Below are 56,726 nucleotides of genomic sequence, written 5' to 3' on the forward strand. Positions count from 1 at the left end.
TGGTCGTTGAAGGCAAATCCTACTGGTTCCGCCTGCCGGCCAAGCGTCACACCATGGATTCGGAATTCGACATCAAGACCATCAAGAGCCTGCCCGACGTCGAAATTGCCTACGGCTACGGCAACGTGAGCGACACTGCCTACAAGGCCCTGGCCCAAGCGGGCGCCAAGGCGATCATCCATGCCGGCACCGGCAATGGTTCGGTCTCGTCCAAGGTCGTTCCCGCGCTGGTGGAATTGCGCAAGCAAGGCGTGCAGATCATCCGCTCTTCCCACGTCAATGCCGGCGGCATGGTGCTGCGTAACGCCGAGCAACCAGACGACAAATACGACTGGGTCGCCGCCCTTGACCTGAACCCGCAGAAAGCCCGCATTCTGGCGATGGTCGCCCTGACCAAGACCCAGGACAGCAAAGAGCTGCAACGGATTTTCTGGGAATATTGATTCCAGGCTTTACCTGTAGGAGCGACCTCGCTCCTACAGTTTTTTCGCAAAAGATCTCACCAAATTTCCAAATTCGCTGTCAGACGGACTTCTTTGAATTTAAGCAGTTGCGAAATTACCTACAGTTAAATACTGTATGTGCGTACAGCTTACTAAGGAATACTCCGTGGCAAAGCCCTCCTCCGCAGCACCCGCACCGCCAGATGCCTACCAGCGCCTGGCTATTCGCGTCCAAAAAATCATCAACTCCACCAACGCGCAGAAGGCCAAGGCGGCGTTGATCTTCCGCTTGCCCGATGAACCCGAGGACGAATGGGCGCGCTTGCTTGAAGAGATTGCGGAAAACGACAACGTCACCCTCGCCTACAGGGATGACGGCGGCGTGCAGATTTTCTGGGTTGTGCCGAAGGAAGATTGATTGAATGAGTGTCCGTTTTTTTGCTGTGTGCTGCCTGTTTTTTGCTGTCACCGCCAACGCCCAAGCCCCCCGCACCTTCAGTGAAGCCAAAAAAATCGCCTGGAAGCTTTACGCTCCGCAGTCCACCGAGTTCTATTGCGGCTGCAAATACACCGGCAACCGTATAGACCTGAAAGCCTGTGGCTACATCCCGCGCAAGAACGCCAACCGCGCCGCACGCATCGAATGGGAACACATCGTGCCCGCCTGGCAGATCGGCCATCAGCGCCAGTGCTGGCAAAATGGCGGGCGTAAAAACTGCACGCGCCATGACGATGTGTTCAAGCGTGCCGAAGCAGACCTGCACAATCTGGTGCCGAGCATCGGCGAGGTGAATGGCGACCGCAACAACTTCAGCTTCGGCTGGTTGCCGGTGCAAAGCGGACAATACGGTTCATGCCTGACGCAAGTGGACTTCAAGGCCAAGAAGGTCATGCCGCGTCCGTCCATCCGCGGAATGATCGCGCGCACCTATTTTTATATGAGCAAGCAATACGGCCTGCGCCTGTCGAAACAGGATCGCCAGCTGTATGAAGCCTGGAACAAGACCTACCCAGTGCAACCCTGGGAGCGCCAGCGCAACCAGACGGTGGGCTGTGTGATGGGCCGTGGCAATGAATTCGTCGGCCCGGTAAACCTGAAAGCCTGCGGTTGAAGGTGGGCGCAACGCCCACCCGGCCCGTTACTGGGCGACCTTGTGTTCGATGATTTCTGACACGGTGTCGTTTTTCTTGGCTCGCGCCATTTTTTCGTTGAGCAGCGCCTGCTTGGCCTCAGCCTCGGCCTTGCTGGCAAACGGGCCCAGCAGTACCTGGTCCTTGCCGTCGACCTTCACGATATAAAAACTGAAACCATGCTCCAGCAACCAGGCGGTCAAATCCGTGATCGCCTGCAGTTTGTGATCCGGCGGCCCCACCCATATGTCCCATTCCTGAGCGGCGATCGCACCGGTTTGTGGCTGGCTTTGGGTCACGACAGGCTTGGCCTTGGGCGCATCGGCTGGTTTACCTTCGCCGCATCCGGCCAAGGCCAACACCGCAATTGCCATCGCTACTCTACGCACTGCCCTGCTCCTTTGAAGATAAAGAGGCGACTTTACCATTCACTGTCTATTCTGGCCGTCATAAACGTTGGCTTAAACAATGCGAATGATGTATCGCGACCTGTATGATGCCGCCATGGGAATTAATGTCGCCTCTATGCGTCCTAAAAGAGGCAGTCACAGGGAAGCGCTTCGCAGTAAGCTACGCACATCCGACACCTGCCCTGTCTGAACATGTGTCCTTAAAAGTAATCAAGGAGAAGTCCATGCTTATACTCACCCGCAAAGTTGGTGAAAGCATAAACATCGGTGATGACATTACGATCACCATTCTGGGCGTTAGCGGCCAGCAAGTACGAATCGGCATCAACGCCCCCAAGGATGTTGCCGTGCATCGCGAGGAAATCTACCAGCGCATCCAGGCCGGTCTCACCGCGCCGGACAAAAACCAGACGCCTTGAAGCACTCCCAGTAGCCAGCCTTTTGCTTCACCGTAACGGCTGGCGAAAACCTGTTTGGCCCGTTCGCTTTTTTTTGCCGAGCGATGCGCCGCGTACACGCCCCTCCGCTGCAAGATGAAACTGCCATGATGCCCGGAACTTGTTGCATCATTTGCAGCCAAATCCCACGTCATCCTGCGGTCCGAGTGCATTTCAGGAGCACGTCGATGAGGCCAACCGTTACACAGCCCATGGTATCCCTGTCCTGGTCGATCGCCTTGCTGATAGGGCTGGTGTTTCTGGCGCTCGGGTATGGCCTGCGCTTGGAGGTCGAAGGCGCTGTCGACACCGCAGACCATTCCTGGCTGGACCTCGCCTTACTCTTGTGTGCCTACCTGTTTGCGTTCTGTCTCAAGCCGATTCAGAAGACTATTTTGCGTAAGCTGTGCCAACGCGAGGCCCATCGCGCCCATCAAAAAACCGCACGCTGACTGTCTATCTTTTCTCGCACCGCCAGCAGGCCATCAGCTTCTCGCACGACTTGCAGCCCCTCATATCCCTCGATACAGGCATGTTCAGTCGCCATAGGTGCCAAGTGCGTCGAGGTCACTACCATCACGTCCGCTCCTGCCGCTTCTGCTGCTCGAATGCCTACTGTCGCATCCTCGAACACCAGGCACTCTTGCACCGGCACGCCCAGGCGCTGGGCGCCGAGCACGTAACACGCAGGATCCGGCTTGCCGCTGGCAACATCTTCAGCCGTCACCATTACCGCCGGCATGGAAATACCCGCCGCCTGCATTCGGCGCAATGCCAGCGCCTTGGGCGCAGACGTGACCAGTGCCCACTGATCGGCCGGCAAGCGGTTCAAAAACTCGACCGCACCGGGAAGCGCCACGACGCCCTCGACGTCGTTCAATTCAGCGTCGGTAATCCACGCGGCCTCCGCCTCGGGATCTACACCCGGCAACGCCTGGCGAGTGATCGTATCAATCGCGCGAGCGCCATGAATGGTGGTCAGGAAAGCTTCCACATCCAGGCCATGGCGTTCAGCCCAGCGGCTCCATACACGCTCTGCAGCGGCGATGGAATTGAGCAGGGTCCCGTCCATATCGAACAGGAAGGCACGGTAACGCTGACTGAATACGGCTGGATTTCGACTGGACACTACGCGGCTTCTCCATGGTTTCAAGCAATGATCGACCCCACGCAATCTACGGTTCGCCTCGGCACTTGTAAACGCTGCGAGGCGCCAGCGTTAAACCTTGAATGACGAACTTGTCATCATCCTGTTGGTTAGCTGTTCGGGTCGCCTGGTTACTGTGAACTCACTGCCAACCCCGGCAGCCACTTTAAACAGAGATATCGCCATGAAACGCTTTGCCCTCGCCTTCGCCGCTTTGCTCACCACCGGCTCGGTATTCGCTGCCGACACCGCTCCAGCCGCTTCCGTAATCCATGATCAGACCGGCTTCTTCGTCCACCTGGATGTCGCCAAGGTGCTGTCCAGTACCGACACCTACGGCCAATGCGGTATCGTCCCGGCACAATTGCGCTACCTGGACCATCAGGCCCGTGAGCATGTGCTGGACTACCGCGTGCAGGGCACCGGTTGCGCCAGTGACAATTGATCAGGCTAAACTTGCGCACCCCATCGAACCAGGGCTTTTCCCATGAACATCCTCGTAGTCGAAGACGAACCCAAGGCTGGCAACTATCTGCTCAATGGCCTGCAGGAGCTGGGTTACAGCGTGAGTCTGGCCCGCGATGGCGTGGACGGTTTGCACCAGGCTCTGGAGACGCCGTTCGACGTGATCGTGCTCGACGTGATGATGCCGAAGATGGATGGCTGGGAAGTGCTGCGCCGCTTGCGCAAGGAAGCCGACACGCCGGTACTGTTTCTCACCGCCCGCGATGATATCGCCGACCGCATCAAAGGCCTGGAGCTGGGCGCCGACGACTACCTGATCAAGCCCTTCTCCTTCGCCGAACTGGTTGCACGCCTGCGCACCCTGACCCGACGCGGCCCGACGCGAGAGGAAGAACACCTGCACATCGCCGACCTGCAGATCGATGTACTCAAGCGCCGCGTCACCCGCGCCGGCACGCGCATCACCCTGACCAATAAAGAGTTCGCCCTGCTGCACCTGTTCGCCACTCATCAGGGCCAGGTGCTGTCACGCTCGCTGATTGCCTCGCGGGTATGGGACATGAATTTTGACAGTGACACCAATGTGGTCGACGTGGCCGTGCGGCGCCTGCGCTTGAAAATCGACGACCCGTTCCAACTCAAGTTGATCCACAGCGTGCGTGGCATTGGCTACCGCTTCGATACCCAGCCATGAGCCGCAGCCGCCATTATTCGCTGACCCTGCGCCTGGCGCTGATCTTCGCCCTGCTCGCCTTTGCCTTGCTGGCCACCCTGGGCGTAGCACTTTACCGTGAGCTGGAGCGCGAGTTAGTGCGCCGCGACGATACCGCGCTGGTCGCCCGAGTGGATCAACTGCGCAATCTGCTCAACGACAGCAATACCCTGGGCCTGATCCAGACAAAGCCCGAGCTGTTCCAGAACATGCTGGGCAACCGCGAATCCGTATTGAGCATCGGCGCCCCCGGCCAACAACCGTTGCTGCTGGTGAACCCGGCGAATATCGAGCTGCCTTCGGTCAAACCGGTGCCCAAAGATCACGTACTGGCGCTGAGCGATGTGCAGCATCTGCCGGGGCTCAATGGCATTCCCTTCTCGACCGTGGCCGCGACCATCGACTCCGGCGATCTGGGCAGCCTGCAAGTCACCAGCGGCCGCCTGATGACCGAGCGCACCGCCGTACTCGCCAGCTATCGATTGAGCGTTTATATCCTGGCGAGCATCGCTGCGATCATGCTGGCATTGGCCGGTTACCTGCTGGTGCATCGCGGCTTGCTGCCTTTGCGCCGCCTCGCCCGGCATGCGCAAGGGATCGGCGTGGGCAACCTGGCCGAGCGCCTCGATGGCCAGGGCGCCCCCAAAGAATTACTGCCGATGATCGAGTCGTTCAATACCATGCTTGAACGCTTGTCCAAGGGCTTTGTGCAATTGGGCCAGGTGTCCACCGACATGGCGCATGAACTGCGCACGCCGATCAATAATCTGCTCGGCGAAACCCAGGTGGCCCTGCAACAGCAGCGCAGTATCGAAAGCTACCAGCAGCTGTTGGCCTCCAATGTCGAAGAACTCGAACGCCTGGCGCGGATGCTCGACAATATGCTGTTTCTGGCGCGCACCGACCCCGCCAGCGCGTTGCGCCAACGCCAGGCGCTGGACGCTGCGGATGAAGTGGAACGCATCGCGGACTATTTCGAAGGGCTGGCCGCTGACGTGGGCATGCACATTGTTGGCGAGGGCGAAGGCGTGATCTGGGCTGAGCCGATGCTGCTGCGGCGTGCCCTGGCCAACCTGTGCGCCAACGCCATCAAGTATGGCTCGCCGGGCTCGGAGCTGCGCATCGAGGCCATTGCAAATGACGAGGGCGTCAACCTGAGGGTCAGTAACCACGGTGAAACCATTCCCGCCGAGCATCTACCGCGGCTGTTCGAACGGTTTTACCGGGTGGATGAATCCCGCGAGCGGTCCTCCCAGTCCAATGGGCTGGGGCTGTCGATCGTGGCAACCATCATGCAGCTGCACAACGGACGGTATGGCGTCAGCAGTGAAGACGGCGTGACGCGGTTCGAGTTGTTTTTTCCCGCACGGGAAGCGTGAGGCACCGCGCGGTCAATCAAAAGCCCCGTTGAGCACTTCGTAGATGATACCGGTGGCGATGGCTACCAATATCAAGTCGGTGCCGGCCTGCTGCCACTCATACCCATCGTAATGGGGCAAGCGCCCAGCCAGGCGACCATCGAGTTTCTTGGCGATACCGGGCGGCAGCGGCTTGCCGCGCGCCAGATTTTTCTGGATACCCGGAGGTAACGCGGGCCTCGGGCTCCAGTAATCGCGACTACCGCCCACCAGGCTCAGCACACTGCCACGATCAACGCTGGGGCCGTGATTACCCGCCGAACCTTTGCCATCAGGTTTGCCGTGGCCTTGCCCCGCCTGATTATGCCCCTTGTTATTGCCTTGGCCTTTGCCATTGCCAGGATCAGCCAAGGCAATCGCGCTGCCTGCGAACAAGGCGAGCGACAACACCACAGACACACATTTTGCGCACTTGATCATGATGTAGTTTCCGCAGGGATACCTGATCAACTGTAGTCGAGGTTATGCCACCGAGTATTGCATCAGCTCACCCGACCGCCTGTTTCCACGATATCCACCTGAGTCTGCCAGGCTGCCGAGACCGCCAGGCGCAAGCCCTCCACCAACATCGGCAGCGCCATCGACGGCTGACCGGCCCCAGGCAAGCACGGCACATGGATAAACCCACTGCGCACTGCGGAACCCGACAGCGCATGCTGCAATCGATAAAACACCTGGTTACACACGAACGTGCCCGCCGTCTGCGAAACCGAGGCAGCAATACCCGCTTCCCGCACCGCCCTGACCATGCCCTTGATCGGCAATGTCGAGAAGTAAGCGGCCGGACCACCTTCTACCACCGGCGTATCAATCGGCTGGGCGCCCAGGTTGTCCGGAATGCGTGCGTCATTGACATTGATCGCGACCCGCTCGATGGAAATGTCGCTGCGCCCAGGGCCCAAACCCGTAACAATGACCATCACCGGTTTTAATTCGTCGACCCACTCAAGCAAGGTTTCGGCAGCCGTGGCAAAGGCACAGGGCAATTGGCGCGCGACGATCCGCACCTCATCACTCAGTTGTACCCCTTCCAACTGGCGCACCGCTTCCCAGGATGGGTTGACGACGTCGTGATCGAAAGGCTCGAAGCCTGTCAGCAATAAAGTGTTCATCCTGGCCTCACATCAACAGATAAAGCAGCACGATATTGACCACCAGCATCATCAAGGCGGTGGGCAATTGGGCCTTGATCACCGCGTTCTTGTCTGGCAGCTCAAGCAGCGCGGCCGGCACGATATTGAAGTTGGCCGCCATCGGCGTCATCAGCGTACCGCAGTAACCGGAAAACATGCCGATCGCCGCCATTACCGCCGGGTTGCCGCCATAAATCCCCACCAGCACCGGCACGCCGACGCCACCGGTCATCACCGGAAAAGCGGCAAAGCCGTTGCCCATGATCACGGTAAACAAGGCCATGCCCAGCACATACACCATGACCGCCACCAACTTGAAATCCAGGTTGATGTAAGTGGTAGTGACATGAGCAACCGCCGTGCCCACCCCGGCTTCATTGAACAACAGCCCGAGCATCGCCAGCATCTGCGGCAGCACCATGGCCCAGCCCAGCGCTTCGGTCAGGCGACGCGACTCGCGCAAGGCTTGCACCGGCGTATCGCGAGTCAGCCAGCAGGCCAGGCCCAGGGCGATCAGGCAGCCGATGCCGAGCGAGACAAAGGTGGTGTTCTTCGGATCGAGCAGCGGCACGCCGCCTATTTCAGTGTGCTTGAGCAATACCGAGCCGATCACCGTGGTCAACGGAATCGCCAGCGCGGGGATAAACAGCTTGTGACCCAGGCGACCGGCACTGGCACGGGAAGCCTTATCGTGCAATTCGGCGTGCTGGCCACGGCCAACGCCGCCCAGGCCCGCAATCAACGCCATCACCACAACGCCGGCACCGATGACCACCGAGGGCAGCCGCTCTCCCACCAGGAATGGAATGGCAAACAGCAGCCAGAACAGCGCGCTGGACCAACGCTTGGGGTGGGTACGATCCAGCACGATCATGCCGGCGGTGATCAGCAACAGCACGCCGGCCAGCCAGTACAGGTATTGAATGGAAATAATCATTGCGCGGCCTCCACCGACGGGGCGGCGGCGGTCATCTCACGGGTCAACCTTCGATCGAACCGATGCAGGCGAATGGCGTGGATAATAAAGGCACAGATCGCCGTGGGGATGCCCCACACCGCAATATGCAGCGGCTCCACATCAATCCCCGAGCCGAGCAGGAAGGTGTGCATCAAAGCGATCGCACCAAAGGCGACGAAGATGTCCTCGCCAAAAAACAGCCCCACGTTGTCAGTGGCGGCGCACATGGCCAATACCTTGTGACGTAGCTTATCGGGCAGCTTGCCATAGCGCTTTTCCGCCGCGCCTTCGGCCATCGGCGCCAGCAATGGCCGTACCATCTGCGGATGCCCGCCCAGGCTGGTCAGCCCCATGGCCGCGGTAGACTCACGAACAAACAGATAGATGATCAGCAAACGCCCGACCGTCGCGCGCTCGAAGCGAGCGATCCAGTTTTGCGCATGCAAGCGCAGGCCATGACGCTCCAACAGGCCAATCACCGCCAACGGTAATAACAGGATCAATTGCAACGCACGGGTTTGAAGGAAGCCATCACCCATGGTTGCGAGAATTTTTTCCAGCGGGAAATGGGCGGCGAGCCCGGTCGCGATAGCGGCGGCGGTAACCACCAGCAACGGATTGAAGCGCAATACAAAGCCGACCACGATGACAAGTACGCCGATCAACGGCCATAAGTTCACAACAGTTTGCATGGCGGAGAGGTCCTTTAGTGCGCGCTGCGGCGCCATTACAGCAGGATGTGAGCAAAGGGCTCACAGCATGAAAGTGGCGTGCAGTCGGCTCGGTTTTTTTATTGTTGACCCGGAAGGTCGAGCAGTGGCGGCAACTTTGCTGCCTTGAGGCGGGAGGTGTCCAACAAGAAAAATTGTTGCTGCAGACCAATAAATTTTGTCGAGATTGGCAGCGCTGGCCCCGGCTACTGGAGGGATTCGGGATTGGCCCTATACTCATCCATGATGGTCGTGCGGATCATCCACGGTGCGATTGCCGACAATGAGGGCTTCAGCTATGTATGCCGGTCAAATGAGCAGTATGGCGACAGCAATTGGCGAAATACGTTGCCAGATGATGGTCCAGATCATTTGCCTGCTGTCGGTGGCTACGCTTTTCTGTTGATCGAGATGCGTAGCCCTCAAGTGCGCCGCGAGGTGTCACTTTGGCAAGGTATTGCCCGAATTCCGAGCAACAAAAAAGGGCCCACCTTTCGGTGAGCCCTTCTAGACCGCCCAGCAGAGCGGATTTTGTTTGGTAGGCGCGATTGGACTCGAACCAACGACCCCCACCATGTCAAGGTGGTGCTCTAACCAACTGAGCTACGTGCCTGCTGTGAGGCGGCATTCTACGGAATTCCGTAGGGGTGTCAACATCTTTTTTGCAGCTAAGCCTATGAATATGCGAATTTTTTATTCGCGGGCGACACGCTCGTGATTTACGGGTGGCTGGCAGGCAATTTTCAACTCAGGTAGGATCGCCGCACTCGTAAAAAATATAAAACAGAGGTTCCAGGATGGCGAACACCCCCTACCCCCAATCCTATTACGCCGCCTCCGCGAACGCGGTTCCGCCGCGCCCGGTGCTGCAAGGTGAGATCGAAACCGATGTCTGTGTGATCGGCGCCGGTTACACCGGCCTGTCCAGCGCGCTGTTTCTGCTCGAGAACGGCTTTCGCGTGACGGTGCTGGAAGCCGCCAAGGTAGGTTTTGGTGCGTCCGGCCGTAATGGCGGGCAGATCGTCAATAGCTACAGCCGCGACATCGATGTCATCGAACGCAGCGTCGGGCCCAGGCAGGCGCAGTTGCTGGGTGAGATGGCGTTCGAGGGCGGCAGGATCATTCGTGAGCGCGTGGCCAAGTATCAGATCCAGTGCGACTTGAAGGACGGCGGTGTATTCGCCGCCCTCAACAGCAAGCACATGGGCCACTTGGAATCACAGAAGCGCCTGTGGGAGCGCTACGGCCATACACAACTGGAACTGCTGGACGAGCGCCGTATCCGCGAAGTAGTGGCTTGTGACAACTATGTAGGCGGCCTGCTGGACATGAGCGGCGGGCATATCCACCCGCTCAACCTGGCCTTGGGTGAGGCGGCGGCCGTTGAATCCCTGGGCGGCACGATCTATGAGCAATCGGCAGCGGTGCGCATTGAGCGTGGCGCCAATCCGGTGGTGCATACCGCCGAAGGTAAAGTCAGGGCCAAGTTCATCATCGTCGCGGGGAATGCCTACCTGGGTAACCTGGTGCCGGAGCTGGCGGCGAAATCAATGCCGTGCGGCACCCAAGTGATCACTACCGCCCCCTTGGGCGATGAATTGGCCAGGACGTTGCTGCCGCAGGACTACTGTGTCGAAGACTGTAACTACCTGCTCGATTATTACCGCCTCACCAGCGACAAGCGCCTGATCTTCGGCGGTGGCGTGGTGTATGGCGCGCGGGACCCGGCAAATATCGAAGCGATCATCCGGCCGAAAATGCTCAAGGCTTTCCCGCAGCTCAAGGACGTAAAGATCGACTACGCCTGGACCGGCAATTTCTTGCTGACCCTGTCGCGCTTGCCTCAGGTTGGCCGCCTCGGCGACAACATTTATTACTCACAGGGCTGCAGCGGCCATGGCGTGACCTACACACACCTGGCGGGCAAGGTATTGGCCGAAGCCCTGAGAGGCCAGGCAGAACGCTTCGATGCGTTCGCCGACCTGCCCCACTACCCGTTTCCGGGTGGCCAGCTCTTGCGCACGCCTTTTGCCGCAATGGGTGCGTGGTATTACGGGCTGCGGGATAAGCTGGGCTTTTGACGCACAACGGGGAGCCGGTTCGCCGGCTCCTTGCCTGGAAAGCCAAATCGCAGACACAAAAAACCCCGGTCTTTCGACCAGGGTCTTTGCTATCGGATCAAAGTCAGCCAATGGCTTTCTCTGTGCTTCAAGGCGTTCAGTGGGCCTTGAGGCAGATATGGCGCAGCGGACGGGACTCGAACCCGCGACCCCCGGCGTGACAGGCCGGTATTCTAACCGACTGAACTACCGCTGCGTATCGCTTGGCTGACTGAGGCTAAACCCCTCAATCACCTTTAAACATCTGACTGATCAACTTTCGCTGCTCAATCTCAAGCCCGACACATCGAACCTGGAAAATATGGCGCAGCGGACGGGACTCGAACCCGCGACCCCCGGCGTGACAGGCCGGTATTCTAACCGACTGAACTACCGCTGCGCGTCGGTGCAACCTTTAACGTTGCGTCTTGCCACAAGGGCAAAACTCTCAAGAAGTGGTGGGTGATGACGGGATCGAACCGCCGACCCTCTGCTTGTAAGGCAGATGCTCTCCCAGCTGAGCTAATCACCCTTTGCTTCGTTGAGGCCGCGAAATTTACGCAGGTAGCGGACCTAAGTCAATAGCCCGCTTGAAGTTTTTCTGAAAAAGACAAAAATGCTTCAAGACCGCCCTACTCGCTGTAAATCATCTTCTTGCTCATACCACCGTCCACCACGAACTCCTGCCCGGTGACAAACCCGGCCTGGCGCGACAGTAACCACGCCACCATGGCCGCTACGTCCTCCACCGTGCCTACCCGGCCCGCCGGATGCTGGGCATGATCGGCATCGGTGAGCGGTTCGGCACGCCGCGCAGCGGGATCACGCGCATCGATCCAGCCAGGGCTGACCGCATTGACCCGCACTTCCGGGCCCAAGCTCATCGCCAGCGCGTGAGTCAGCGCCAGCAGGCCACCCTTGCTTGCCGCGTACGCTTCGGTGTCCGGCTCCGATTGGCGGGCCCGTGTCGAGGCCAGGTTGACGATAGCGCCACCGTGGGCGCGCAGGTACGGCGCACAGTGCTTGGCCAGCAGCATCGGCCCACTGAGGTTCACCGCCAGTACGCGATTCCAGTACGCCAGGTCGAGGCTTTCCAGGGTGATATTGCGCGGATCGGCCACCGCCGCATTGCACACCAACGCATCCAGGCGCCCGAACTGCCCCAATACCTCAGCAACCCCTTGAGCCACCTGCTTCTCGTCGGCCACGTCCATGCTGATAAACCAGGCATTCTCGCCCAGCACCTTGGACACCTTGGAACCGCGCTCGCGATCCAGGTCGGTCAACACCACCTGCCAACCTTCGCAGATCAGCCACGCCGCGATCCCCAGGCCAATGCCCCGCGCTGCGCCGGTCACCAGCGCCACGCGCCCGTTACTGGCCGCAGCGGCCTCCATGGACCACTCGATCACAAGGCCGCCAGCCCGCGGGCCAGGTCGGCCTGCAAGTCAGCCACGTCTTCCAGCCCGACTGCGATGCGAATCAGGCTGTCACGGATGCCTGCCGCTTCGCGCTCCTGCGGCGCCAGGCGCCCATGGGAGGTGGTGCTCGGGTGCGTGATGGTGGTTTTGCTGTCACCCAGGTTAGCGGTGATCGAGATCAGGCGCGTGGCATCGATAAAGCGCCAGGCGCCCTCTTTGCCGCCCTTCACTTCGAAACTCACTACCGCGCCGAACCCACGCTGCTGGCGCTGCGCCAATGCGTGCTGCGGGTGGCTCTTGAGGCCGGCGTAATGCACTTTCTCGATCCCGTCCTGCTGCTCCAGCCACTCAGCCAGCGCCTGGGCATTGGCGCAATGGGCCTTCATGCGCAGGCTGAGGGTTTCCAGGCCTTTGAGGAAAATCCACGCGTTGAACGGGCTCAGGGTCGGCCCGGCGGTGCGCAGGAAGCCCACCACTTCCTTCATCTGCTCGCTGCGACCGGCCACCACACCGCCCATGCAACGACCCTGGCCGTCAATGAACTTGGTGGCCGAATGCACCACGATGTCCGCGCCCAACTTCAACGGCTGTTGCAGAGCCGGGGTGCAGAAGCAGTTGTCGACAACCAGCATCGCGCCCTTGGCGTGCGCCACTTCGGCCAGCGCGGCGATATCCACCAGTTCAGCCAGCGGATTGGACGGCGATTCAACGAACAGCAGCTTGGTATTGGCCTTGATCGCCGCCTCCCAACCGGACAGATCCGCCAGAGGCACGTAGTCCACTTCGATACCGAAGCGCTTGAAATACTTCTCGAACAAGCTGATGGTCGAACCGAACACGCTGCGCGATACCAGCACATGGTCGCCAGCGCTGCACAGGCTCATCACCACCGCCAGGATCGCCGCCATGCCAGTCGCCGTGGCCACCGCCTGCTCAGCACCTTCCAGGGCGGCGATACGCTCTTCGAACGCACGCACGGTCGGGTTGGTATAGCGCGAGTAGACGTTGCCCGGCACTTCACCAGCAAAACGCGCAGCAGCGTCGGCCGCCGTGCGGAATACATAACTGGAGGTGAAGAACATCGGATCACCGTGCTCCCCTTCCGGGGTACGGTGCTGGCCGGCGCGCACAGCCAGGGTATCGAAAGCTACGCCATCGAGGTCGCTGTCCAAACGACCGGCATCCCATTCCTGACTCATGCTGCGACTCCTTACTCGAATTCTTTATTTAAGATACAAAACCGGCCCCTCAGGGCCGGTGTTCACTCAGTTGTTGTACAGATCGATGATCGCGCTGACCGCCTGGGTCTTGATCTTCGACGAGTCGTTGCGCGCCTGCTCGATCTTGTTCAGGTAGGCCTCATCGACGTCACCGGTCACGTACTTGCCGTCGAACACGGCGCAGTCGAACTGGTCGATCTTGATCTTGCCGCCGCCGACCGCTTCGATCAGGTCAGGCAGGTCCTGGTAGATCAACCAGTCAGCGCCGATCAGGTCGGCCACGTCCTGGGTCGAACGATTGTGGGCGATCAGTTCGTGGGCGCTCGGCATGTCGATACCGTACACGTTCGGGTAGCGCACGGCAGGCGCGGCGGAACAGAAGTACACGTTCTTCGCACCGGCTTCACGGGCCATCTGGATGATCTGCTTGCACGTGGTGCCGCGCACGATGGAGTCATCCACCAGCATCACGTTCTTGCCACGAAATTCCAGCTCGATGGCATTGAGCTTCTGGCGCACCGACTTCTTGCGCGCCGCCTGGCCGGGCATGATGAAGGTACGGCCGATATAGCGGTTCTTGACGAAGCCTTCGCGGAACTTGACGCCCAGGTGGTTGGCCAGCTCCAGCGCGGCGGTACGGCTGGTGTCCGGGATCGGGATGACCACGTCGATGTCGTGCTCGGGACGCTCGCGCAGGATCTTCTCGGCCAGCTTCTCACCCATGCGCAGGCGCGCCTTGTACACCGAAACGCCGTCGATGATCGAATCCGGACGCGCCAGGTAGACGTGTTCGAAGATGCACGGGGTAAGTTTCGGCGCAACGGCGCACTGGCGAGTGTGCAGCTTGCCGTCTTCGGTGATGTACACCGCTTCGCCCGGTGCCAGGTCGCGAATCAACGTAAAGCCCAGTACATCCAGGGACACGCTTTCGGAGGCAATCATGTACTCGACGCCTTCGTCGGTATGACGCTGGCCGAACACGATCGGGCGGATGCCGTGCGGATCGCGGAAACCGACGATGCCATAACCGGTGATCATCGCCACGACGGCATAGCCGCCCACGCAACGGTTATGCACGTCGATCACGGCGGCAAACACGTCTTCTTCGGTCGGCTGCAGCTTGCCGCGCTGGGCCAGCTCATGGGCGAACACATTGAGCAGCACTTCCGAGTCGGAACTGGTGTTGACGTGGCGCAGGTCAGATTCGTAGATCTCCTTGGCCAGTTGCTCAACGTTGGTCAGGTTGCCGTTGTGCGCCAGGGTAATGCCGTAAGGCGAGTTGACGTAGAACGGCTGAGCTTCGGCCGACGTCGAGCTACCAGCGGTTGGGTAACGCACATGGCCAATGCCCATGTGACCGACCAGGCGCTGCATGTGACGCTGGTGGAACACGTCGCGCACCAGGCCATTGTCCTTGCGCAGGAATAACCGGCCGTCGTGGCTGGTCACAATACCGGCAGCGTCCTGGCCGCGGTGCTGGAGGACGGTTAGCGCGTCATACAGCGCCTGATTGACGTTCGACTTACCGACGATACCGACGATGCCACACATGCGACGCAACCCCTACTTAATGGATCTTGACTGAACACTCTTACTGAGGCGTTTTGGCCGGCAAGAGGTGTTCCTTGAACGGAAGATCAGCGGGTACGCTGATTCCGCTGGCCAGCCACTGACTGCTCCACCCCAATATGAGGTTCTTGGACCAGTCTGCAACCAATAGAAATTTTGGCACGAGCACCGACTCCTGCCACCACGAATCCTGCTGTACCGGCCCCAGGCTCAACAGCCCGACCGCCACGACCACCAGCAACGCGCCACGCGCGGCGCCGAAGGCCATGCCGAGAAATCGATCGGTCCCGGAAAGGCCGGTGACACGTATCAACTCGCCAATAAGATAATTGACCATTGCCCCCACCAGCAGCGTGGCGATGAACATGATGGCGCAGCCCGCGATGACGCGAGCCGAGGGTGTCTCTATGTACCCGGCCAGGTAGACCGACAGTGAACCACCGAACATCCAGGCTACGACTCCTGCGATGATCCAGGTCAGCAACGACAGTGCTTCTTTTACGAAGCCGCGGCTCAGACTGATCAAAGCGGAGATGGCGACGATTGCAACGATCGCCCAATCAACCCAGGTAAATGGCACAGTGCAGCCTACGTACGGATAAGGCGGCGCATTTTAGCAGAGCGCCGGGCTATCGGTAAGCGGTGATTGCGGGTGCCTTGCAAATCAATAGATTGGGCAGTGCGAACGCTATTTCAAGACCGCCGAACACCAATGTGGGAGGGGGCTTGCTCCCGATGGCGGTGGTTCAGTGCCAGATGTACTGACTGACCCACCGCTATCGGGAGCAAGCCCCCTCCCACACTTGACTGCATTTCAAGTCTCGAAATCAGCCGCGCTCAGGCTGAAAGCGAGTGACGAAACCCTTGAGGTTCTGCTGACGGTCCAGTAGATCCCGCAGGCGGTCGGCTTCGGCGCGCTCGATCAGCGGCCCGATAAACACGCGGTTCTTGCCGTCGGCGCTACGGATGTAGGCGTTGTAACCCTGAGCGCGCAGCTTTTTCTGCAAGGCGTCGGCGCCTTCGCGGTTGCCCAGGCTGGCCACTTGGATCGACCAGCTGATCGGCAAGCCATTCGGGTCGATACGGCTCTGGCCTACGTCCGGCTTGCCCGGCGCGGCAGGCTGTGGCGCTACCGGTTTGGGCGCAGGCGCTGGCGTCGCCGGCTTGGCGGCAACAGCCGGAGCCGGTGTCGGCTTGACCACCGGCACGCTTGGCTGCACCGGCATGGACGGCGCCTGTTGCGCGGCGACCTCTTCGTCGCTCGGCACCGGCTCCTCTTCAGGCAGCGCCTGCGGCTCAGGCACCACCACCGGTTCAACCTGGACCTGAGGCACCACCGGTGCCTGGGGCGCAGCCGGAGCCTCGACGACCACCTGGCGCTGCTCGTCCTGACGGGAAAACAGCATCGGCAAGAAAATCACCGCCAATGCCACCAACACCAGGGCTCCGACCATTCGCTGCTTGTATGCGCTATCCAGTAATGCCATGTGCAGCTTCCTCCGTGGAGCGCCGGGCCAGCCATTCGAGCGCCTCGGCAACACAATAAAATGATCCGAACAACAGAATCTCGTCCTCGGCCGTCGCTACCGCACACTGCGCCTCGAGGGCCGCGGTGATGCTTGCATACGACGTCACCGACGCACCAAGGTTCTGCAAGGCAGTTTCCAGCTCAACTGCCGGACGGCTACGTGGCGTATCCAGCGGCGCAACGGCCCAGGACTGAACCCCGCTCAGCAACGGCGCAAGCACGCCGTCGAGATCCTTGTCGGCCAGCAAGCCAAACACCGCCAGGCGGCGGCCGGACGGCGGCGTGCGCGCCAAGCGCTGCGCCAGATACTCAGCGGCGTGAGGGTTATGGCCCACATCCAGCAGCAGGTTCAGGCGCTTGCCCTGCCACTCCACGGCACGTCGATCCAGGCGCCCTACTATCCGCGTTGCCAACAGAGTTGCGGCTATTTGCCCGGCATTCCACGGCAGATCCAGTAGCAGATAGGCTTGCAGCGCCAGCGCGGCATTCTCCATCGGCAGGTTCAGCAGCGGCAAATCGCGTAACACTACCGGCTGGCCCCGCGCATCGCGCCCGGACCATTGCCAATGCTGATCGCCGATCTCCAGGTTGAAGTCGCGCCCGCGTAGGAAGAACGGGCAGTCGAGCTCACGCACCTTCTCCAGCAAGGGTTGCGGAGGGTCAAGATCGCCGCACAAGGCAGGTTTGCCCCGGCGAAAGATCCCGGCCTTTTCGTATGCCACGGATTCGCGAGTGTCACCCAGGTAATCGACATGATCGACGCCGATGCTGGTGACCAGCGCCATGTCCGCATCCACCACGTTGACCGTGTCCAGACGCCCGCCAAGGCCCACTTCCAAGACGACGACATCGAGTTGCGCACGCTCGAACAGCCACAACGCCGCCAGGGTGCCCATCTCGAAATAGGTCAGGGAAATCTCGCCACGCCCTGCATCGAGGGCGGCGAAGGCTTCGCAGAGCTGCTCGTCGCTCGCTTCACGGCCATTGAGCTGCACCCGCTCGTTGTAACGCAGCAGGTGTGGCGAGCTGTAGACGCCGACGTTCAGCCCTTGGGCCTGCAGCAGCGCCGCGACAAAGGCACAGGTGGAGCCTTTGCCGTTGGTGCCGGTGACCGTGATCACACGCGGTGCCGGCCGCCCCAACCCAAGGCGGGCCGCTACCTGTTGCGAGCGCTCCAGGCCCATGTCAATGGCGGACGGATGCAACTGCTCAAGGTAGGCGAGCCATTCGCCGAGGGTACGTTGGGTCATAGGTTTGCTGGCACCGGTGGCACGACGATCGGCTCGACCTTGGGCGCGACGTAGACAGGCGTCGGCAGGCCCATCATTTGCGCCAGCAGGTTACCCAGGCGTGGGCGCAGCTCACCGCGCGGGATGATCAGGTCGATGGCGCCGTGTTCCAGCAGGAACTCGCTGCGCTGGAAACCTTCCGGCAGTTTTTCACGCACGGTCTGCTCGATGACGCGTGGGCCGGCAAAGCCGATCAGGGCTTTTGGCTCACCGACGATCACATCGCCGAGCATCGCCAGGCTGGCGGAAACGCCGCCGTAGACCGGGTCGGTCAGTACCGAGATGAACGGAATGCCTTCTTCGCGCAGACGCGCCAATACCGCCGAGGTCTTGGCCATTTGCATCAGGGAAATCAGCGCTTCCTGCATACGCGCGCCACCGGAGGCGGCGAAGCAGATCATCGGGCAGCGGTTTTCCAGGGCATAGTTGGCGGCGCGCACGAAACGCTCGCCTACGATGGCACCCATGGAGCCGCCCATGAAGGAGAACTCGAACGCCGAAACCACCACCGGCATGCCCAGCAGCTTGCCGCTGACGGAGATCAGCGCGTCTTTCTCGCCGGTCTGCTTCTGCGCACCGACCAGACGGTCCTTGTACTTCTTGCTGTCGCGGAACTTGAGGCGGTCGACCGGCTCCAGGTCAGCGCCCAGCTCGTTGCGGCCGTCGGCGTCGAGGAAGATGTCGATACGGGCGCGTGCGCCAATACGCATGTGGTGGTTGCACTTGGGGCAAACGTCCAGGGTCTTTTCCAGCTCCGGGCGATACAGCACCGCGTCGCAGGACGGGCACTTGTGCCACAGACCTTCAGGAACCGAGCTTTTCTTCACCTCGGAACGCATGATCGAAGGGATCAGTTTGTCTACTAACCAGTTGCTCATGCTTTCTTTCTCCAGTACCGGTGGCTTGAACACAGCCCCGCGTATGCCCTTGAGCTAAATTCATATGTGGCGATGAGGCCGGCGGGACGGGGTCAGAGATTCGACCAGCCATTTCCCGCCTGCATCCTCAGCCTTCCAGACAACCTGCCAGCGCAGGGTTGCCACTTCGTTTCCGGGCCTCCCGCAGGCGGCGCCGGTGCTGTTTTACACAGTGGTAGTTATGGACGGCGGCAGACTGCCAGCCGTCACATCGCACCGCTGCTGTTGCGCACGGCCTGTAGGAATGCGCGAATCTTGTGGTGATCCTTGATGCCCTTGCCCTGTTCCACCCCGCCGCTGACATCCACGGCATACGGCCGGACCTGCTCGATGGCGGCGCCGACATTCATCGGGTTGAGCCCTCCGGCCAGGATGACCGGCTTGCTCAGGCCCGCCGGGATCAGCGACCAGTCGAAGGCTTCTCCAGTGCCGCCAGGAACACCTTCGACGTAGGTGTCCAGCAGAATCCCGCGCGCGCCCGCATAGGCGGCACAGGCGGCGGCGATGTCATCGCCGGCCTTGACGCGCAACGCCTTGATATAGGGGCGCTGATAACTTTCGCATTCGTCCGGGGTTTCGTCGCCATGAAACTGCAGCATGTCCAGCGGCACGGCAACCAGCGTTTCATTGAGCTCACAACGGCTGGCATTAACGAACAAGCCCACGGTGGTCACGAACGGTGGCAGCGCGGCGATGATGGCCCGCGCCTGCGACACATTCACCGCCCGCGGGCTCTTGGCATAAAACACCAGGCCAATGGCATCCGCCCCCGCCTCGACCGCCGCCAACGCGTCTTCGATGCGGGTAATCCCGCAAATCTTGCTGCGAACGGCTGACATATCGTAGAAACCTCAGGGATTGAACCGAGAAAGTCCCGGATGGTAACAAAAGCTTTTCCAGGCGTCAGCCGCCAAGTTCACTGAAACCTGTGAGGAAGTGTGGCCCGATAAAACGCTGCGGCAGCTCGAACTCGTCGCGGTACTCCACATCCACCAGATACAGGCCGAACGGATGCGCCGTAACCCCACCGGTACGGCGGATGCGGCTTTGCAGCACTTCCCTGGCCCATTCCACCGGGCGCTCGCCGGTGCCGATGGTCATCAATACGCCCGCAATGTTGCGCACCATATGGTGCAGGAACGCCCCGGCACGGATATCCAGCACAATCATCTTGCCATGCCGGGTCACGCGCAGATGGTGGACTTCCTTGATCGGCGACTTGGCCTGGCATTGGCCGGCACGGAACGCGCTGAAATCATGCACACCCACCAGATGCTGCGCAGCCTCGGCCATGCGTTCGGCATCCAGCGGGCGGTGGTTCCAGGTGATTTCCTGGTTCAGGTGCGCCGGGCGGATCTGATCGTTGTAGATCACGTAGCGGTAGCGTCGGGCGATGGCCTTGAAGCGCGCATGAAAATGCGCCGGCATCACCTTGGCCCAGGTGACGCTGACGTCATGGGGCAGATTGATATTGGCGCCCATCACCCACGCCTTCATCGAGCGTTCGGCCTGGGTGTCGAAGTGCACCACCTGGCCGCAGGCATGCACGCCGGCGTCGGTACGCCCGGCGCACATCAGCGATACCGGCGAGTCAGCGACTTTCGACAGAGCGTTTTCCAGGGTTTCCTGCACCGTCAGCACCCCGGAGGCCTGGCGCTGCCAGCCGCGATAGCGCGAGCCTTTGTATTCCACGCCGAGGGCGACGCGGTGAAAGCCTGCGGCCGCCATTTCGGCGGCCGCGTTATCTATATTTGCCAAGAACTGAGAGCCTGATGAGTTGCGCAAAGACGGGGATTATAAAGGCGCCGGCTGCGCGACGGGCGCTTTTGTTGGGGGGAACGCCGCGCCAACGGTGGCAGGGAGTAAGCCCTCTCCCCGTTGGGCGCGTATCAGCCTTCAGATTCGGCCGAGCATTTCCTTGGCCTCGCCGCGCTGGGTCTCGTTGCCCTCGGTCAGCACTTCGGAAAGGATGTCCTTGGCGCCATCGGCGTCGCCCATGTCGATATAAGCCTGAGCCAGGTCCAGCTTGGTGGCGACTTCATCGGAGCCCGACAGGAAGTCGAACTCGGGCTCGTCGTCACCGAGCGCCGCATCTTCAGCCGTGAAGGACGGCTCGATGGAAGGATGCTCCAGGCTCTGGGACAGACGGTCCAACTCGGCGTTGACGTCGTCCAGTTCCGAAGCGAAGGCATCGGGCTTGGCCGTCGATTCGGGCTCGTCCGCCAGGGAGAGGTCGAAATCTTCCGGCAAGTCGAAGTCGTCCAATGCCGCCGGGGTCAAGGTCGGCGGCTCGGCGGCCGGTACGTCCTTCATCTGTTCTTCGAGACCGGACAGGAAGTCGTCATCGGACTGCGCGGACGCCGGCGCATCCAATTGCAGATCCAGGTCAAAATCCGACAGGTCATCTGCGCTGGCGTTGGCGGCCGTCTGCTGCTCAAGAAGCGCCTCGAATGACTGATCGCCCTTGACCTCTGCCGGCGATGCCGCCTCCAGGTCGTCCAGGCTCAGGTCAAAATCGGTATCCAGAGGCTCTGGCTGCGGCGCAGCCGGCTTGTCTTCCAGCAGGTCCTTGACGTACTGGGCGTCCAGGGCGGCGGCGGCCACTGCGGCACTCACGCCCGCCGCCAACACCGCCATGGCCGGGAAACGGCCCTTGAGCTGCTCGACCTGGGCGTGGTTTTCACCCGTGGCCACCAGCTGACGCTCCTGGCTGACAAAACCGTTCTTGTCATTCTGCAGGCCGTAGACTTCCATCAGCTTCAAACGCAGGTCGCTGCGCTTGGGCTCCTGCTTGATCGCTTGCTCAAGCACATCCGCCGCCTGGTTCAGGTGGCCCCGGTCGATATGGGACTGGACTTGGGAGAGCGCGTCGCTGGAAGTCGGGGCGACGGCAGCCGCCAGCGGTGCCAGCACGGAGGCGACGGTGGGCACTGCAGGCTCAGCCACGGGAACGGGTGCAGGCGCGGGGGCCCGCGTGACGCTCGGCGGCGGCACTTCCAGGCCTTCGAAACTGTCGGGTGGCAGGTCGCGATCGATATTCGACGTGAATTCCGGCTCTTCAGCCAGCGCGCGCGCCATGCGCAGGTGCTTTTCTTCTTCAAGACGGGCGTTGCGATGGCGCACCCACAGCAACAGGAGCAACAGCGCCAGAATCACGGCCGCGCCACCGAGCACACCGAGCACCACAGGGTTGGTCAGCAGCTCATTGAATTTGCCTTCGGTGGTTGCAGGCGCGGCAACCGGCTTGGCTGGCTCGGGAGCAGGTGTCGCTACCGGAGCTGCCGGGGCCGGGGCTGGCGCCGGTTCACCGGCCAACTGCGCAGGCGCTGCCGCCGCTGCCGCGGGCACAGCCGCATCGCCCTTCTCGGCCTGCAGACGGGCCAACTGATCATTCTTCAGTTGAATCAGCTTTTGCAGCTTGTCCAACTGGCTTTGCAGATCTGCCGCGCGGCTTTTGAGCTCTTCATTGTCACGACGGGTGGTGTCCAACTGCTCTTGGGTCATCGCCAGCTTGTCGTTCAACGCGCGACTATCACCGGCCTTGCCTGCTGCACCTTTTTTAGCAGACTCGGCCGACACCAGGCTCAAGTTGTCCTTGGCGCTGGTGCTCGACGGTGCATTGCCAGTCTCGGTGCGCTTGGTAGCATCCAGCTGGGCCTTACCGGCCACTTGCTGGGCGGCGGTGCGGCGGCCCTGACGCCAGGCAGCGTTCTGCGCCGTCACTTCGGCGATCGCTTGCGGCTGCCCGAGCGCGGTGCTTTGCACGGTGTCTGGCAGGCGCAGGACCTGGCCGGTTTTCAGGCGGTTGATGTTGCCATCGATAAACGCATTAGGGTTGAGCGCCTGAATGGCCAGCATCGTTTGCTGCACAGAGCCACCATTGCGGTTTTTCTCGGCAATTTCCCACAAGGTATCGCGAGCAGTGGTGGTATGTTGCGCTGGCTTGCTGACGGCGGTCGCGGTACCGGCCGGCGCACTCAAGCGCGGCGCTGGCGCACTGGCAGCCGGTGTCGATTGGTCGAATTTGGCGGGATCGAGCAGCACGCTGTAGTCACGCATGAGTCGGCCGTTCGGCCACTGCACCTGCAACAGGAAGCGCACATAGGAATCGGGCAACGGTTTGCTGGAGGTGACACGCACCACGCTGCGGCCGTTGGGATTGACCACCGGCGTGAAGGTGAGGTCGTCGAGAAAGGCCTGGCGATCGACACCGGCATCGACGAATGCCTGGGACGAGGCCAGGCTCGGGGTTATCTCGGAAGCCGTAAGGCCGCCGACGTCGAGCAATTCGATTTCCACCGACAGCGGCTGGTTCAACTTCGACTTGAGGGTCATCTCCCCGAGTTGCAGCGCCTGCGCCATACCGGAGGACAGCGCCGAGGCGGCCGCTATTGCTAACACCAGTTTGCGAACTTGAACCATAGCCTCATCCTTTGTCTGAACACTCCCCGGCTTTCGAGAAGGTTGGTAACCGCTGCCATAAGGCATGGCGAGCCGATAGGTTACCGACGCGCTTGTGTTCCGCTTTTGGCCAAGCATAGCGCTTGGTGAGAATCAATCTACAAATTGGCGCCAAGTATCTTTTACGCAAGGTCTTTTATCAACAACCGCGCCAGCTGCACGGCGTTGAGCGCAGCGCCTTTGCGTACGTTATCTGACGTCAGCCACACATTTAGTTCCGCCGGGTCGTCCACACCTGCGCGCACTCGCCCTACATATACAACGTCCTGACCCACCGCATCGCCTACGGCCGTTGGGTAGTCGCCCGCCTCGACCAGCTCGATACCCGGCGCCGCATCGAGTACACGGTTCACCTCAACCAAATCGGCCGGCGCCCCCAACTGCAGCGACACAGTCAGACTATCGCCAAAAAACACCGGGGCTTGAACGCAGGTTGCGGAAATCTTCAGCAACGGAGTTTCCAGCACGGCCCGCAGTTCATATACGAGACGTTTCTCCAGGGCTGTGTGACCTTGGGCGTCTGGCGTGCCGACTTGTGCCAGCAGGTTGAAGGCCACCTGCCGATCAAAGAAGGTCGGCTCCAACGGACGTACATTCAACAGCTCGGCCGTCTGGCGGGCCAATTCGCTGACGGCTTCGCGGCCCAGGGCCGACACGGCCAGGTTGGCGGTGACGCTCACGCGCTGGATATCCAGCAAACCGCGCAACGGCGCCAGCAGCACCGCAAGGTTGGTGGCGGACGGGCTCGGGCTGGCGATTTGAAAAGGTTTTTTCAAGCCCTTGAGCACATGGGCGTTGGCTTCCGGCACCACAGGCGGTGCCTGTTCGGCAGGCAATGCGCCAGACAAGTCGATCACCGAGCAACCGGCAGCGATGGCACGTGGAGCGAAGCTCAGGGTCACCGCCGGGCCGGCCGCGAAAAAGGCCAACTGCGCCGTGCTGAAGTCGAATTCATCGACTTCCTTGACCCGCACGTTCTTGCCCCGGAACGGTACTGAAGCACCGGCGGAGTTGTTGCCGGCCAGCAAATACAGGGTGCCTACCGGGAAGTCCAGCTCTTCGAGAATCTGCACCAGGGTTTCGCCAACGGTACCGGTGGCGCCGATCACGGCGATTTCAAAGGTCTGGGTCATGGGGCTGCCTCGGGCATTGCGGGGGGAGCGGCACTTTACCGGGTGGTTGGGGGTGAGGCAATTGGGGTGGAGCTGATGGCCCCATCGGGAGCAAGCCCCCTCCCACACTTGAATGTGTGCACAGGTCAACATGTGGGAGGGGCGGTGCGACGATTCGACTTGCCCCCGATAGCGTCCGAAAGAACAATAAAAAACCCCGCGCCTGTCACCAGAACGCGGGGCTCTTCAAAGCCTGCAAGCGATCAACGCTCCAGCAGAATCCGCAGCATGCGACGCAACGGCTCAGCCGCGCCCCACAACAGCTGGTCGCCCACGGTGAACGCACCGAGGAACTGGCTGCCCATGTTCAGCTTGCGCAGGCGGCCCACCGGTACATTCAGGGTGCCGGTGACCTTGGTTGGGCTCAGCTCCTGCATGCTGATCTCACGGTTGTTCGGCACCAGCTTGACCCAGGGGTTGTGCTGGCTGATCAGCCCTTCGATATCGGCAATCGGCACGTCTTTGTTCAGCTTGATGGTCAACGCCTGGCTATGGCAGCGCATGGCGCCAATGCGTACGCAGATGCCGTCCACCGGGATCGGGTTCTTGAAGCGCCCGAGGATCTTGTTGGTCTCGGCCTGGGCCTTCCACTCTTCGCGGCTCTGGCCGTTCGGCAGTTCCTTATCGATCCACGGGATCAGGCTACCGGCCAACGGCACGCCGAAGTTTTCGGTCGGATAGGCGTCGCTGCGCATGGCTTCGGCCACGCGGCGGTCGATATCGAGGATCGCGCTGGCTGGGTCGGCCAGTTGATCGGCCACCGCTGCGTGGGTTGCGCCCATCTGCTTGATCAGCTCTCGCATGTTCTGTGCACCGGCGCCGGAGGCCGCCTGGTAGGTCATGGCGCTCATCCACTCGACCAGGCCGGCTTCGAACAAGCCACCCAGGCCCATCAGCATCAGGCTGACGGTGCAATTGCCGCCGACGTAGTTCCGAGTGCCGGCATCCAGTTGCTGGTCGATAACCTTGCGGTTGACCGGGTCGAGAATGATCACTGCATCGTCCTGCATGCGCAGGCTCGACGCGGCATCGATCCAGTAGCCCTGCCAGCCGGCTTCGCGCAGCTTGGGGAAGACTTCGCTGGTGTAGTCGCCGCCCTGGCACGTCAGGATCACATCGAGGGTCTTCAGCTCTTCAATGCTATAGGCGTCTTTGAGCGGGGCAATGTCCTTGCCCACGGACGGCCCTTGGCCACCTACGTTCGAAGTGGTGAAAAACACCGGCTCGATAAGATCGAAATCCTGCTCTTCCAGCATCCGCTGCATGAGCACGGAACCGACCATACCGCGCCAACCGATCAGACCTACACGTTTCATCGCAACTACACCTTGTTAAAAAGTGGGCCGCCTTGCAGCGATAACTGCAAGCGGGCCCGAGAGATTACAGATTCCGCAGCGCGGCGACTACAGCGTCGCCCATTTCTTGCGTGCCAACCTTGGTGCAACCCTGCGACCAGATGTCGCCGGTGCGCAAACCCTGGTCGAGCACCAGGCTCACGGCCTTCTCGATCGCGTCGGCCGCGTCAACCAGGTTGAAGCTGTAACGCAGCATCATCGACACCGACAAAATGGTCGCCAGCGGGTTGGCGATACCTTGGCCGGCAATGTCCGGCGCCGAACCGTGGCAAGGCTCGTACATACCCTTGTTGTTGGTATCCAGGGACGCCGACGGCAGCATGCCGATGGAACCGGTGAGCATCGAGGCCTGGTCGGAGAGGATATCGCCGAACAGGTTGTCGGTGACGATCACGTCGAACTGCTTCGGCGCACGTACCAGTTGCATGGCGGCGTTGTCGACGTACATGTGGCTCAGTTCGACGTCCGGGTAGTCCTTGGCGACTTCTTCAACGATTTCCCGCCACAGTTGGCTGGAAGCCAATACGTTGGCCTTGTCCACCGAGCAGACCTTCTTGCTGCGCACGCGGGCCATGTCGAAACCGACGCGGGCGATACGGCGAATTTCGCTCTCGCTGTACGGCAGGGTGTCATAGGCCTGGCGCTCGCCGTTCGCAAGTTCGCGCACCCCGCGTGGCGAGCCGAAATAGATACCGCCAGTCAGCTCACGCACGATCAGGATGTCCAGGCCCGCCACCACTTCCGGCTTGAGGCTCGACGCCTCGGCCAACTGCGGGTAAAGAATCGCCGGACGCAGGTTGCCGAACAGGCCCAGTTGCGCGCGGATTTTCAACAGGCCGCGCTCAGGGCGGATATCACGCTCGATCTTGTCCCACTTCGGCCCGCCCACGGCGCCCAGCAGCACGGCGTCGGCGGCGCGGGCGCGTTCCAGGGTCTCGTCGGCCAGGGGCACGCCGTGCTTATCGATGGCTGCGCCGCCGATTACGTCGTGGCTCAGCTCGAAGCCCAGGCTGTACTTGCTGTTGGCGAGCTCCAGGACCTTGACCGCTTCGGCCATGATTTCCGGACCGATACCGTCGCCAGGGAGAATCAGAATCTGCTTGCTCATGGGTTCCTCATTTCATCGAGCGACCTGCCCTTGGGCAGGTCGGGAAAAATCAATCAGCGTTCGGCCCACACCACCAGCACGTCGGTGCTGAAGGTGCCGTCGGCTTGAATTTCGTAATAGTCGCGCACTTCCTGGCCCATCGCCTGTTGCAACTCCAGGATCGCCGCGCGCAAGGCCGGCGGGGTGCGCATGCGCTCGACCCACGAGGTGTATTCCAGGCGCAGGCGTTGGCGGCTGCTGTTGCGTACATGCAAACCGGCTTCGCTGAGCTGGCGCATCCACTCGGCGGCAGAATAATCGCGCACATGGCTGGTGTCGCGCAGCACTTCAACGGTTTGCAGGTAAGTGTCCAGCAACGGGCTGCCCGGTGACAACACATCCACGAACGCCGCCACGCCACCGGGTTTGAGCACTCGACGCACTTCGCGCAGGGCCAGGCCGAGGTCGCTCCAATGGTGGGCGGAGTAGCGGCTGAACACGAAGTCGAATTCGCCATCGGCAAACGGCAGGCGTTCAGCCGCGCCGTTAACCGTGCTGATATTGGCCAAACCGCGATCTTGCGCAGCGGCGGCGACCACATCAAGCATCTGCTGAGACAGGTCATAGGCCACCACTTCCTTGACCAGCGGGGCAACCTGGAAGCTCACATGCCCGGCACCGCAGCCCAAGTCCAGCAGTCGCGCCGCGCCCTGCCCGACCAGTTCGGCCTGGAGCAGTGCGAATTCGGTGCCCTGGGCGTGCACGGCACTGCTCAGGTAGGCCGAGGCTTGCTCGCCGAATTGTTTTTGCACGACTTGGGTGTGGGCAGTGCTGGTCATGGGGGCTTTCCTTAGGTTTTGTGGTGTTAACACTGGCCTCATCGGGGGCAAGCCCCCTCTCACATTTGAAATGCGTACACCTGTGAGAGGGGGCTTGCCCCCGATGGCGGCGGTCCTGCCTGCATCAATCGCGAAACAACCAGGGCTGGCTCGCCCGGTGCCTGGTTTCAAACGCTGCAATCGCGTCGCCGTCCTGCAAAGTCAGGCCGATATCGTCCAGGCCATTGATCAGGCAGTGCTTGCGAAAGGCATCCACCTCGAAGTGGTACACCTTGCCGTCCGGACGGGTCACGGTCTGCGCGGCCAGGTCCACGGTCAGTTGGTAGCCCACATTGGCTTCCACTTGCTGAAACAGCTCATCCACTTCGGCGTCGCTCAAGATGATCGGCAGCAAGCCGTTCTTGAAGCTGTTGTTGAAGAAGATGTCGGCGTAGCTCGGCGCGATGATGCTGCGAAAGCCATATTCTTCCAGGGCCCACGGCGCGTGTTCACGGCTGGAGCCGCAACCGAAGTTTTCCCGGGCCAGCAACACGCTGGCGCCCTGGTAACGCTCGGCGTTGAGCACGAAATCCTTGTTCAGCGGGCGCTTGGAGTTGTCCTGGTAGGCATAGCCCACGTCCAGGTAGCGCCATTCGTCGAACAGGTTGGGGCCAAACCCGGTGCGCTTGATCGACTTCAAGAACTGCTTGGGGATGATCTGGTCGGTGTCCACGTTGGCACGGTCCAACGGCGCTACCAGACCGGTATGCTGGGTAAAAGCTCTCATCGGGTTTTCCTTTAGATCAATTCGCGAACGTCGATGAAACGACCGTTGACGGCAGCGGCGGCAGCCATGGCCGGGCTGACCAGGTGGGTACGGCCACCGGCGCCCTGACGCCCTTCGAAGTTACGGTTGGAGGTCGATGCGCAATGCTCGCCGGATTCCAACCGGTCCGGGTTCATCGCCAGGCACATGGAGCAGCCCGGCTCACGCCATTCGAAACCGGCTTCGAGGAAGATCTTGTCCAGGCCTTCGGCTTCGGCCTGGGCTTTGACCAACCCCGAACCTGGCACCACGATGGCCTGCTTGATGGTCGAGGCCACCTTGCGGCCCTTGGCAATCACGGCGGCGGCGCGCAGGTCTTCGATCCGCGAGTTGGTGCAGGAGCCGATGAACACGCGATCCAGCTGGATATCGGTAATCGCCTGGTTGGCCTTCAGGCCCATGTACTTGAGGGCGCGCTCGATGGAGCCGCGCTTGACCAGGTCGGTTTCCTGGGCCGGGTCCGGCACGTTCTGGTCGACGGCCAGCACCATTTCCGGTGATGTGCCCCAGCTGACTTGCGGTTTGATCTGGGTCGCGTCGAGCTCGACCACGGTGTCGAACACCGCATCGGCGTCGGACACCAGGTCTTTCCAGGCGTGCACCGCTGCGTCCCAATCAGCGCCTTTCGGTGCGAATGGGCGACCCTTGACGTATTCGATGGTTTTTTCGTCCGCCGCCACCATGCCCACGCGGGCACCGGCTTCGATGGACATGTTGCAGATGGTCATGCGGCCTTCGATGGACAGGTCGCGAATGGCGCTGCCGGCGAACTCGATGGCATGCCCGTTACCGCCGGCGGTGCCGATCTTGCCGATCACCGCCAGCACGATGTCCTTGGCGGTCACGCCGAACGGCAACTGGCCTTCGACGCGTACCAGCATGTTCTTCATCTTTTTGGCGACCAGGCACTGGGTGGCGAACACATGTTCCACCTCGGATGTGCCGATGCCATGGGCCAGGGCACCAAAGGCACCGTGGGTCGACGTGTGCGAGTCACCGCACACCACAGTCATACCCGGCAAGGTCGCGCCCTGCTCCGGGCCGATCACGTGGACGATACCTTGACGCACGTCATTCATCTTGAATTCGGTGATGCCATATTCATCGCAATAGTCGTCGAGGGTCTGCACCTGCAAGCGCGACACGGTGTCGACAATGGCGTCGATCCCGCCCTTGCGCTCCGGGGTGGTCGGCACGTTGTGGTCCGGCGTGGCGATAATGGAGTCGACGCGCCATGGCTTGCGCCCGGCCAGCCGCAGGCCTTCGAACGCTTGGGGCGAGGTCACTTCATGGATGATGTGACGGTCGATGTAGATCAGCGACGACCCATCATCGCGCCGTTTCACTTCATGGGAATCCCAAAGCTTGTCGTAAAGCGTTTTGCCGGCCATCAGTCGGTCCTCATCAGCGGTGTTTCTATGCGCCGGGCTTTTCTATAACCCTTTGGCTTGTGAGGCTGATGGTAGGGCGCTAGATTAAATAACTCAAATTCATATTTTTCATGCTTTGGATTACCAACTGGAATACCACCATGGACCTGGCCAACCTCAACGCCTTTATCGCTATTGCCGAGACCGGCAGCTTCTCCGGCGCCGGTGAGCGCCTGCACCTGACCCAACCGGCCATCAGCAAACGCATCGCCGGCCTGGAGCAACAATTGAAGGTGCGCCTGTTCGATCGCCTCGGCCGTGAAGTGGGCTTGACCGAAGCCGGGCGGGCTTTGCTGCCGCGTGCTTATCAGATCCTGAACGTGCTGGACGACACCCGTCGCGCCCTGACCAACCTCACCGGAGAAGTCAGCGGGCGCCTCACCCTGGCGACCAGCCACCATATCGGCCTGCATCGCCTGCCGCCGGTCCTGCGTACCTTCACTCGGCAGTACCCGAACGTGGCGCTGGATATTCAATTCCTCGATTCAGAAGTGGCCTACGAAGAAATCCTCCACGGTCGCGCCGAAGTGGCAGTGATCACCCTGGCGCCCGAGCCGCATAACCTGGTGCGCGCGACGCCGGTATGGGACGACCCGCTGGATTTCGTGGTGGCCCCCGAACACAGCCTGATCAGCAACGGCTCCGTCAGCCTGGCCGATATTGCCGGGCACCCTGCGGTGTTTCCCGGAGGGAACACCTTTACCCACCATATTGTCAGCCGTCTATTCGAGGCCCAGGGGCTGACGCCGAACATCGCCATGAGCACCAACTACCTGGAGACGATCAAAATGATGGTGTCCATCGGCCTGGCCTGGAGCGTGTTGCCACGCACCATGCTCGACGCCCAGGTAGCAAGTATTGCTTTGCCGGGCATACAGCTCAGTCGCCAGCTAGGCTATATCGTGCACACCGAAAGGACGCTGTCGAACGCTGCGCGGGCTTTCATGAGCCTATTGGATGCACAGGTCGATCTGCCAGGGATACCGGCATGACATTGTGCGGCCTCGGGTTTCAGGTAAACCGCGCTGTCTTCCATCGAGCCAAGGCCCTTTGAATAATGCCCAACCCCGTTGATTCCGTGCCACCGCTGCCCCGCATCTACGCCCTGGACCCTCAAGAGGCGGAACAACGCTGGGACAGCGCCCCGCAACTGCTGTCGGCGCTCAATGCCGCGCGGCTGGGCGCATGGTGCTGGGAAATCGACACGGGCAAAATCAGCTGGTCGCGAGGCACTCAGGCATTGTTTGGCTACGACCCGCGCCAGCCGCTGCCCAACGACCTCAATTACCTCGACCTACTGGCGTCGGAAGACCGTGCCCGCGTAGTACGGGCGTTTCATGCGGTGCTGGCCGGCGAACCGGTCGAACAGGCCATGCATCACCGCATCCAGTGGCCCGATGGCAGCCTGCACTGGCTGGAAATCAATGGCAGCCTGGTGCCGGACAAAAACGGCAGGCGCCGGATGATCGGGGTGATCCGCGAGATCACTCACCAGCGCGAGCGGGAACAGGCGCTCAGCCACTCTGAAAAGCGCTTCGCCACGCTCTTCCACCTGTGCCCGAACATGGTGCTGCTGACGCGTCAGGCCGACGGCCTGATCAGCGAGGCCAACCAGCATTTCGAGATGCTGTTCGGCTGGCCGGTGGCTCAAGCCATCGGCCGCACCACTCTGGAGCTGGGCCTGTGGCGTGACCCGGAGCAGCGCGCGCACCTGGTCAAGGCCACCCAGCGCAAAGGCGAATCCATCACCATGGAAGTGCAGTTCTGCGCCAGCAACGGCCAGATCCACGATGGCACGCTCAGCGCGCAAAAGGTCGAACTGGAGGGCGAGGCCTATCTGATCAGCACCTTCCTCGACACCACCGAGCGCAAAAACGCCGAGCAAGCGCTGAAAGACAGTCAGGAACGCCTGGATCTGGCGCTGGACTCGGCGCAGCTGGGCACCTGGGACTGGCACATTCCCACCGGCATGCTCTACGGCTCGGCCCGCGCCGCCCAACTCCACGGCCTGCCGTGCGAACCCTTCCACGAATCCTTCGATGCATTTTTTGAAGGCATGTCCGATGCGGACCGCGAGGGCATGCGCCATGCCTACCGCAACCTGCGTGAAGGCCCGGGCGACAATTACCAGCTGACCTATCGCGTGCCGGTCGAGGACGGCAGCTCGCGCTATCTGGAAAGCCGCGCACGCCTGTATCGCGATGAATCCGGCAAGCCCCTGCGCATGGCGGGTACCTTGCTCGATATCACCGATCAGGTGGAGCGCGAACAACGCCTGAGTGCTTCCGAGGAGAAATTCGCCAGCCTGTTCCAGGCCAGCCCCGATCCAATCTGCGTCACCTGCCTGGACAGCGGCGCGTTTATCGAGATCAACCCGGCATTCACCCAGACCTTTGGCTGGACCGCCGCGGAAGTGTTCGACAAAAGCGCCGAGCAGATCGGCTTGTGGGATGAGTCGAGCAAGCGCCTGCAACGCATCGAGCGGGTGATTCGCGAGCAGTCATTGAGCAATGTGGCCATCGTGGTGCATGCCAAGAACGGCCAGAGCCTGACCTGCGTGATTTCCAGCCGCCTGGTCAAGGTCAATGAGCAGCCGTGTATCGTCACCACCCTGCGCGACATCACCCAGCAGCAACGCTCGGAGGCGGCGCTCAAGGCCAGTGAAGAGAAGTTCGCCAAGGCCTTCCATTCCAGCCCCGACGCCATATCGATCACCGAGCGCGACACCGGACGATATGTGGAGGTCAATGATGGGTTTTGCCGCCTGACCGGCTATCGCGCCGAAGAAGCCATCGGCCTCACCCTGTACCAGATTGGCATCTGGGCCGATGAAAACCAGCGTACCGCGCTGTTGGCCGAGCTGCAGATCAAGGGACGTATCCATCATCTGGAAATGCTATGGCACAACAAACTGGGCGACGTGCTGGCGGTGGAGGTGTCGGTCGAACCGATCACCTTGAATGAAACGCCGTGCCTGCTACTGACCGCGCGTGACGTGAGCCTGTTGAAAAATGCCCAGGCCCAGATCCGCCACCTGGCCTATCACGACCCGCTGACCAACCTGCCCAATCGTGCGCTGCTGATGGACCGCCTGAGCCAGCAGATCGCCCTGCTCAAGCGCCACAACCTGCGCGGCGCCTTGCTGTTTCTCGACCTCGACCACTTCAAGCATATCAACGACTCCCTCGGCCACCCGGTGGGCGACACCGTACTGAAAATCGTCACCGCACGCCTGGAAGCCAGCGTGCGCATGGAAGATACGGTGGCGCGCCTGGGCGGTGATGAGTTCGTGGTGCTGCTCAGCGGCCTGGAGGGCTCACGCACGCAAGTCAGCGGCCAGGTGCAGGAACTGGCCGATACCCTGCGCGAATTGCTCTCTGAGCCGATGTTCCTCGACGGCCACCGCCTGCAAGTAACGCCAAGCATCGGCGTGGCATTGATCCCCGACCATGGCACCACGCCCGCCGATTTGCTCAAGCGCGCCGACATCGCCCTGTACCGCGCCAAGGATTCCGGGCGCAACACCATTCAGATGTTCCACAACAGCATGCAGAAAACCGCCAGCGAGCGCCTGCGCATGGAAACCGACCTGCGCCTGGCCTTGTCCCGCGGGGAGTTCAGTGTGCATTACCAGCCCCAGGTGGATGCGCGCGGCAACAAGATTGTCGGCGCCGAGGCTCTGGTGCGCTGGCAGCATCCCCAACTGGGTGCGCAATCGCCGGCCGAATTTATCAAGGTGCTGGAGGACAGCGGCTTGATCCTGGAGGTCGGCACCTGGATCCTCGACGAAGCGTGCAGCGCATTTGCGCAGTTGATTGCCGACGGCCTGGTTGACCCGCTGAATTTCAGCCTGTGCGTGAATATCAGCCCCCGGCAGTTTCGCCAGAACGACTTCGTGGAACGGGTCGAGCGCAGCCTCACGCAGCACCAACTGCCCTACAGCTTGCTGAAGCTGGAAATCACTGAAGGCATCGTGATCCAGAACCTGGACGATACGGTGTTGAAAATGCGTCGCCTGAAAAAACTCGGCATAAGCTTTGCGATGGATGACTTTGGTACGGGCTACTCATCCCTGACTTACCTCAAGCGCCTGCCGGTGGACGCGTTGAAAATCGACCAGTCGTTCGTGCGCGACGCGACGCACGATCCCAATGACGCTGAAATCATCCGCGCCATTGTCGCCATGGCCCGCAGCTTGAATCTGGAGGTGATTGCCGAAGGCGTGGAAACTGCCGAGCAACTGGCGTTCCTGCAAAAGCTCGGCTGCCATTTGTACCAGGGGTATTTGCATAGTCGGCCATTGCCGATAGAGGGGTTCAGGCAGTTACTGAAATAGATGTTGTTTGAAACACAGCATTGAAACTAATGCAGCCTGGGTTATCCCTGCCCAGGTGCATCACGGTCACATCAGTGCGACGGCATGACCATGCGTCGGGACTCGTCCCTGTTTCCCCCATAACTCCTCGCGGCCGTTGATGACGGCCACAGAATGCCCGGTCCGGTTGCACATGCCTATCTGCCCTTGGGCGAGCTCACGTACCGACACTCTTTTCATGTGGCCTTTCAACCCAAGGCGCAGAAAGCCTTCTCCCGGACCGCTCTCATCCTCTCCATCGTTCAGACTACGGATCGCGGCCTGAAAACTGCGACCGGCCGTACGATCGTTGTTTTCCATCTGCGCACGCTTGGCGCTGACGGCGAACAGGAACTGAGCATCCTTCAGCATGCCTGTGTCAGGCCCGCTGAACTTGGCGCCCCGGGCGCCGTCCGCCAGCTCGCGGTCGGTCAATGTGAGCCGAAAGCCATCACGCATAAGCACCTGATAACCGTCGTTCGTCTTGGTCACCTCCTTGAAAATATCCGTGGGGCTTTGACCGAATCGATACATCGCAGCCTTGATAGCCGACACTGTTACACAATTACCGTCCGGGCCCTGGCGGAAGCCACTCCAGATATTGTCCGGCTTCGCACCGCCGCGCTTGTTCGACAAACCCGGAATGTTCGCTGCGGCATCAGGCCTGGGTAATACCGGTTGAGGTGTTACCTGCGGAATAATAAGCGGGGGCAAAGGATTAGTGTCAGGAACATGCTTGTCTTTTTTATCAGCCACGAGAGCGAGCAGCTGAGTAAAGAGGGAATTAAATAAAGCCACAATTGCATTGACCAATGGCAAGTCAATCCCGACATTTGGCAAACTTTGCGATCTATCACCATATGCCATGACAGGCATTGTCCTGACCGACTCGCGACCGACATTGGGTCTGATCGCAGTTTCATTACTTGCAGTGAGTGCATCGATTGGCAGGGACGGCCTTACATCAATGACCCGCGCAATATTATTAATTGGAAAGAGTGACATAGAGTTCTCCACACAGGCATCTCCTCGAAACGAACTTTCGAAAAGATGCCTGCACTTATAAAAGATTGAAACGCGACAGCTATCGTTAGAACCTGGAACTTAGCCGATGATTAAAGCGTCCATGCCTGCCAGCGTCGACAGGACCTGGACTGGTCAGATCCGGGGCGGGAGTGTCGGGCAAAGGCGTCGGTTTTGTATCCGGCAACACCTGGGGTTGAGGCTTGATATCCATTGGCACGTTCGGCCTCGGGATATTGCCCGGAAGCACCGCTGGCTGGGGCTGGACGTCTGGCAGTATGGGTGGCTGAGGCCGCGTATCCGTGGAAACCCTCGGTGTCGGCAGTCGGTCCGGCGACACCTTTCCATCCGGGCAGTGGCAATGATTAAGGACCACATTCACCTGAACGTTTGTCTTGGGGTCATTGTTCACGCTTATCTCGGGCTTGGGCACCGTTGGCGGAAATGGCGAGGGGCGCGGCTTATTCCCGTCGGGCACGATGACCGAAACATCAGCAGGTTGCGGCAGCACTCGCACCGTGGCGGCGTCCGGCTTGACCAGCTCCTTGCGGGCATCCGGTAGCACCGGCAACTTGCCTGCGTCCGGCTTGACCAACTCCTTGGGGGCATCCGGCAGCACCGGCAACTTGCCTGCGTCCGGCTTGACCAACTCCTTGGAGGCGTCCGGCAGCACCGGCAACTTGCCTGCATCCGGCTTGACCAGCTCCTTGCGGGCATCCGGCAGCACCGGCAACTTGCCTGCATCCGGCTTGACCAGCTCCTTGCGAGTGTCCGGCGCAACCGGTTGTTTGTCCGGATCGGGCTTAATCGCAGTCTTGCCTGAAAATATGTCGCGCATGGTCCTGAAGATGCCTTCCAGCATATCGAACAGTTGCCGCAAAGCAGTCTCGGGGGTCAGCGCCGTATTGCGCAAACCTTGAGTATCGTCAAGACGCAATGACGTCTGAAGCACCGTTGCGCCAGGGGTCTGAGCGTTCGGCTTTACAATAAGCTTATTGTTCGAAACTGCTGACTGATCAAGGCCAGATGTATCGCCCCTTACCAAAGGCGGAGTGTGAATCGACATAGACATTCGCGAGTTCCTTTATTCCATACAACCTGACCGGTTAATGGCCAGAGGGGGGTGATAGTTTTAAGACTGAGTAACCACAGCGCTGTTTCGCAGTCCCCCCATTCGTGGGAAGTTAGGCTATCGAGTTCCGAAATTCGCAGTTCATATAAGGAAACCAAAGCGCATTATCAGACTTTGCCTCATGGACAATTTCCGCCAAGCCTTGATTCATGGCTTATTTGAGGTTCAAGTGTGGTCACACGCGCTAATACTCGGTAGGCAAGTCACTCATCGATAACATTTCGTGCATCTACTCGTCGGTGGTTTGTGTTAACTCGCCGACAAAAAAAGGCGCCTGCAGTGGCGCCTTCTTTAGATGGATATAAGCAGTGGTCGTTGACTGGCGTCAGGCAGCCAGTGGATGAGGCATCCCCAACAGGCGACTGACCTGCTCCAGGTCGGTCTCGCGGCGCATCGCCGTAAACAGCTGCACCGCTTCGGGGTAATTGCGCGTCAGCATCGCCAGCCATTGCTTCAAGCGGCCGGGCGCCTGGCGCTCAGTCAATTGCGCCACCGATTGGGTCCAGAACTCCTGGAGCATCGGCTGCATTTCGGCCCAGGTCATTTCCACCACCTCTTGCCCTGCGCGCGCCGCCGCGATCTGCCGCGCCAGGTCAGGGCGTGCTACCAGGCCACGGCCCAGCATGATGTCTTCGGCGCCGCTGACTTCGCGGCAACGCTGCCAATCTTCGACGCTCCAGATGTCACCATTGGCAAACACCGGCACCTTGACCACTTCCTGCACCCGCGGGATCCACTCCCAATGGGCTGGCGGCTTGTAGCCATCGGTTTTAGTACGTGCATGCACCACAATATGCGCGGCGCCGCCTTCGGCCAGCGCCGTGGCGCAGACCAGCGCGCCATCCGGGCTGTCGAAGCCCAGGCGCATTTTAGCGGTGACCGGAATATGGGCCGGCACCGCACGGCGCACATGCTCGACGATCCGGTTGAGCAGCTCCGGCTCCTTGAGCAGTACGGCACCGCCTCGGGACTTGTTGACGGTCTTGGCCGGGCAGCCGAAATTGAGGTCGATCACCTGCGACCCCAACTCGCAGGCCAGGGCGGCGTTTTCCGCCAGGCATACCGGGTCAGACCCCAGCAATTGCACGCGCAACGGCACGCCCGCCGCAGTCTGGGCGCCGTGCAGCAGTTCCGGGGCGAGCTTGTGGAAATAGGCAGGGGTGAGCAGGCGGTCGTTGACGCGGATGAATTCGGTCACGCACCAGTCGATACCGCCCACGCGGGTCAGCACGTCCCGCAGGATGTTGTCGACCAACCCCTCCATGGGCGCCAAAGCAATTTGCATGGAAAACACTCAACAAAAATCGTGACGCAGTTTACTGGGTTTCCCCCAACAACCGTTAACCCCCTGTCAGCGCAGGCCCGTAGCCTTCGATAAACTCGACAGGCATGCGTTTGGGCCTGCCGCTGGACAGCTCGATGCACACAAAGGTGGTTTGCGCACGCAACAAGGTGGCGCCGTCACGCGGGCGTACCAGCTGGAAACGCCGCGTCATCTTCAGGCGCTGGTCCCAATCGACGATCCACGTGGCCAGTTGCAGTTCATCGCCTTCGTAGCCGGCCGCCAGGTAGTCGATCTCATGACGCACCACAGCCATGGCACGGTCCAGACGCCGATACTCGGTGAGGTCCAGCCCCAGGCGCTGGGAATGGCGCCAGGCGCAACGCTCCAGCCAGGACACGTACACCGCGTTATTGGCGTGCCCCAGTCCGTCGATGTCCTCAGGGGCGACCTGCAGATCGATGATAAACGGCGTTGCCAAATCCCAGCCCATGCCTTGCTCCAGTCGATTGATGTCGGCGGGCGCAGTGTATCAGGCGGTTTGGCGCGCCTGTAAATGGCAGCTCGCCAATAGGGCAAGTACGCCTTCGATCACACGCGGGTCGGCCAGGACCTTCTGATGCCCGCCCTGCTCCAGGCGCAGCAGGCGGCTGTCGAACCAGGCTTCGTGAATGGCTTGAGAGGCTTTGACCGGGACGAACGTATCGTCTTCGGCGTGCACGATCAGGCCGGGAAGGTTCATGTGGTAATGGGCGACATCCAAGTGCTTGAGCGGCATGCCGAAAGACAGCTCCACCGCGTGGATAAACGCCGAACGTGCGCGCGGCGGCAACCCCACCATGCGCGTGAAACCGCGCAGCGCATCGAGGAACCGCGATGGTGCAGCGATGCTCACCAGCGCCTGCGTGCGCAGCCCCAGTTGCACCGCCAGCATCGCGCTCGCCCCGCCCATCGAGTGGCCGACCACCGCATGCAGCGCAGGCAACTCAGCCGCCGCCTCGAGCATGGCACGGGCGAACAACAGCACGTTTGCTTCGCGCCCCGGCGAATGCCCATGGGCCGGGCCGTCCAGCGCAATCACCGAATAGCCGTTCTCTACCAATGCCGTAATCAGGCTGGCGAACTGGGTAGGCCGCCCTTCCCAACCGTGCATCAGCAACACCGCCGGCCCCTGCCCCCAACGCAGGGCCGACAGGCCGAAACGCAAGGTGACGCGCTCCGCTTGCGCCAGCAACGGCAGCTCCCACGCTCGCGGCGGCAGCTCGCGGGGCGTCATGAAGGTGCGACGCATCCTGTTGGCCGCTATTTGCGGTGCAAGTCGGCCGACAGTGCCGTTGAAGCCACGAACCCAGGTCAAGTCGCCCATGCGGTGAACCCTCTTCAGCGTACCGCCGACTTGGCGGCGCGCAGCACACGATCGGATAGCTCGCCGGGGCCGAGGGCCCGCGCCAGTGTCAGGCCGCCGATCATCAGCGCCATGTCGGCCAGCGCCTTGTCGGTGTCTTCCGGGCTGGCCGCCAGTTGGGCCGCCATCAGCTCGCAGTGTTCGCTCAAGGCCTGGCGGAATTCGTCCGGCAAACGACCCATCTCGCCGACGGTCGCCGGCAGCGGACACGCCTGGGCCGTGGAGTCGCGATGTTTGCGCGACAAGTAAAACGCCGCCACCAGGCTGCGGCGCTCTTCGCCGGCCAGTGTAGAGTCGATGTCTTCGATCGCCGCGCGGCGCTTGGCCAGTAGTTGAGTGAACGCCTCCAGCATCAGTGCGTCCTTGCTTTCAAAGTGCGCGTAAAAACCACCGACCGTCAGCCCCGCCGCCCCCATGACTTCGCCGACGCTCGGCTCAGCCGGGCCACGCTGGACCAAGGCCGCGCTGGCAGCCTGCAATATGCGTTCGCGAGTTTGCGCTTTCTTGTCGCTCATCAAAGCCTCCGTCTGTCATGGGTTGAATATTATTACCATAATAATATTGCGCAAGCGAGAAGCGTAACCGCTGGTCAGAACGCAAAAAGGAAGTAAGGAGAGAGTTGGCCAAACGCGAGACAAACAAAAGGGCCATTCAATAATTGAATGACCCTTAAAAATCCCGCAAAGCGGGTAATCGTGGCGTCCCCTAGGGGACTCGAACCCCTGTTACCGCCGTGAAAGGGCGGTGTCCTAGGCCACTAGACGAAGGGGACACAAACCTTCTGTACAGTGATCGGTGTTTGGGCCGATCGATTCAAGGACGGTGTGGCCGGAACCTTGAACCTGTAAATTGGTGGAGCTAAACGGGATCGAACCGTTGACCTCTTGCATGCCATGCAAGCGCTCTCCCAGCTGAGCTATAGCCCCGATTTTTCGCCTGGCGGCGCAGCAGACCTTTCGAACTGCTTGTTGAAACTGGCGTCCCCTAGGGGACTCGAACCCCTGTTACCGCCGTGAAAGGGCGGTGTCCTAGGCCACTAGACGAAGGGGACAAAACCTTCTGTACAACTGATCGGCGCTGAGTGCCGATCGATTCAAAGACGGTGTGGCCAGACCTTGAACCTGTAAATTGGTGGAGCTAAACGGGATCGAACCGTTGACCTCTTGCATGCCATGCAAGCGCTCTCCCAGCTGAGCTATAGCCCCTCATCGGTGAGGACGGGGCGAATCTTAATGGCGGTTTCGAAACGTGTCAAATTTATTTTCAACAATTTTCAAAATTTTTTGCCGGGATAACAATCACTTACCGACGAAACCCCGGAAAACCGGGGTTTCGTCCCTGCAGCCGCCTGCTTAAGCGATAGCGCCCAGCAGTTTTTCCCACTCTTTGTTTTCTTTCTTCGAAACACCACCAAGCAAATCAAGGGCTTGGCGCAGACGGAAACGCGTGAGGTCCGGGCCGAGGATTTCCATCGCGTCGAGCACCGACACCGAACTGGCCTGCCCGGTAATCGCGGCAAACATCAACGGCATGGCATCGCGCAACTTCAGTTCCAAGGACTCGACCACTGCCTGGATCGTCGCGGTGATCGCATCCTTCTCCCACTGGCGCAGGCTTTCGAGCTTCCACAGGATCAGTTGCATCAACTGGCGCACCTGGTCGCCCGAGAGCTTTTTCGATTCGAACAGCTTGACGTCCGGGTTCACACCACCGGCGAAGAAGAAGCTGGCCAACGGCGCAACCTGGCTGAACGTTTCCACCCTGCCCTGCACCAGCGGCGCGATCTTCATCATGTACTCGGGGTTGAGCGCCCATTGCTGCACGCGGCTGGCAAACTCTTCCACCGGCAGGTCACGCAGCCACTGGCCGTTGAGCCACGACAGCTTCTCGATATCGAAAATCGGTCCGCCCAGGGAGACGCGGGACAGGTCGAAGTGATCGACCATTTCCTGCAGCGAGAACTTCTCGCGCTCGTCGGGCATCGACCAGCCCATGCGGCCCAGGTAATTGAGCATCGCCTCGGGCATGAAGCCCATGCGCTCGTAGAAGGTCACCGACGTCGGGTTCTTGCGCTTGGACAGCTTGCTTTTGTCCGGGTTACGCAGCAGCGGCATGTAGCACAACTGCGGCTGTTCCCAGCCGAAGTATTCGTAAAGCAGGATCAGCTTGGGCGCCGACGGCAGCCATTCTTCGCCGCGCAGCACGTGGGTGATGCCCATCAGGTGATCGTCGACCACATTGGCCAGGAAGTAGGTCGGCAGGCCGTCGGTCTTCATCAGCACCTGCATGTCCATGCGATCCCACGGGATTTCGACGTCACCGCGCAGCATGTCCGGCACCACGCATACGCCTTCGCTCGGCACTTTCATGCGGATCACATGGGGCTCGCCGGCGGCCAGGCGCGCGGCCACTTCTTCTTTCGATAGCAGCAATGCACGGCCGTCGTAGCGCGGCGTCTCGCCACGGGCCTGTTGCTCGGCACGCATCTGGTCGAGTTCTTCGGCGGTGCAGAAACAGGGGAACGCATGGCCCATGTCCACCAACTGCTGGGTGTACTTTTTATAGATGTCGCTGCGCTCGCTCTGGCGATACGGGCCGTGAGGGCCGCCGACGTCCGGGCCTTCGGCCCAGGTGATACCCAGCCAGCGCAGCGCATCGAAAATCTGCTGCTCGGACTCACGGGTGGAGCGCAGTTGATCGGTGTCTTCGATCCGCAGGATGAATTCACCGCCGTGCTGCTTGGCAAAGCAGTAGTTGAACAAGGCGATGTAAGCAGTGCCGACGTGGGGATCCCCAGTAGGCGATGGCGCAATGCGCGTGCGGACGGTGGTCATGGCAGGTCTCGAATGGGCGATATAACTGAAAATTGAAACAAGGGGCGAATGGTAACAGCCCAAAGCGCCTTATTGTAGGAGCGAGCTTGCTCGCGAAGAACGCAAGGACACCACGTTTAGCCAGAAGACCCCGCGTTATCGTTGACGATTTTCGCGAGCAAGCTCGCTCCTACAGTGAGTGGTTTTATACGGTGAGCAAGCGCTCGCGCAACTTGCCAATCTCATCCCGGGTCTGCGCCGCTGCCTCGAACTCAAGATCGCGCGCCAACTGGTACATCTTCTCTTCCAACTGGCGAATCCGCTTGGTGATCTCACTCGGCGAGCGCAGTTCGTTCTCGTACTTGGCGCTTTCTTCGGCGGCCTTGGCCATGCCCTTGCGCTTCTTGCTGCGCGAGCCGGGCACGGTGGCGCCTTCCATGATGTCGGCGACATCCTTGAATACGCCTTTGGGCGTAATGCCATGTTCCAGATTGAACGCGATCTGCTTCTCACGCCGGCGATCGGTCTCGCCAATCGCCCGCTCCATCGACCCGGTGATGCGGTCCGCATACAGGATCGCCCGGCCGTTGAGGTTACGCGCCGCACGGCCGATGGTCTGGATCAGCGAGCGTTCGGAGCGCAGGAAACCTTCCTTGTCCGCGTCCAGGATCGCCACCAGCGACACCTCCGGCATGTCCAGGCCTTCGCGCAGCAGGTTGATGCCCACCAGCACATCAAAGGTACCCAGGCGCAGGTCGCGAATGATTTCCACACGCTCCACGGTGTCGATGTCCGAGTGCAGGTAGCGCACGCGCACGCCGTGGTCGGCCAGGTAATCGGTCAAGTCTTCGGACATGCGCTTGGTCAACGTGGTGACCAGCACGCGCTCTTCCAGGGCCACGCGTTTGTTGATTTCCGACAGTAGGTCGTCAACCTGGGTCAGCGCCGGGCGGATTTCAATTTGCGGGTCTACCAGGCCAGTCGGTCGCACCAACTGCTCGATCACTCGGCCAGCATGTTCGGCCTCGTAGTTGCCAGGCGTGGCGGACACGAAGATAGTCTGCGGGCTGATGGCTTCCCATTCGTCAAAGCGCATCGGCCGGTTGTCCAGCGCCGACGGTAGACGGAAGCCGTATTCCACCAGGGTTTCCTTGCGCGATCGATCGCCCTTATACATCGCGCCCACTTGCGGCACGCTGACGTGGGATTCGTCGATCACCAGCAAGGCGTCCGGCGGCAGGTAATCATAGAGGGTCGGCGGCGGCGCACCGGACTCACGGCCCGACAGGTAGCGCGAGTAGTTTTCGATGCCGTTGCAGTAGCCCAGCTCCAGGATCATCTCCAGGTCGAAGCGGGTGCGCTGCTCCAGGCGCTGGGCCTCCACCAACTTGTTGTTGGCGCGCAGGTATTCCAGGCGCTCGGCCAACTCGACCTTGATGCCCTCGATGGCGCCCATCAGGGTTTCACGCGGGGTCACGTAGTGGCTTTTCGGATAGAAGGTAAAGCGCGGCAGTTTGCGGATCACTTCGCCGGTCAACGGGTCGAAGGCCGACAGGCTTTCGACTTCATCGTCGAACAGCTCGATGCGAATCGCTTCCAGGTCGGATTCTGCCGGGTAGATATCGATCACATCACCGCGTACGCGGAATGTGGCGCGGGCAAAGTCCATGTCATTGCGGGTGTATTGCAGGCTCGTCAGACGCCGCAGCAGTTCACGCTGGTCGAGTTTGTCGCCACGGTCGACGTGCAGCACCATTTTCAAATAGGTTTCCGGGCTGCCCAGGCCGTAAATGCACGACACCGTGGTGACGATGATCGCGTCCTTGCGTTCCAGCAGGGCTTTGGTCGCCGACAGCCGCATCTGCTCGATATGGTCGTTGATCGACGCATCCTTCTCGATAAACGTATCGGAGGACGGCACATACGCTTCCGGCTGATAGTAGTCGTAGTAGGAAACGAAATATTCGACCGCGTTGTTCGGAAAGAACGCCTTGAACTCACCATACAACTGCGCGGCGAGGGTCTTGTTCGGCGCCAGCACCAGGGTCGGGCGCTGCACCTGCGCGATCACATTGGCGATGCTGAAGGTCTTGCCTGAACCGGTCACCCCGAGCAACGTCTGATGCGCCAGGCCGGCCTCGATACCTTCGACCATCTGGCGAATGGCTTCCGGCTGATCGCCGGCGGGTTCAAAACGGGTGACGAGCTGGAAATCCGACATAACGTACCTCGTGTGGTCACCCCAGACTCAACACCGCCAGGGACGAAATAGCTCAGCAACCCGCGAATAGTCATCGCAGGCTGCAGGAAAAAACCATGATAGCCGTAGTAGTGGTGGCGAATGTGACCGGTTTCAAGGCAATCGTCCTGCCTTCGTCCGGATCAATATTGCAATAAGACTAACGGTCGGCAAATAAACCGAAAAACTTGGCCGAAAAGCCATTTCGGCTGTCGCCCTCAGCAGTGATGGCCTCTATACTAGCTCCCCGTTTGTGCACCGCTCTAGTGCAACCGGCTGGAGCGCGACACGTCCCTCCCTTCCCCCATAGAGCTGCCGCAAAAATGAGCCTGTTCTCCGCTGTCGAAATGGCACCACGCGATCCAATCCTGGGCCTCAACGAAGCATTCAACGCTGATACACGAACCACCAAGGTCAACCTTGGCGTGGGCGTTTACTGCGACGAGGAGGGGAAGATTCCACTCTTGCGTGCCGTTGCCGAAGCGGAAGCCATTCGTGTGGCGCAACACGCTGCCCGTGGCTACTTGCCGATCGACGGGATCGCCGCCTACGACAAGGCCGTGCAGACCCTGCTGTTCGGCGCTGAGTCGCCGCTGCTCGAAGCCAGCCGCGTGGTTACCGTGCAGGCCGTCGGCGGGACCGGCGCGCTGAAAATCGGCGCTGACTTCCTCAAGCAGCTGCTGCCCGACGCCGTCGTCGCCATCAGCGACCCGAGCTGGGAAAACCACCGCGCGCTGTTCGAAACCGCCGGTTTCCCGGTGCAGAACTACCGCTATTACGACGCCGCTACCCACGACGTCAACCGTGCCGGCCTGCTCGACGACCTCAACGCCCTGCCGCCGCAGTCCATCGTGGTGTTGCACGCCTGCTGCCACAACCCGACCGGCGTCGACCTGAGCCCGGCCGACTGGCAGAACGTGCTGGACGTGATCAAGGCCCGCAACCTGGTGCCGTTCCTCGACATGGCCTACCAGGGCTTTGGCGACGGCATCCACGAAGACGCCGCCGCCGTGCGCCTGTTCGCGGAATCGGGCCTGACCTTCTTTGTGTCCAGCTCGTTCTCCAAATCGTTCTCCCTGTACGGCGAACGCGTGGGCGCCTTGTCCATCGTCAGCGAATCCAAGGAAGAAAGCGCGCGCATCCTGTCCCAGGTCAAGCGTGTGATCCGTACCAACTACTCCAACCCGCCCACCCACGGCGCGGCGATCGTTGCAGCAGTACTGAACAACCCTGAGCTGCGCGCCCAGTGGGAAGCCGAACTTGCCGAAATGCGCCTGCGCATCCGCGGCATGCGCGAGCAGATGGTGGCCGAACTGGCCAAGGCGGCTCCCGGCCACGACTTCAGCTTCGTTGGCCGCCAACGCGGGATGTTTTCCTACTCCGGCCTGAGCGTCGAGCAAGTCACCCGCTTGCGCAGCGAGTTCGGCATCTATGCGCTGGATACCGGGCGTATCTGTGTGGCGGCGTTGAACCAGTCCAACATTGGTGCTGTGACCAACGCGATCGTTCAGGTGCTGTAAATCTGCCAGCGTTATACGAAGGGGGAAGCCAATGGCTTCCCCCTTTTTGCTGGCGAACCCACTAGACTGGACCCCAACTGCCCTTTTGCTGCGAGAACCCTATGAGAAACGACGACCTGGACCTGCGCGCCGACCGCGACGAACTGGACCACTTCACCCCACGCGCGCCCCAAGCCAAGCGTCAGAAAAGCCTGGTGCTGCAAGTGGCGCTGGGTGTGTTCCTCGGTGGCCTGGCGTTGTGGCTGGTGCAATTGGGCGCCACGGCGATTATGGCGAAGCTGGCCATGGGCACCTTCCAGTTCGGCGGCTGATGAAGGTCAAACTGTGGGAGGGGGCTTGCTCCCGATGTTGTAGGAGCGAGCTTGCTCGCGAAAAACTCACAGCCACCGCGTTTATCCAGGAATTACGCGTTATCGTTGACGTTTTTCGCGAGCAAGCTCGCTCCTACAAGATTAGGGCCTGCCCCCTCCCACATTGGATTCAGGCTGCTACTAACCTGCGTTCCTCCAGCAGTTTTACAAAGCTGTTCAAACTCTGCGACACCGTGCCCCTGCGCCAGATCAGCCAGGTGTTCAGCACGCGGTAGCTGTCGGCCAGCGGCCACACGCTCACCGCCGCAAACCCCGGCATGCTTTCCAGCATGCTGCGCGGCATCAGCGCCAGCCCTGCTCCGGCGCTGACGCACGCCAGCATGCCGTGGTAAGACTCGATCTCGAAGATCTTGCCCGGCACTGCGCCATCCTGGGAGAACCAACGCTCGAAGTGATGCCGGTAGGAGCAGTTCGAGCGGAAGGTATAGATATTCTCGCCATTCACCTCCCGCCCCCGCGTGATGGGTGCATGGTGCAGCGGTGCGATCACCACCATTTCTTCCTCGAACACCGCAACCCCCTCCAGAGTGGAGTGCAGCACCGGGCCATCGACAAAAGCCGCCGTCAGCCGCCCGGACAGCACGCCTTCGATCATCGTGCCCGACGGCCCTGTGCTCAGGTCCAGCTCGACCTTGGTGTGTTTCTGGTTATACGCCGCGAGCAACGCGGGAATACGCACCGCCGCCGTACTTTCCAGCGAACCAAGGGCAAACGCGCCCTGGGGTTCCTCCCCCGCCACCGTTGCGCGGGCTTCTTGCACCAGATCGAGAATACGCCGCGCATAGCCAAGGAAATTCCACCCGGCCGGAGACAGGCGCAGGCGGCTCTTCTCGCGGATGAACAACTCCACGCCCAGATCCTGCTCCAGTTGTTTGATGCGGGTGGTCAGGTTTGACGGTACCCGATGGATCAACTGCGCGGCGGCGCTGATGCTGCCTTGCTCGGCAACGGCCTTGAAGATTTCCAACTGCACCAGATCCAAATCATTCTCCAATCGTGAACGTATTGCTTAATATTATTCAGTTTCCAGAAAAGATACAGCCCCGTACGCTGGGCTCCATTCCAATCATCCCAGCAGGACGGTGCCATGAACGCTATTTCTCACCAGACCCACGCCTTGTCGATCAACCCGGCCAACGGCGAAACCGTTGCCAGCTACGCGTACGAAAGCCAATTGCAGTTGGACGCCGCGCTTAACCGTTCCACCGCGGCCTTCCGCACCTGGCGCCGCCAACCCGTCGGCCAGCGCGCCGAATTGCTGTTGGCACTGGCCAGCGCCCTGCGTGACCAGGCCGAAGCCATGGCACAGATGATCACCCTGGAAATGGGCAAACCGATTGCCCAGGCCCGCGCCGAAATCGAGAAGTGCGCCCAGCTCAGCGAGTGGTATGCGCAGCACGGCCCCGCCATGCTCGCACCGGAGCCAACCCTGGTCGACAACGGTACCGCCCACATCGAATACCGCCCGCTGGGCCCGATCCTCGCCGTGATGCCGTGGAACTTCCCGGTGTGGCAAGTACTGCGCGGCGCCGTACCGACCATGCTGGCCGGCAACACCTACGTGCTCAAGCATGCGCCGAACGTGATGGGCAGCGCTTACCTGATCCAGCAGGCGTTCCAAAAGGCCGGCTTCGCTGAAGGCCTGTTCGAGGTTATCAATGTCACGACCGAGGGCGTGTCCAGCGCCATCGCCGACCCACGCATTGCCGCCGTCACCCTCACCGGCAGCGTGCGCGCCGGTATCGCCATCGGCTCCCAGGCCGGTGCGGCATTGAAGAAATGCGTGCTGGAACTGGGCGGCTCCGACCCGTTCATCGTGCTCAACGACGCCGACCTCGACGCAGCCGTACAGGCCGCGCTGATCGGCCGTTTCCAGAACAGCGGCCAAGTCTGCGCCGCCGCCAAGCGCCTGATCATCGAAGAAGGCGTGGTCGACGCCTTTACCGCCAAGTTCCTCGAAGCCAGCCGCAACCTGGTGATGGGCGACCCGACCTCGGCGGCCACCTACATCGGCCCCATGGCGCGCTTCGATCTGCGCGATGAACTGCACGGCCAGGTCCAGGCCACCGTGGAAGAAGGCGCGACCCTGTTGCTCGGCGGCAACAAAGTGGACGGGGCCGGCAACTATTACGAGCCCACCGTACTGGCTGACGTCACCGACCAGATGACTTCGTTCAAACAGGAACTGTTCGGCCCCGTCGCGTCGATCATCACCGCACGCGACGCCGACCATGCAGTGGCACTGGCCAACGACAGCGAATTCGGCCTGACCGCGAGTATCTTCACCCGCGACTCGGCGAAGGCACGGGACATCGCCAACCAACTGGAAAGCGGTGGGATCTTCGTCAACGCGTTCAGCGTCTCCGACCCTCGGGTGGCCTTTGGTGGCGTGAAGAAAAGCGGGTTCGGGCGCGAACTGTCGCACTTTGGCGTGCGCGAGTTCTGTAATGCGCAGACGGTGTGGTTCGATCGTAAATAAGCCAGACAAAGCGTACCGCTTACTGTAGGAGCGAGCTTGTTCGCGAAGAACCTCAGAACACGCGTAGCCCCAGGTTTGCGCGTTATCGTTGACGTTTTTCGCGAGCAAGCTCGCTCCTACAGGGCGCCAGCTTCAACAGCGAATATGCCGTCGCACGCACTGCACCAACCCGTCCAGCGCCTGCGACTTTACCGGCGCCAATACGCACACCGTGTGTTCACGCTCACCTTCACTCACGGTGAGCGTGTAATGCACCTGCCCCGGGTTGTCGGAGGAGGGTTGGGTGCTTTGCGGCAACTGGAAAAACTCCGATTTCTCGATCAGTTGCCGCAATTCCAGCTGGTCCTGCTCGGGCAATTTGTCCAGCTCGACACTGCGCGGCTGGGCCAGGCCCGGAAAAAACGCCGGGCCGCCGTTTTCCTTGATCGAGATGCGCATGGCTGTTCCTCTCCGCCCTGGCGGATTGTCAGACGTTAATGCCCACTGCTTTCCAACCTTCCTTGACGGCCTTCTGCTCATCCTTGTTCGCGCCGTAGAGGCGCCCGGCCACATCGTAAGTGATACGTGCAAAACGCAGAAACCCTGAGTTCGGCCGCAACCGCGCGTCGCGCAACGCGTCGTACCAGATGCGCCCGGCACGCTCCCAGGCAAAGCCGCCGATCCGGGTGGCAACCTGATAGAACGCATGGTTGGGAATACCGGAATTGATATGCACGCCGCCGTTGTCGTCGTAGGTGTGCACAAAATCATCCATGTGCCCCGGCTGCGGGTCCTTGCCCAGCAACTTGTCGTCAAACGCGGTGCCGGGCGCCTTCATCGAGCGCAGGGCAGTGCCTTTAATTTTTTTAGTGAACAGCCCCTTGCCGATCAGCCAATCGGCGTCTTCGGCCTTTTGCTGCAGCGCATATTGCTTGATCAATGAGCCGAACACGTCCGACAGCGACTCGTTCAACGCACCGGACTGGTTGAAGTACATCAGTTTGGCTTCATCCTCGGTGACCCCGTGGGCCAATTCATGGCCGATCACATCGAGTGCCACGGTGAAGCGGTTGAACAGCTGCTGGTCGCCATCGCCAAAGACCATCTGGGTCGAATTCCAGAACGCATTGTTGTAGTCCTGGCCGAAGTGCACGGTGGCATCCAGCGCCATGCCGGCATCGTCGATGGAATTGCGGTCAAAGACCTGGTCGAAAAAGTCGAAGGTCGCGCCCAGGCCGTCATAGGCCTCGTCCACCGCCGCATCACCGCTGGCGGGTTGCCCTTCGCTGCGGATCAGCTTGCCTGGCAGGCTGTCGGTGTTGTCGGCGCTGTAGATCGAGCGCTGTTTCTCGGCACCTGCCACCAGCGCCATGCGCGCCGGGCCTCTGGCGGGCACGGCGACCATGCGCAACGAGCGAAACGTGCTGTCCTTGGCGCGCGTACGCAGCGCCACTTCGCGTTGGGCTTTATCGCCGTGGCGTGCAATCTGGTCGAGCATGTACGGCGGGATCAGGCAGAAAATCGGGTTGCGCGATTGGCGAACACACATAAGCTGGCTCCTTTTTGGCGTGTGGTGAACGGCCGTTTAACGACTTCAGGATAGACCGGAGTCTGCCGCCTGGGCCAAATTGTCATGAAATCATGTTGCAGTCGTGTTTATCCGATCCGCATAAGGAATACCCCATGCCCGCACGCAACGTCAAAATCGACCTGGCCTACCGCCCAAGGCTCGCCGACCTTCGCCCTTTGATCACGCCTACGCCCTCCCTGCTGGAAGCCAGGGCCGCAGCGCCACGCGTCACTGCGGCCAAGGACCTGCAAGACCGGCGCGGCTACGCCGAGGATTTTCTCGGCAGCTTCGCGGTGCCCTGGCCCACGCTGGACCCGGCCCAGGCAAGCGACGCCCAGCCCGGGCGCCTGGACTACATGCACTTTTCCATCAGCATGTCGCGTTCCCGACGGCTGGCGCTGTATGTCGGTGTCAACATCGACGGCGCCAAGCACGTGGATATCGTGCGCAGCAACGACACCTGGGCCTACGATGGCCGCCTGCCGATCGACGCCCAGGTGGGCGAAGACCTCTACGCCGGCAACGGCCTTGACCGTGGCCACCTGGTGCGGCGCCAGGACCCCAACTGGGGCGCCGACGCAAACACCGCCAACGGCGACACCTTCCATTTCACCAACTGCTCGCCGCAGATGAGCGGCTTCAACCAGAAAACCTGGCTGGAACTGGAGGACTACATTCTCGACAACACCCAGCGCTGGAAAGCCCGCGCCACAGTGTTTACCGGCCCGGTGTTCGCCGATGACGACCGCCTGTACCGGGGCGTGAAAATCCCCAAGGCGTTCTGGAAAGTCGTGGCCTACCTTAGTGACGACGGCAAGCCTTCCGCCAGCGCCTATATGATCGACCAGAGCCGCGAGCTGGGCCAATTGGACCTGGTATTCGGCCCGCTCAGAACCTACCAGCGCAGTGTGATCCAGATCGAGCAATTGACCGGCATCCGCTTCGGCAACCTGGCCGACTACGACGGTTTCAGCAACGAAGAGCGCGCCACGGGAACGCGGATCGAAGCGCTGATCCGGGGCCCTGGGGACATTCGCCTGTAACCGGCGTCACTTCCACCTCCCTCTCGTGGGCCGAATCAACTACCATAGCGCCGCCGGTTCCCCCACGGGACTAATAGGGAATTCGAAACGCCGCCCGCGACGTCAATCGAAACTGCCCCCGCAACTGTAGGTGCCGAGCCTGCTCCCCACTGCCACTGGACGTTGTCCGGGAAGGCCGGAGCCGGGCGATGACGCATCAGTCAGGAGACCTGCCGGCCCAGTGACTCACTAACCGGCGGGGTGTCCGGGGAGGCCATCCTTGCCCTGCCCGGCCGGCAGCGTTCGTGGGTGTATTTCCGTACCGTACCTGCCCTGCTTCACCGACGGTTCAAACGGAGATTGCCCCATGCTGCCACGCGTTACGGCCCTGATCATCGGCCTGGGTTGCTGTGCCCTGGCCCACGCCGCGCCTACCCACTACCCGCTGACCCTGGAAAACTGCGGCAGCCCCGTCACTTTCCAGCAGGCGCCCGCGCGCAGCGTGACCATCGGCCAGGCCGCCACCGAGATGCTGTATGCGTTGGGCGTGGGCGATAAAGTGGTCGGCACCTCGCTGTGGTTCAACACCGTATTGGCGCAGTACAAGGCGCAGGACGCGCGCATCGAGCGCCTGGCCAATAACGAACCGAGCTTCGAAGCAGTGATCGCCAAGCGCCCGCAACTGGTGGCCGCCGAGCTGGAATGGGTGGTCGGGCCCCAAGGCGTCGTGGGCACCCGCGAGCAGTTTCAGGAACTGAACATCCCGACCTACTTGCTGCCCTCCGACTGCGAAGACAAAGACAACCGGGTGGGCGCCGATGGCACGCGACTGCGGCCGTTTCGCATCGAGACGATCTACAAGGGCCTCAGCCAATTGGCCGAGATCTTCGACGTACAGCCGCGCGGCCAGCAACTGACCGATGAACTCAAGGCGCGCCTGGCCACGTCCATCGCCACGGTGCAGCGCAAAGGCTTGAAGCAAGCCAGCGCGCTGGTGTGGTTCTCCAGCGCCGAAATGGCCAGCGACCCCTACGTGGCCGGCCATAAAGGTGTACCCGAATTCATGCTGCACACCCTCGGCCTGCGCAACGTGGTGCAGTCCGATGAAGAATGGCCCGCCGTCGGCTGGGAAACCCTCGCCAAGGCCAACCCCACCTTCCTGGTGATCGCGCGCATGGACCGGCGCCGCTATCCCGCCGACGACCATGAAAAGAAGCTGGCCTTTCTGCGCAGCGACCCCGTGACCCGCAACATGGACGCAGTCAAACACAACCGCATCATCATCCTCGACGCCCTGGCGCTGCAGGCTAGCCTGCGCACATTCGACGGCCTTGACCAACTGGCTGCGGCCATCGACGGCTACGACCTGGCGCAATGATACGGACCCTGCTCGCCCTCACACTGCTGCTGATCGCCCTGCTCGCCGGCGTGGCCATCGGCGAAACCGCCATCTCGCCACAGGTGGTGCTCCAGGTGCTCGCCAACAAACTCTGGGCGGCCGGCTACGCACTCGACCCCATCGATGAAGGCGTGGTGTGGAACTACCGCCTGACCCGCGCCCTGGTGGCCGGCGCCTGCGGTGCGGGCCTGGCGACGTGCGGGGTGATCCTGCAATCGTTGCTGCGCAACCCGTTGGCCGATCCGTACCTGTTGGGCATCAGCGCCGGGGCTTCGACCGGCGCGGTGCTGATCGCGTTGATCGGGGTGGGCGGCGGATTGGTTTCGTTGTCGGCGGGGGCATTTGTCGGCGCCATGGCCGCGTTCGCGCTGGTGATTCTGCTGGCGCGGGCCAGCGGCTCGTCCAGCGGCACCGGGCAGATCATCCTCGCCGGCATCGCCGGCTCGCAGCTGTTCAATGCGCTCACCGCGTTCCTGATCACCAAATCCGCCAGCTCCGAACAGGCGCGGGGCATCATGTTCTGGCTGTTGGGCAACCTCAGCGGCGTGCGTTGGCCGTCGGTGTGGCTGGCGGTGCCGGTAGCGGTCGTGGGGCTGGTGGTGTGCCTATGGCACCGTCGCGCACTGGATGCGTTTACCTTCGGCACGGATTCGGCGGCCGCCCTCGGCATCCCGGTGCGCCGCGTGCAATTCGTGCTGGTGGGCTGCGCGGCGGTGGTGACGGCGGTGATGGTGTCGATTGTCGGCTCCATCGGATTTGTCGGGCTGGTGATCCCCCATGCCATGCGCTTGATGCTGGGTACCGGGCACTCCCGTCTGCTGCCCGCCAGCGCCCTGGGCGGCGCGTTGTTCCTGATCGCCGCCGATGTGCTGTCGCGCACCCTGATCAAAGGCCAGGTGATTCCGGTGGGGGTGGTCACTGCGCTGGTCGGCGCTCCGGTGTTTGCGCTTATCCTGATCGGTCGGAGGAATGCGCGATGAGTGTGTTGAGCTGCAGTGGGCTCGGCTTCAAGGTGCGCGAGGCCGAGTTGCTGTGCGACGTCCACCTTGAGGTTGCGGCGGGTGAAACCCTGGGTATCGTCGGGCCGAACGGGTCGGGCAAATCGACCCTGCTCAAGTTGCTCGCGGGGTTGCGTACGCCGGCCAGCGGTGAGGTGCGCCTGGGCGACAAGCGTTTAGTCGACTTGTCGCGCCGCGCCATCGCGCAGCACGTGGCCGTGGTGGAACAACAGGCCGATACCGACGACGCCATCCGCGTGTTCGATGCGGTCGCCCTGGGCCGCACGCCGTGGCTGTCCGCACTGAGCCCCTGGTCGAACGAAGATGACACCATCGTGCGCCAGGCCTTGCACGACGTGGACGCCACACACCTGAGCCATCGCGCCTGGCGCAGCCTCTCCGGCGGCGAACGCCAACGCGTGCATATCGCCCGCGCACTGGCGCAACGCCCGCAGATTCTGCTGCTGGACGAGCCAACCAACCACTTGGACATCCAGCACCAACTGACGATTCTCAAAGGCGTGCAGGCGCTTCCCGTCACCACCTTGATTGCCCTGCACGACCTCAACCAGGCACTGACCTGTGATCGCCTGGCCGTGCTCGACCATGGGCGGCTGGTGGCGCTGGGTAAACCGCTGGAGGTACTGACCCCGCAACGGTTGCAGGCCACCTTCGGTGTGCAGGCGCATTACCTGACCGACCCGTTCGACGGCGCGCAGATTCTACGCTTGCGCTCAGCCTGAGCCCGCTGATGTCGAACAGGCCCTGCGCAGAATCAGCAACAGTTGGTGAATGGAATACGGCTTGTGCAGCAGGTCGAAACCGTGGGTGCCTTGCTGCGCCAGCACATGGCTGTAGCCACTGGTGAGCACGATGGGCAAGGCGGGCCACAGCCGTTGGATTTCCTTGGCCAGCTCGAGCCCGTTCATGCCGGGCATCATCACATCGGAAAACACCACGTCGAACGCGTCGGCTTCATAGGACAACAACTTGAGGGCCTGCTCGGCATTCGTCGCCCAGGTCGCCTGAAAGCCAAGTTCCTCCAGGGCCTGGGTGGCAAAGGTGCCCACTTCGACGTTGTCTTCCACCACCAGCACATGGGTGCCACGGCCCTCGGTCATCGGCGCCGCCTCAAGCTCCACCTCGGGTTCCCGCGGCCGCGCAATGACTTTGGGCAGGTACAACGTAAACGTCGAACCTCGACCGAATTCGGTGCTGACCCGCACTTCGCCGCCCGATTGTTTGGCAAAGCCGAACACCTGGCTAAGGCCAAGCCCGGTGCCCTGCCCGACGTTCTTGGTGGTGAAAAACGGCTCGAATATGCGCTCCAGATGCTCAGGGCGTATGCCGCTGCCGGTGTCGCTCACCGCGATCGCCACAAACGCCCCCGGCACCGCAGGCTGGCCGCGCAGGGCCGGGAGAGTGTCGACGGAGGCTACCGCGACGGTCAGGGTACCCACGCCCTTCATCGCATCACGGGCATTGACCACCACGTTGACCAGCGCCGAGTCGAACTGGCTGGAGTCGGCATAGACAAAACAATCGTAGGGCGCAAGCTCAGTGATGACGCGGATATGGGCACCACACAGCGATTCGATCATTTCCACCAGCGAGGTCACGCTGTGGCTGACGTCGAACGCCTGCGGCTTCAATGCCTGGCGACGGGCGAACGCGAGTAACTGCCCGGTGAGACGCGCCGCTCGGTTGACCGTGTCGGAAATCGCCGCCAGGTAACGGCTGCGCCGCGCTTCGGGCAGTTCCGGACGCTCCAGCAGGTCGAGCGAAGAGCGAATCACCGTCAGCAGGTTATTGAAGTCATGGGCCACGCCGCCGGTGAGTTGGCCCAGGGCTTCGAGTTTTTGCGCCTGGCGCAGTTGTTCTTCGGCCTTGCTGCGCTCTTCCATGGCCTCGGTGATGCGCTGTTCGAGGGTTTCATTGAGCGCCTGCATGCCCAGCTCGACCCGTTTCTGGTCGGTGATGTCCTGCACCAGGCCGAACATTTTCAGGGTGCGCCCGTGGGCGTCGAGTTGCGGCATGCTGCGCACCAGGATCCAGCGCACCTGCTGGTCATCTACGCGGCGGATGCGGCACTGGAAATCCCAACTGCTGCCCTGGGCCACCGCGCGCGTGAACGCCGCCTCGACCGCGTCGCGGTCTGCGGGCAGCACATGTTCCAGGAACGTCTGCATGCCCCATTGCGGTACCCGTTCGTGGTAACCAAAAATCTGGTCATGCCGCTCGGCGCGCACCGAACTGTCGGTGACGATATCCAGCTCCCATTCGCCGATCTGCCCGGCGTCGATCGCCAGGCGCAGCCGCGCTTCGCTTTCACGCAATGTCGCCACGCGGCGGTTGCGGGCGCGCTCCAGATGCGAGGTGACACGGGAGACCAGCTCGCGCGCCGAAAACGGTTTGATCAGGTAGTCATCGGCGCCGGCGGCCAGGCCCTCGGCGCGGGCTTCTTCACCCGCACGGGCCGACAGCAGAATCACCGGCGTCGCCTGCAAGCGCGGGTCTTCACGCACGGCGCGCAATAGGCCAAAGCCATCGAGGACCGGCATCATCACGTCGGTAAGGATCAGTTGCGGCGGGTTTTCGCGGGCCGCCTGCAGCGCGGCCTGCCCATCGGTCACGGTTTCCACGTCCAGGCCGGCGGCGTACAGCAAGCGCGCGACGTAAGCGCGCATATCGGCATTATCGTCCGCCAGCAGCACGTGGCCCTGGAAGGACTCGGCCTCAGGCTCAGGGTGTGTCTGGGCCTCGTCAACCAGCGCTGACGCATCCGGCAACCAGCCAAGCGCCTCCTCCACGTAGGCACTCACATTGGTGGTAGAACCGTACTGCAACGCCTCGGTGTGCAGCGGCTTGGGGACATGCCGGTTGCCCAGCGGCAGCCGGATGCTGAACGTCGTGCCTACCCCTAGCTCACTGGTCACTTCCAGCGTGCCGCCTTGCAGCCTGACCAATTCATCCACCAGCGCCAG

The 56,726-nt window shown here is 61.4% G+C and carries 53 protein-coding genes, 8 tRNA genes and 1 riboswitch (2 of these 62 running past the window's edge); of the genes, 19 read left to right on the top strand and 42 right to left on the bottom strand.

The genetic code is table 11. The annotated features are described in order from the left end of the window. The 3 genes from C4J91_RS18040 to C4J91_RS18050 all read left to right on the top strand — a co-directional run. Positions 1–443, top strand: partial view of an asparaginase gene (locus tag C4J91_RS18040; protein WP_124363580.1) — the 3' portion only. It extends 646 nt beyond the left edge of the window; 443 of the gene's 1,089 nt are visible here — the last part of the coding sequence; its start codon lies off the left edge, out of view; the stop codon is at positions 441–443. A 166-nt stretch (positions 444–609) separates the two neighbouring features. Further along, positions 610–861, top strand: a complete 252-nt coding sequence (locus C4J91_RS18045) for a DUF1654 domain-containing protein (protein WP_124404699.1) — start codon at positions 610–612, stop codon at positions 859–861. Between the two features lie 4 nt (positions 862–865). Next, entirely contained in the window at positions 866–1,555 is a 690-nt protein-coding gene (locus C4J91_RS18050) for an endonuclease (RefSeq protein WP_124363582.1), read from the top strand. Positions 1,556–1,582: 27 nt separating this feature from the next. Here C4J91_RS18050 and C4J91_RS18055 read toward each other — a convergent pair whose 3' ends face one another. Beyond that, entirely contained in the window at positions 1,583–1,948 is a 366-nt protein-coding gene (locus C4J91_RS18055) for an SPOR domain-containing protein (protein WP_124365180.1), read from the bottom strand. 260 nt (positions 1,949–2,208) lie between these two features. Between C4J91_RS18055 and csrA the strand changes: the two genes are divergently transcribed. Together csrA and C4J91_RS18065 are read left to right on the top strand one after the other, a co-directional pair. Next, positions 2,209–2,403, top strand: a complete 195-nt coding sequence (gene csrA / locus C4J91_RS18060; protein ID WP_003192511.1) for a carbon storage regulator CsrA — start codon at positions 2,209–2,211, stop codon at positions 2,401–2,403. 206 nt (positions 2,404–2,609) lie between these two features. Next, positions 2,610–2,873: a hypothetical protein gene (locus tag C4J91_RS18065; RefSeq protein WP_124363583.1), complete on the top strand. Its 264-nt coding sequence runs from the start codon at positions 2,610–2,612 to the stop codon at positions 2,871–2,873. Here C4J91_RS18065 and C4J91_RS18070 read toward each other — a convergent pair. After that, positions 2,855–3,550: an HAD family hydrolase gene (locus C4J91_RS18070; protein ID WP_124363584.1), complete on the bottom strand. Its 696-nt coding sequence runs from the start codon at positions 3,548–3,550 to the stop codon at positions 2,855–2,857. The genes C4J91_RS18065 and C4J91_RS18070 overlap by 19 nt on opposite strands. 202 nt (positions 3,551–3,752) lie before the next feature. On the opposite strand from C4J91_RS18070, the gene C4J91_RS18075 reads away from it, so the two are divergent. The 3 genes from C4J91_RS18075 to C4J91_RS18085 are packed head-to-tail and all read left to right on the top strand — an operon-like array spanning position 3,753 to position 6,124. Continuing rightward, positions 3,753–4,013 (top strand): DUF2790 domain-containing protein, encoded by a 261-nt coding sequence (locus tag C4J91_RS18075; protein ID WP_124363585.1) that lies wholly within the window; start codon positions 3,753–3,755, stop codon positions 4,011–4,013. A 42-nt stretch (positions 4,014–4,055) separates the two neighbouring features. Beyond that, entirely contained in the window at positions 4,056–4,727 is a 672-nt protein-coding gene (locus C4J91_RS18080) for a heavy metal response regulator transcription factor (protein ID WP_124363586.1), read from the top strand. Next, positions 4,724–6,124: a heavy metal sensor histidine kinase gene (locus C4J91_RS18085; RefSeq protein WP_124363587.1), complete on the top strand. Its 1,401-nt coding sequence runs from the start codon at positions 4,724–4,726 to the stop codon at positions 6,122–6,124. Before C4J91_RS18080 ends, C4J91_RS18085 begins: the two co-directional genes overlap by 4 nt. Positions 6,125–6,136: 12 nt before the next feature. Here C4J91_RS18085 and C4J91_RS18090 read toward each other — a convergent pair whose 3' ends face one another. The 4 genes from C4J91_RS18090 to C4J91_RS18105 form a co-directional block, all read right to left on the bottom strand. After that, positions 6,137–6,583 carry an anti-virulence regulator CigR family protein gene (locus C4J91_RS18090; RefSeq protein WP_124363588.1) on the bottom strand — a complete coding sequence of 149 codons (447 nt, stop codon included), beginning with the start codon at positions 6,581–6,583 and terminating at the stop codon, positions 6,137–6,139. 62 nt (positions 6,584–6,645) lie between these two features. Continuing rightward, positions 6,646–7,275, bottom strand: a complete 630-nt coding sequence (gene pcp, locus C4J91_RS18095; RefSeq protein WP_124363589.1) for a pyroglutamyl-peptidase I — start codon at positions 7,273–7,275, stop codon at positions 6,646–6,648. 7 nt (positions 7,276–7,282) lie between these two features. Continuing rightward, positions 7,283–8,233, bottom strand: coding sequence for a DUF979 domain-containing protein (locus C4J91_RS18100; protein ID WP_124363590.1), 951 nt, complete (start codon positions 8,231–8,233; stop codon positions 7,283–7,285). Then, positions 8,230–8,946: a DUF969 domain-containing protein gene (locus tag C4J91_RS18105; RefSeq protein ID WP_124363591.1), complete on the bottom strand. Its 717-nt coding sequence runs from the start codon at positions 8,944–8,946 to the stop codon at positions 8,230–8,232. Before C4J91_RS18105 ends, C4J91_RS18100 begins: the two co-directional genes overlap by 4 nt. Positions 8,947–9,102: 156 nt before the next feature. On the opposite strand from C4J91_RS18105, the gene C4J91_RS27620 reads away from it, so the two are divergent. Next, on the top strand, positions 9,103–9,465 hold the full coding sequence (locus C4J91_RS27620) for a hypothetical protein (protein ID WP_164484557.1): 363 nt from the start codon (positions 9,103–9,105) through the stop codon (positions 9,463–9,465). Positions 9,466–9,500: 35 nt separating this feature from the next. Here C4J91_RS27620 and C4J91_RS18110 read toward each other — a convergent pair. Continuing rightward, positions 9,501–9,577: transfer RNA gene (locus C4J91_RS18110), tRNA-Val, on the bottom strand. A gap of 184 nt (positions 9,578–9,761) precedes the next feature. Between C4J91_RS18110 and C4J91_RS18115 the strand changes: the two genes are divergently transcribed. Continuing rightward, positions 9,762–11,045, top strand: coding sequence for an FAD-binding oxidoreductase (locus C4J91_RS18115; protein WP_124363592.1), 1,284 nt, complete (start codon positions 9,762–9,764; stop codon positions 11,043–11,045). A gap of 158 nt (positions 11,046–11,203) precedes the next feature. Here the strand turns inward: C4J91_RS18115 and C4J91_RS18120 are convergent. The 19 genes from C4J91_RS18120 to leuC form a co-directional block, all read right to left on the bottom strand. Continuing rightward, a tRNA-Asp gene (locus C4J91_RS18120) sits at positions 11,204–11,280 on the bottom strand. A gap of 106 nt (positions 11,281–11,386) precedes the next feature. Beyond that, positions 11,387–11,463: transfer RNA gene (locus tag C4J91_RS18125), tRNA-Asp, on the bottom strand. A gap of 56 nt (positions 11,464–11,519) precedes the next feature. Then, a tRNA-Val gene (locus C4J91_RS18130) sits at positions 11,520–11,595 on the bottom strand. Between the two features lie 100 nt (positions 11,596–11,695). Then, positions 11,696–12,460, bottom strand: a complete 765-nt coding sequence (locus C4J91_RS18135; protein ID WP_124365181.1) for an SDR family oxidoreductase — start codon at positions 12,458–12,460, stop codon at positions 11,696–11,698. A gap of 11 nt (positions 12,461–12,471) precedes the next feature. Then, the gene (locus C4J91_RS18140; RefSeq protein ID WP_124363593.1) at positions 12,472–13,683 is read right to left on the bottom strand and encodes an O-succinylhomoserine sulfhydrylase; all 1,212 of its coding nucleotides are present in this window, start codon (positions 13,681–13,683) and stop codon (positions 12,472–12,474) included. A 66-nt stretch (positions 13,684–13,749) separates the two neighbouring features. Next, on the bottom strand, positions 13,750–15,255 hold the full coding sequence (purF, locus tag C4J91_RS18145) for an amidophosphoribosyltransferase (RefSeq protein WP_124363594.1): 1,506 nt from the start codon (positions 15,253–15,255) through the stop codon (positions 13,750–13,752). Between the two features lie 40 nt (positions 15,256–15,295). Continuing rightward, complete coding sequence (locus tag C4J91_RS18150; protein WP_003192538.1) at positions 15,296–15,853, bottom strand: CvpA family protein; 558 nt, start codon at positions 15,851–15,853, stop codon at positions 15,296–15,298. 247 nt (positions 15,854–16,100) lie between these two features. Next, the gene (locus C4J91_RS18155; protein ID WP_124363595.1) at positions 16,101–16,760 is read right to left on the bottom strand and encodes an SPOR domain-containing protein; all 660 of its coding nucleotides are present in this window, start codon (positions 16,758–16,760) and stop codon (positions 16,101–16,103) included. Continuing rightward, positions 16,744–18,051 carry a bifunctional tetrahydrofolate synthase/dihydrofolate synthase gene (gene folC, locus C4J91_RS18160; RefSeq protein ID WP_124363596.1) on the bottom strand — a complete coding sequence of 436 codons (1,308 nt, stop codon included), beginning with the start codon at positions 18,049–18,051 and terminating at the stop codon, positions 16,744–16,746. Before folC ends, C4J91_RS18155 begins: the two co-directional genes overlap by 17 nt. Further along, positions 18,048–18,968, bottom strand: a complete 921-nt coding sequence (accD, locus tag C4J91_RS18165; RefSeq protein WP_005789754.1) for an acetyl-CoA carboxylase, carboxyltransferase subunit beta — start codon at positions 18,966–18,968, stop codon at positions 18,048–18,050. Before accD ends, folC begins: the two co-directional genes overlap by 4 nt. Positions 18,969–19,213: 245 nt before the next feature. After that, entirely contained in the window at positions 19,214–19,846 is a 633-nt protein-coding gene (locus C4J91_RS18170; protein WP_124363597.1) for a phosphoribosylanthranilate isomerase, read from the bottom strand. Positions 19,847–19,910: 64 nt separating this feature from the next. Continuing rightward, a complete protein-coding gene (gene truA, locus C4J91_RS18175; RefSeq protein ID WP_124365182.1) occupies positions 19,911–20,735 on the bottom strand; it encodes a tRNA pseudouridine(38-40) synthase TruA in 825 nt (274 codons plus the stop codon). A gap of 168 nt (positions 20,736–20,903) precedes the next feature. Further along, a complete protein-coding gene (locus C4J91_RS18180) occupies positions 20,904–23,429 on the bottom strand; it encodes a FimV/HubP family polar landmark protein (protein WP_124363598.1) in 2,526 nt (841 codons plus the stop codon). 161 nt (positions 23,430–23,590) lie between these two features. Further along, the gene (locus C4J91_RS18185) at positions 23,591–24,601 is read right to left on the bottom strand and encodes an aspartate-semialdehyde dehydrogenase (RefSeq protein WP_124363599.1); all 1,011 of its coding nucleotides are present in this window, start codon (positions 24,599–24,601) and stop codon (positions 23,591–23,593) included. 242 nt (positions 24,602–24,843) lie between these two features. Further along, on the bottom strand, positions 24,844–25,956 hold the full coding sequence (asd, locus tag C4J91_RS18190; protein ID WP_124363600.1) for an aspartate-semialdehyde dehydrogenase: 1,113 nt from the start codon (positions 25,954–25,956) through the stop codon (positions 24,844–24,846). Positions 25,957–26,020: 64 nt separating this feature from the next. Then, positions 26,021–27,103: a 3-isopropylmalate dehydrogenase gene (leuB, locus tag C4J91_RS18195; RefSeq protein ID WP_124363601.1), complete on the bottom strand. Its 1,083-nt coding sequence runs from the start codon at positions 27,101–27,103 to the stop codon at positions 26,021–26,023. Positions 27,104–27,156: 53 nt separating this feature from the next. After that, the gene (locus tag C4J91_RS18200; protein ID WP_124363602.1) at positions 27,157–27,921 is read right to left on the bottom strand and encodes a class I SAM-dependent methyltransferase; all 765 of its coding nucleotides are present in this window, start codon (positions 27,919–27,921) and stop codon (positions 27,157–27,159) included. 124 nt (positions 27,922–28,045) lie between these two features. Further along, a complete protein-coding gene (gene leuD, locus C4J91_RS18205) occupies positions 28,046–28,687 on the bottom strand; it encodes a 3-isopropylmalate dehydratase small subunit (RefSeq protein ID WP_124363603.1) in 642 nt (213 codons plus the stop codon). Between the two features lie 11 nt (positions 28,688–28,698). After that, complete coding sequence (leuC, locus tag C4J91_RS18210) at positions 28,699–30,117, bottom strand: 3-isopropylmalate dehydratase large subunit (protein WP_124363604.1); 1,419 nt, start codon at positions 30,115–30,117, stop codon at positions 28,699–28,701. A gap of 140 nt (positions 30,118–30,257) precedes the next feature. Between leuC and C4J91_RS18215 the strand changes: the two genes are divergently transcribed. Continuing rightward, positions 30,258–31,148, top strand: coding sequence for a LysR family transcriptional regulator (locus C4J91_RS18215; RefSeq protein ID WP_124363605.1), 891 nt, complete (start codon positions 30,258–30,260; stop codon positions 31,146–31,148). Between the two features lie 65 nt (positions 31,149–31,213). Next, positions 31,214–34,492 (top strand): EAL domain-containing protein, encoded by a 3,279-nt coding sequence (locus C4J91_RS18220; protein WP_124363606.1) that lies wholly within the window; start codon positions 31,214–31,216, stop codon positions 34,490–34,492. A gap of 66 nt (positions 34,493–34,558) precedes the next feature. Here C4J91_RS18220 and C4J91_RS27625 read toward each other — a convergent pair whose 3' ends face one another. From C4J91_RS27625 to uvrB, 12 genes are all read right to left on the bottom strand, one after another. Then, the gene (locus tag C4J91_RS27625) at positions 34,559–35,515 is read right to left on the bottom strand and encodes a hypothetical protein (RefSeq protein WP_256658877.1); all 957 of its coding nucleotides are present in this window, start codon (positions 35,513–35,515) and stop codon (positions 34,559–34,561) included. 85 nt (positions 35,516–35,600) lie between these two features. After that, positions 35,601–36,605 (bottom strand): hypothetical protein, encoded by a 1,005-nt coding sequence (locus tag C4J91_RS18230; protein ID WP_124363607.1) that lies wholly within the window; start codon positions 36,603–36,605, stop codon positions 35,601–35,603. A gap of 385 nt (positions 36,606–36,990) precedes the next feature. Then, complete coding sequence (locus tag C4J91_RS18235; RefSeq protein ID WP_124363608.1) at positions 36,991–37,950, bottom strand: tRNA-dihydrouridine synthase; 960 nt, start codon at positions 37,948–37,950, stop codon at positions 36,991–36,993. 55 nt (positions 37,951–38,005) lie between these two features. Continuing rightward, positions 38,006–38,440: a thioesterase family protein gene (locus tag C4J91_RS18240; protein WP_124363609.1), complete on the bottom strand. Its 435-nt coding sequence runs from the start codon at positions 38,438–38,440 to the stop codon at positions 38,006–38,008. A 39-nt stretch (positions 38,441–38,479) separates the two neighbouring features. Continuing rightward, positions 38,480–39,313: an alpha/beta hydrolase gene (locus C4J91_RS18245; protein ID WP_124363610.1), complete on the bottom strand. Its 834-nt coding sequence runs from the start codon at positions 39,311–39,313 to the stop codon at positions 38,480–38,482. A gap of 14 nt (positions 39,314–39,327) precedes the next feature. Next, positions 39,328–39,867 (bottom strand): TetR/AcrR family transcriptional regulator, encoded by a 540-nt coding sequence (locus C4J91_RS18250; protein WP_124363611.1) that lies wholly within the window; start codon positions 39,865–39,867, stop codon positions 39,328–39,330. 181 nt (positions 39,868–40,048) lie between these two features. Beyond that, a tRNA-Glu gene (locus C4J91_RS18255) sits at positions 40,049–40,124 on the bottom strand. A gap of 78 nt (positions 40,125–40,202) precedes the next feature. Continuing rightward, positions 40,203–40,278, bottom strand: a tRNA-Ala gene (locus C4J91_RS18260). Positions 40,279–40,327: 49 nt separating this feature from the next. Further along, positions 40,328–40,403 (bottom strand) — tRNA-Glu (locus tag C4J91_RS18265). A gap of 78 nt (positions 40,404–40,481) precedes the next feature. Further along, a tRNA-Ala gene (locus C4J91_RS18270) sits at positions 40,482–40,557 on the bottom strand. A gap of 147 nt (positions 40,558–40,704) precedes the next feature. Beyond that, positions 40,705–42,186: a glutamate--tRNA ligase gene (gltX, locus tag C4J91_RS18275; protein ID WP_124363612.1), complete on the bottom strand. Its 1,482-nt coding sequence runs from the start codon at positions 42,184–42,186 to the stop codon at positions 40,705–40,707. 184 nt (positions 42,187–42,370) lie between these two features. Beyond that, complete coding sequence (gene uvrB, locus C4J91_RS18280) at positions 42,371–44,386, bottom strand: excinuclease ABC subunit UvrB (protein ID WP_124363613.1); 2,016 nt, start codon at positions 44,384–44,386, stop codon at positions 42,371–42,373. 341 nt (positions 44,387–44,727) lie between these two features. Here uvrB and C4J91_RS18285 point away from each other — a divergent pair, with 341 nt between their 5' ends. Beyond that, complete coding sequence (locus C4J91_RS18285; protein ID WP_124363614.1) at positions 44,728–45,924, top strand: amino acid aminotransferase; 1,197 nt, start codon at positions 44,728–44,730, stop codon at positions 45,922–45,924. 101 nt (positions 45,925–46,025) lie between these two features. After that, positions 46,026–46,235 carry a hypothetical protein gene (locus C4J91_RS18290; RefSeq protein WP_124363615.1) on the top strand — a complete coding sequence of 70 codons (210 nt, stop codon included), beginning with the start codon at positions 46,026–46,028 and terminating at the stop codon, positions 46,233–46,235. Positions 46,236–46,404: 169 nt separating this feature from the next. Here C4J91_RS18290 and C4J91_RS18295 read toward each other — a convergent pair whose 3' ends face one another. Continuing rightward, positions 46,405–47,277, bottom strand: a complete 873-nt coding sequence (locus tag C4J91_RS18295; protein WP_124363616.1) for a LysR family transcriptional regulator — start codon at positions 47,275–47,277, stop codon at positions 46,405–46,407. 105 nt (positions 47,278–47,382) lie between these two features. Between C4J91_RS18295 and C4J91_RS18300 the strand changes: the two genes are divergently transcribed. Continuing rightward, positions 47,383–48,774, top strand: a complete 1,392-nt coding sequence (locus C4J91_RS18300; RefSeq protein ID WP_124363617.1) for an aldehyde dehydrogenase family protein — start codon at positions 47,383–47,385, stop codon at positions 48,772–48,774. A gap of 132 nt (positions 48,775–48,906) precedes the next feature. Here C4J91_RS18300 and C4J91_RS18305 read toward each other — a convergent pair whose 3' ends face one another. After that, positions 48,907–49,212 (bottom strand): protealysin inhibitor emfourin, encoded by a 306-nt coding sequence (locus C4J91_RS18305; protein ID WP_124363618.1) that lies wholly within the window; start codon positions 49,210–49,212, stop codon positions 48,907–48,909. Positions 49,213–49,240: 28 nt separating this feature from the next. After that, positions 49,241–50,302, bottom strand: a complete 1,062-nt coding sequence (locus C4J91_RS18310; protein ID WP_124363619.1) for a M4 family metallopeptidase — start codon at positions 50,300–50,302, stop codon at positions 49,241–49,243. Positions 50,303–50,436: 134 nt separating this feature from the next. On the opposite strand from C4J91_RS18310, the gene C4J91_RS18315 reads away from it, so the two are divergent. The 4 genes from C4J91_RS18315 (at position 50,437) to C4J91_RS18330 (ending at position 54,485) form a co-directional block, all read left to right on the top strand. After that, entirely contained in the window at positions 50,437–51,366 is a 930-nt protein-coding gene (locus C4J91_RS18315) for a DNA/RNA non-specific endonuclease (RefSeq protein ID WP_124363620.1), read from the top strand. A 37-nt stretch (positions 51,367–51,403) separates the two neighbouring features. Then, positions 51,404–51,598: riboswitch (cobalamin riboswitch) on the top strand. 114 nt (positions 51,599–51,712) lie between these two features. Then, the gene (locus C4J91_RS18320; protein WP_124363621.1) at positions 51,713–52,723 is read left to right on the top strand and encodes an ABC transporter substrate-binding protein; all 1,011 of its coding nucleotides are present in this window, start codon (positions 51,713–51,715) and stop codon (positions 52,721–52,723) included. Next, entirely contained in the window at positions 52,720–53,724 is a 1,005-nt protein-coding gene (locus C4J91_RS18325) for an iron ABC transporter permease (protein ID WP_124363622.1), read from the top strand. Before C4J91_RS18320 ends, C4J91_RS18325 begins: the two co-directional genes overlap by 4 nt. Next, positions 53,721–54,485 carry an ABC transporter ATP-binding protein gene (locus tag C4J91_RS18330; RefSeq protein WP_124363623.1) on the top strand — a complete coding sequence of 255 codons (765 nt, stop codon included), beginning with the start codon at positions 53,721–53,723 and terminating at the stop codon, positions 54,483–54,485. Before C4J91_RS18325 ends, C4J91_RS18330 begins: the two co-directional genes overlap by 4 nt. Here C4J91_RS18330 and C4J91_RS18335 read toward each other — a convergent pair. Next, a protein-coding gene (locus C4J91_RS18335) for a response regulator (protein ID WP_256681695.1) crosses the window boundary here: on the bottom strand, positions 54,477–56,726 show its 3' portion. It continues 1,590 nt past the right edge of the window; 2,250 of the gene's 3,840 nt are visible here — the last part of the coding sequence; the start codon falls outside the window, past its right edge; it ends in the stop codon at positions 54,477–54,479. The genes C4J91_RS18330 and C4J91_RS18335 overlap by 9 nt on opposite strands.

This window comes from Pseudomonas sp. R3-52-08, assembly GCF_003851745.1.
Lineage (GTDB): Bacteria > Pseudomonadota > Gammaproteobacteria > Pseudomonadales > Pseudomonadaceae > Aquipseudomonas.

Coding starts and splice junctions, on each gene's coding strand:
- C4J91_RS18305 (WP_124363618.1), bottom strand. CDS start 49,212: ATGCGCATCTCGATCAAGGAAAACGGCGGCCCGGCGTTTTTTCCGGGC.
- asd (WP_124363600.1), bottom strand. CDS start 25,956: ATGAAACGTGTAGGTCTGATCGGTTGGCGCGGTATGGTCGGTTCCGTG.
- C4J91_RS18310 (WP_124363619.1), bottom strand. CDS start 50,302: ATGTGTGTTCGCCAATCGCGCAACCCGATTTTCTGCCTGATCCCGCCG.
- C4J91_RS18300 (WP_124363617.1), top strand. CDS start 47,383: ATGAACGCTATTTCTCACCAGACCCACGCCTTGTCGATCAACCCGGCC.
- leuB (WP_124363601.1), bottom strand. CDS start 27,103: ATGAGCAAGCAGATTCTGATTCTCCCTGGCGACGGTATCGGTCCGGAA.
- C4J91_RS18200 (WP_124363602.1), bottom strand. CDS start 27,921: ATGACCAGCACTGCCCACACCCAAGTCGTGCAAAAACAATTCGGCGAG.
- C4J91_RS18105 (WP_124363591.1), bottom strand. CDS start 8,946: ATGCAAACTGTTGTGAACTTATGGCCGTTGATCGGCGTACTTGTCATC.
- folC (WP_124363596.1), bottom strand. CDS start 18,051: ATGACCCAACGTACCCTCGGCGAATGGCTCGCCTACCTTGAGCAGTTG.
- C4J91_RS18290 (WP_124363615.1), top strand. CDS start 46,026: ATGAGAAACGACGACCTGGACCTGCGCGCCGACCGCGACGAACTGGAC.
- C4J91_RS18325 (WP_124363622.1), top strand. CDS start 52,720: ATGATACGGACCCTGCTCGCCCTCACACTGCTGCTGATCGCCCTGCTC.
- C4J91_RS18085 (WP_124363587.1), top strand. CDS start 4,724: ATGAGCCGCAGCCGCCATTATTCGCTGACCCTGCGCCTGGCGCTGATC.
- C4J91_RS18330 (WP_124363623.1), top strand. CDS start 53,721: ATGAGTGTGTTGAGCTGCAGTGGGCTCGGCTTCAAGGTGCGCGAGGCC.
- C4J91_RS18250 (WP_124363611.1), bottom strand. CDS start 39,867: ATGAGCGACAAGAAAGCGCAAACTCGCGAACGCATATTGCAGGCTGCC.
- C4J91_RS27625 (WP_256658877.1), bottom strand. CDS start 35,515: ATGTCACTCTTTCCAATTAATAATATTGCGCGGGTCATTGATGTAAGG.
- C4J91_RS18185 (WP_124363599.1), bottom strand. CDS start 24,601: ATGACCCAGACCTTTGAAATCGCCGTGATCGGCGCCACCGGTACCGTT.
- gltX (WP_124363612.1), bottom strand. CDS start 42,186: ATGACCACCGTCCGCACGCGCATTGCGCCATCGCCTACTGGGGATCCC.
- C4J91_RS18055 (WP_124365180.1), bottom strand. CDS start 1,948: ATGGCAATTGCGGTGTTGGCCTTGGCCGGATGCGGCGAAGGTAAACCA.
- leuC (WP_124363604.1), bottom strand. CDS start 30,117: ATGGCCGGCAAAACGCTTTACGACAAGCTTTGGGATTCCCATGAAGTG.
- accD (WP_005789754.1), bottom strand. CDS start 18,968: ATGAGCAACTGGTTAGTAGACAAACTGATCCCTTCGATCATGCGTTCC.
- purF (WP_124363594.1), bottom strand. CDS start 15,255: ATGTGTGGCATCGTCGGTATCGTCGGTAAGTCGAACGTCAATCAGGCG.
- C4J91_RS18075 (WP_124363585.1), top strand. CDS start 3,753: ATGAAACGCTTTGCCCTCGCCTTCGCCGCTTTGCTCACCACCGGCTCG.
- C4J91_RS18245 (WP_124363610.1), bottom strand. CDS start 39,313: ATGGGCGACTTGACCTGGGTTCGTGGCTTCAACGGCACTGTCGGCCGA.
- uvrB (WP_124363613.1), bottom strand. CDS start 44,386: ATGTCGGATTTCCAGCTCGTCACCCGTTTTGAACCCGCCGGCGATCAG.
- C4J91_RS18285 (WP_124363614.1), top strand. CDS start 44,728: ATGAGCCTGTTCTCCGCTGTCGAAATGGCACCACGCGATCCAATCCTG.
- C4J91_RS18140 (WP_124363593.1), bottom strand. CDS start 13,683: ATGAGTCAGGAATGGGATGCCGGTCGTTTGGACAGCGACCTCGATGGC.
- C4J91_RS18050 (WP_124363582.1), top strand. CDS start 866: ATGAGTGTCCGTTTTTTTGCTGTGTGCTGCCTGTTTTTTGCTGTCACC.
- C4J91_RS18315 (WP_124363620.1), top strand. CDS start 50,437: ATGCCCGCACGCAACGTCAAAATCGACCTGGCCTACCGCCCAAGGCTC.
- C4J91_RS18240 (WP_124363609.1), bottom strand. CDS start 38,440: ATGGGCTGGGATTTGGCAACGCCGTTTATCATCGATCTGCAGGTCGCC.
- C4J91_RS18235 (WP_124363608.1), bottom strand. CDS start 37,950: ATGCAAATTGCTTTGGCGCCCATGGAGGGGTTGGTCGACAACATCCTG.
- C4J91_RS18320 (WP_124363621.1), top strand. CDS start 51,713: ATGCTGCCACGCGTTACGGCCCTGATCATCGGCCTGGGTTGCTGTGCC.
- pcp (WP_124363589.1), bottom strand. CDS start 7,275: ATGAACACTTTATTGCTGACAGGCTTCGAGCCTTTCGATCACGACGTC.
- C4J91_RS18215 (WP_124363605.1), top strand. CDS start 30,258: ATGGACCTGGCCAACCTCAACGCCTTTATCGCTATTGCCGAGACCGGC.
- C4J91_RS18170 (WP_124363597.1), bottom strand. CDS start 19,846: ATGTCAGCCGTTCGCAGCAAGATTTGCGGGATTACCCGCATCGAAGAC.
- csrA (WP_003192511.1), top strand. CDS start 2,209: ATGCTTATACTCACCCGCAAAGTTGGTGAAAGCATAAACATCGGTGAT.
- C4J91_RS18100 (WP_124363590.1), bottom strand. CDS start 8,233: ATGATTATTTCCATTCAATACCTGTACTGGCTGGCCGGCGTGCTGTTG.
- C4J91_RS18230 (WP_124363607.1), bottom strand. CDS start 36,605: ATGTCTATGTCGATTCACACTCCGCCTTTGGTAAGGGGCGATACATCT.
- C4J91_RS18135 (WP_124365181.1), bottom strand. CDS start 12,460: ATGGAGGCCGCTGCGGCCAGTAACGGGCGCGTGGCGCTGGTGACCGGC.
- leuD (WP_124363603.1), bottom strand. CDS start 28,687: ATGAGAGCTTTTACCCAGCATACCGGTCTGGTAGCGCCGTTGGACCGT.
- C4J91_RS18155 (WP_124363595.1), bottom strand. CDS start 16,760: ATGGCATTACTGGATAGCGCATACAAGCAGCGAATGGTCGGAGCCCTG.
- C4J91_RS18080 (WP_124363586.1), top strand. CDS start 4,056: ATGAACATCCTCGTAGTCGAAGACGAACCCAAGGCTGGCAACTATCTG.
- C4J91_RS18090 (WP_124363588.1), bottom strand. CDS start 6,583: ATGATCAAGTGCGCAAAATGTGTGTCTGTGGTGTTGTCGCTCGCCTTG.
- C4J91_RS18115 (WP_124363592.1), top strand. CDS start 9,762: ATGGCGAACACCCCCTACCCCCAATCCTATTACGCCGCCTCCGCGAAC.
- C4J91_RS18220 (WP_124363606.1), top strand. CDS start 31,214: ATGCCCAACCCCGTTGATTCCGTGCCACCGCTGCCCCGCATCTACGCC.
- C4J91_RS18065 (WP_124363583.1), top strand. CDS start 2,610: ATGAGGCCAACCGTTACACAGCCCATGGTATCCCTGTCCTGGTCGATC.
- C4J91_RS18180 (WP_124363598.1), bottom strand. CDS start 23,429: ATGGTTCAAGTTCGCAAACTGGTGTTAGCAATAGCGGCCGCCTCGGCG.
- truA (WP_124365182.1), bottom strand. CDS start 20,735: ATGGCGGCCGCAGGCTTTCACCGCGTCGCCCTCGGCGTGGAATACAAA.